This is a genomic window from Streptomyces sp. NPDC043870 (assembly GCF_056435785.1).
The window spans coordinates 1-56,514 of record NZ_JBWKDT010000037.1 but is presented as its reverse complement, the minus strand read 5'-3'; the positions used below and the strand labels follow the sequence as shown (position 1 = coordinate 56,514).

At 71.7% G+C, this 56,514-nt stretch carries 49 protein-coding genes and 2 pseudogenes; 14 read left to right on the top strand and 37 right to left on the bottom strand.

From position 1 onward, the window contains the following. Nucleotides 1-130 precede the first annotated feature (130 nt). The gene (locus tag AC0699_RS31845) at nt 131-1,159 is read left to right on the top strand and encodes a threonine/serine dehydratase (protein WP_478667371.1); all 1,029 of its coding nucleotides are present in this window, start codon (nt 131-133) and stop codon (nt 1,157-1,159) included. A gap of 125 nt (nt 1,160-1,284) precedes the next feature. On the opposite strand, the gene AC0699_RS31840 is transcribed toward AC0699_RS31845, so the two are convergent. From AC0699_RS31840 to AC0699_RS31785, 12 genes are all read right to left on the bottom strand, one after another. After that, entirely contained in the window at nt 1,285-1,926 is a 642-nt protein-coding gene (locus AC0699_RS31840; RefSeq protein WP_478667369.1) for a DUF305 domain-containing protein, read from the bottom strand. A 94-nt stretch (nt 1,927-2,020) separates the two neighbouring features. Beyond that, nucleotides 2,021-2,509, bottom strand: a complete 489-nt coding sequence (locus AC0699_RS31835) for a DUF6153 family protein (RefSeq protein ID WP_478667402.1) — start codon at nt 2,507-2,509, stop codon at nt 2,021-2,023. A gap of 125 nt (nt 2,510-2,634) precedes the next feature. Then, nucleotides 2,635-4,932 carry a heavy metal translocating P-type ATPase gene (locus AC0699_RS31830; RefSeq protein WP_478667367.1) on the bottom strand — a complete coding sequence of 766 codons (2,298 nt, stop codon included), beginning with the start codon at nt 4,930-4,932 and terminating at the stop codon, nt 2,635-2,637. A gap of 258 nt (nt 4,933-5,190) precedes the next feature. Next, nucleotides 5,191-6,441: an MFS transporter gene (locus tag AC0699_RS31825; RefSeq protein WP_478667400.1), complete on the bottom strand. Its 1,251-nt coding sequence runs from the start codon at nt 6,439-6,441 to the stop codon at nt 5,191-5,193. A 50-nt stretch (nt 6,442-6,491) separates the two neighbouring features. Beyond that, nucleotides 6,492-7,670 (bottom strand): PLP-dependent cysteine synthase family protein, encoded by a 1,179-nt coding sequence (locus AC0699_RS31820; protein WP_478667364.1) that lies wholly within the window; start codon nt 7,668-7,670, stop codon nt 6,492-6,494. 136 nt (nt 7,671-7,806) lie between these two features. Continuing rightward, complete coding sequence (locus AC0699_RS31815; protein WP_478667362.1) at nt 7,807-8,172, bottom strand: hypothetical protein; 366 nt, start codon at nt 8,170-8,172, stop codon at nt 7,807-7,809. Nucleotides 8,173-8,443: 271 nt separating this feature from the next. Next, nucleotides 8,444-8,884 (bottom strand): hypothetical protein, encoded by a 441-nt coding sequence (locus tag AC0699_RS31810; protein WP_478667360.1) that lies wholly within the window; start codon nt 8,882-8,884, stop codon nt 8,444-8,446. 188 nt (nt 8,885-9,072) lie between these two features. Further along, nucleotides 9,073-9,591, bottom strand: a complete 519-nt coding sequence (locus tag AC0699_RS31805) for an O-acetyl-ADP-ribose deacetylase (RefSeq protein WP_478667358.1) — start codon at nt 9,589-9,591, stop codon at nt 9,073-9,075. Between the two features lie 18 nt (nt 9,592-9,609). Beyond that, on the bottom strand, nt 9,610-11,028 hold the full coding sequence (locus AC0699_RS31800) for a phytoene desaturase family protein (RefSeq protein ID WP_478667356.1): 1,419 nt from the start codon (nt 11,026-11,028) through the stop codon (nt 9,610-9,612). A 91-nt stretch (nt 11,029-11,119) separates the two neighbouring features. Continuing rightward, nucleotides 11,120-11,860, bottom strand: a complete 741-nt coding sequence (locus AC0699_RS31795) for a Type 1 glutamine amidotransferase-like domain-containing protein (RefSeq protein ID WP_478667354.1) — start codon at nt 11,858-11,860, stop codon at nt 11,120-11,122. Between the two features lie 179 nt (nt 11,861-12,039). After that, nucleotides 12,040-12,897, bottom strand: a complete 858-nt coding sequence (locus tag AC0699_RS31790; RefSeq protein WP_478667352.1) for an inositol monophosphatase family protein — start codon at nt 12,895-12,897, stop codon at nt 12,040-12,042. Between the two features lie 107 nt (nt 12,898-13,004). Further along, entirely contained in the window at nt 13,005-14,798 is a 1,794-nt protein-coding gene (locus tag AC0699_RS31785) for a gamma-glutamyltransferase family protein (protein ID WP_478667350.1), read from the bottom strand. Between the two features lie 325 nt (nt 14,799-15,123). On the opposite strand from AC0699_RS31785, the gene AC0699_RS31780 reads away from it, so the two are divergent. Continuing rightward, on the top strand, nt 15,124-16,176 hold the full coding sequence (locus AC0699_RS31780; RefSeq protein ID WP_478667348.1) for a lipoate--protein ligase family protein: 1,053 nt from the start codon (nt 15,124-15,126) through the stop codon (nt 16,174-16,176). 110 nt (nt 16,177-16,286) lie between these two features. Here the strand turns inward: AC0699_RS31780 and AC0699_RS31775 are convergent, their stop codons facing one another. From AC0699_RS31775 to AC0699_RS31760, 4 genes are all read right to left on the bottom strand, one after another. Then, the gene (locus AC0699_RS31775; RefSeq protein ID WP_478667347.1) at nt 16,287-17,930 is read right to left on the bottom strand and encodes an FAD-binding oxidoreductase; all 1,644 of its coding nucleotides are present in this window, start codon (nt 17,928-17,930) and stop codon (nt 16,287-16,289) included. Between the two features lie 73 nt (nt 17,931-18,003). After that, nucleotides 18,004-19,245, bottom strand: coding sequence for a serine hydrolase domain-containing protein (locus AC0699_RS31770; RefSeq protein ID WP_478667345.1), 1,242 nt, complete (start codon nt 19,243-19,245; stop codon nt 18,004-18,006). 340 nt (nt 19,246-19,585) lie between these two features. Then, nucleotides 19,586-20,182: a TetR/AcrR family transcriptional regulator gene (locus tag AC0699_RS31765; protein WP_478667343.1), complete on the bottom strand. Its 597-nt coding sequence runs from the start codon at nt 20,180-20,182 to the stop codon at nt 19,586-19,588. Next, a complete protein-coding gene (locus AC0699_RS31760) occupies nt 20,179-21,606 on the bottom strand; it encodes an amidase (RefSeq protein ID WP_478667341.1) in 1,428 nt (475 codons plus the stop codon). Before AC0699_RS31760 ends, AC0699_RS31765 begins: the two co-directional genes overlap by 4 nt. A 56-nt stretch (nt 21,607-21,662) precedes the next feature. Between AC0699_RS31760 and AC0699_RS31755 the strand changes: the two genes are divergently transcribed. Further along, a complete protein-coding gene (locus AC0699_RS31755) occupies nt 21,663-22,457 on the top strand; it encodes an SDR family NAD(P)-dependent oxidoreductase (protein ID WP_478667339.1) in 795 nt (264 codons plus the stop codon). Between the two features lie 179 nt (nt 22,458-22,636). On the opposite strand, the gene AC0699_RS31750 is transcribed toward AC0699_RS31755, so the two are convergent. The 8 genes from AC0699_RS31750 to AC0699_RS31715 all read right to left on the bottom strand — a co-directional run bounded on the left by AC0699_RS31750 (nt 22,637) and on the right by AC0699_RS31715 (nt 31,464). Then, nucleotides 22,637-24,166 carry an NCS1 family nucleobase:cation symporter-1 gene (locus AC0699_RS31750; RefSeq protein WP_478667337.1) on the bottom strand — a complete coding sequence of 510 codons (1,530 nt, stop codon included), beginning with the start codon at nt 24,164-24,166 and terminating at the stop codon, nt 22,637-22,639. A gap of 32 nt (nt 24,167-24,198) precedes the next feature. Next, a complete protein-coding gene (locus AC0699_RS31745) occupies nt 24,199-25,200 on the bottom strand; it encodes a TIGR03842 family LLM class F420-dependent oxidoreductase (protein ID WP_478667335.1) in 1,002 nt (333 codons plus the stop codon). A 10-nt stretch (nt 25,201-25,210) separates the two neighbouring features. Then, a complete protein-coding gene (gene hydA, locus AC0699_RS31740) occupies nt 25,211-26,614 on the bottom strand; it encodes a dihydropyrimidinase (RefSeq protein ID WP_478667333.1) in 1,404 nt (467 codons plus the stop codon). A gap of 18 nt (nt 26,615-26,632) precedes the next feature. Next, nucleotides 26,633-27,940: an aspartate aminotransferase family protein gene (locus AC0699_RS31735; protein WP_478667331.1), complete on the bottom strand. Its 1,308-nt coding sequence runs from the start codon at nt 27,938-27,940 to the stop codon at nt 26,633-26,635. Then, the gene (locus tag AC0699_RS31730) at nt 27,937-28,779 is read right to left on the bottom strand and encodes a nitrilase-related carbon-nitrogen hydrolase (RefSeq protein WP_453663788.1); all 843 of its coding nucleotides are present in this window, start codon (nt 28,777-28,779) and stop codon (nt 27,937-27,939) included. Before AC0699_RS31730 ends, AC0699_RS31735 begins: the two co-directional genes overlap by 4 nt. Before the next feature lie 168 nt (nt 28,780-28,947). Continuing rightward, the gene (locus AC0699_RS31725) at nt 28,948-30,429 is read right to left on the bottom strand and encodes a UL36 very large tegument protein (RefSeq protein ID WP_478667329.1); all 1,482 of its coding nucleotides are present in this window, start codon (nt 30,427-30,429) and stop codon (nt 28,948-28,950) included. Between the two features lie 96 nt (nt 30,430-30,525). Then, nucleotides 30,526-30,915, bottom strand: a complete 390-nt coding sequence (locus AC0699_RS31720; RefSeq protein WP_478667327.1) for a PPOX class F420-dependent oxidoreductase — start codon at nt 30,913-30,915, stop codon at nt 30,526-30,528. A gap of 297 nt (nt 30,916-31,212) precedes the next feature. Next, nucleotides 31,213-31,464 (bottom strand): helix-turn-helix domain-containing protein, encoded by a 252-nt coding sequence (locus tag AC0699_RS31715; RefSeq protein WP_478667325.1) that lies wholly within the window; start codon nt 31,462-31,464, stop codon nt 31,213-31,215. A gap of 41 nt (nt 31,465-31,505) precedes the next feature. Between AC0699_RS31715 and map the strand changes: the two genes are divergently transcribed. After that, on the top strand, nt 31,506-32,273 hold the full coding sequence (map, locus tag AC0699_RS31710) for a type I methionyl aminopeptidase (RefSeq protein ID WP_478667323.1): 768 nt from the start codon (nt 31,506-31,508) through the stop codon (nt 32,271-32,273). A 54-nt stretch (nt 32,274-32,327) separates the two neighbouring features. Here map and AC0699_RS31705 read toward each other — a convergent pair whose 3' ends face one another. The 5 genes from AC0699_RS31705 to ggt form a co-directional block, all read right to left on the bottom strand. After that, a complete protein-coding gene (locus tag AC0699_RS31705) occupies nt 32,328-33,566 on the bottom strand; it encodes a cytochrome P450 (RefSeq protein WP_478667321.1) in 1,239 nt (412 codons plus the stop codon). A 26-nt stretch (nt 33,567-33,592) separates the two neighbouring features. Further along, nucleotides 33,593-34,987, bottom strand: a complete 1,395-nt coding sequence (locus tag AC0699_RS31700) for an NAD(P)/FAD-dependent oxidoreductase (protein WP_478667320.1) — start codon at nt 34,985-34,987, stop codon at nt 33,593-33,595. Beyond that, entirely contained in the window at nt 34,977-35,207 is a 231-nt protein-coding gene (locus tag AC0699_RS31695) for a ferredoxin (RefSeq protein WP_478667318.1), read from the bottom strand. Before AC0699_RS31695 ends, AC0699_RS31700 begins: the two co-directional genes overlap by 11 nt. 94 nt (nt 35,208-35,301) lie before the next feature. After that, nucleotides 35,302-35,967, bottom strand: coding sequence for a hypothetical protein (locus AC0699_RS31690; protein ID WP_478667316.1), 666 nt, complete (start codon nt 35,965-35,967; stop codon nt 35,302-35,304). A gap of 145 nt (nt 35,968-36,112) precedes the next feature. Beyond that, entirely contained in the window at nt 36,113-37,954 is a 1,842-nt protein-coding gene (gene ggt, locus AC0699_RS31685) for a gamma-glutamyltransferase (protein WP_478667314.1), read from the bottom strand. A 105-nt stretch (nt 37,955-38,059) separates the two neighbouring features. On the opposite strand from ggt, the gene AC0699_RS31680 reads away from it, so the two are divergent. Together AC0699_RS31680 and AC0699_RS31675 are read left to right on the top strand one after the other, a co-directional pair. Further along, entirely contained in the window at nt 38,060-38,803 is a 744-nt protein-coding gene (locus AC0699_RS31680) for a hypothetical protein (RefSeq protein WP_478667312.1), read from the top strand. A 178-nt stretch (nt 38,804-38,981) separates the two neighbouring features. Continuing rightward, the gene (locus tag AC0699_RS31675; protein ID WP_478667310.1) at nt 38,982-40,802 is read left to right on the top strand and encodes an alkaline phosphatase family protein; all 1,821 of its coding nucleotides are present in this window, start codon (nt 38,982-38,984) and stop codon (nt 40,800-40,802) included. Nucleotides 40,803-40,828: 26 nt separating this feature from the next. Here the strand turns inward: AC0699_RS31675 and AC0699_RS31670 are convergent, their stop codons facing one another. Continuing rightward, nucleotides 40,829-41,587: a CDP-alcohol phosphatidyltransferase family protein gene (locus AC0699_RS31670; protein ID WP_478667309.1), complete on the bottom strand. Its 759-nt coding sequence runs from the start codon at nt 41,585-41,587 to the stop codon at nt 40,829-40,831. Between the two features lie 110 nt (nt 41,588-41,697). Between AC0699_RS31670 and AC0699_RS31665 the strand changes: the two genes are divergently transcribed. The 5 genes and pseudogenes from AC0699_RS31665 to AC0699_RS31645 all read left to right on the top strand — a co-directional run. Further along, nucleotides 41,698-42,726 (top strand): zinc-dependent alcohol dehydrogenase, encoded by a 1,029-nt coding sequence (locus tag AC0699_RS31665; protein ID WP_478667307.1) that lies wholly within the window; start codon nt 41,698-41,700, stop codon nt 42,724-42,726. 289 nt (nt 42,727-43,015) lie between these two features. After that, nucleotides 43,016-43,414 (top strand): 6-pyruvoyl trahydropterin synthase family protein, encoded by a 399-nt coding sequence (locus AC0699_RS31660; protein ID WP_478667306.1) that lies wholly within the window; start codon nt 43,016-43,018, stop codon nt 43,412-43,414. Nucleotides 43,415-43,473: 59 nt separating this feature from the next. Further along, nucleotides 43,474-44,577 carry a glycosyltransferase family 4 protein gene (locus AC0699_RS31655; RefSeq protein WP_478667398.1) on the top strand — a complete coding sequence of 368 codons (1,104 nt, stop codon included), beginning with the start codon at nt 43,474-43,476 and terminating at the stop codon, nt 44,575-44,577. Beyond that, nucleotides 44,574-45,506 (top strand): methyltransferase domain-containing protein, encoded by a 933-nt coding sequence (locus AC0699_RS31650; RefSeq protein ID WP_478667303.1) that lies wholly within the window; start codon nt 44,574-44,576, stop codon nt 45,504-45,506. Before AC0699_RS31655 ends, AC0699_RS31650 begins: the two co-directional genes overlap by 4 nt. 26 nt (nt 45,507-45,532) lie before the next feature. Next, nucleotides 45,533-46,330: pseudogene (locus AC0699_RS31645) on the top strand (lysylphosphatidylglycerol synthase transmembrane domain-containing protein); the annotation flags it as partial. Here the strand turns inward: AC0699_RS31645 and AC0699_RS31640 are convergent. Both AC0699_RS31640 and AC0699_RS31635 read right to left on the bottom strand, forming a co-directional pair. After that, complete coding sequence (locus AC0699_RS31640) at nt 46,262-47,287, bottom strand: RibD family protein (RefSeq protein WP_478667302.1); 1,026 nt, start codon at nt 47,285-47,287, stop codon at nt 46,262-46,264. The pseudogene AC0699_RS31645 and the gene AC0699_RS31640 overlap by 69 nt on opposite strands. Then, complete coding sequence (locus AC0699_RS31635; protein WP_478667300.1) at nt 47,284-48,057, bottom strand: creatininase family protein; 774 nt, start codon at nt 48,055-48,057, stop codon at nt 47,284-47,286. The genes AC0699_RS31640 and AC0699_RS31635 overlap by 4 nt, the downstream gene beginning before the upstream one ends. Before the next feature lie 138 nt (nt 48,058-48,195). Here AC0699_RS31635 and ribA point away from each other — a divergent pair, with 138 nt between their 5' ends. Beyond that, nucleotides 48,196-48,888, top strand: a complete 693-nt coding sequence (ribA, locus tag AC0699_RS31630; RefSeq protein ID WP_478667298.1) for a GTP cyclohydrolase II — start codon at nt 48,196-48,198, stop codon at nt 48,886-48,888. On the opposite strand, the pseudogene AC0699_RS31625 reads toward ribA, so the two are convergent. After that, nucleotides 48,866-50,092 (bottom strand): annotated as a pseudogene (locus tag AC0699_RS31625) (cytochrome P450); the annotation flags it as partial. The gene ribA and the pseudogene AC0699_RS31625 overlap by 23 nt on opposite strands. Further along, on the bottom strand, nt 50,089-50,859 hold the full coding sequence (locus tag AC0699_RS31620) for an alpha/beta fold hydrolase (RefSeq protein ID WP_478667296.1): 771 nt from the start codon (nt 50,857-50,859) through the stop codon (nt 50,089-50,091). The gene AC0699_RS31620 and the pseudogene AC0699_RS31625, both read right to left, overlap by 4 nt. Nucleotides 50,860-51,069: 210 nt before the next feature. Here AC0699_RS31620 and AC0699_RS31615 point away from each other — a divergent pair, with 210 nt between their 5' ends. Further along, nucleotides 51,070-52,281: a L,D-transpeptidase gene (locus AC0699_RS31615; protein WP_478667294.1), complete on the top strand. Its 1,212-nt coding sequence runs from the start codon at nt 51,070-51,072 to the stop codon at nt 52,279-52,281. A gap of 199 nt (nt 52,282-52,480) precedes the next feature. Then, nucleotides 52,481-54,067, top strand: coding sequence for a CocE/NonD family hydrolase (locus AC0699_RS31610; RefSeq protein ID WP_478667291.1), 1,587 nt, complete (start codon nt 52,481-52,483; stop codon nt 54,065-54,067). A 261-nt stretch (nt 54,068-54,328) separates the two neighbouring features. On the opposite strand, the gene AC0699_RS31605 is transcribed toward AC0699_RS31610, so the two are convergent. The 3 genes from AC0699_RS31605 to AC0699_RS31595 all read right to left on the bottom strand — a co-directional run bounded on the left by AC0699_RS31605 (nt 54,329) and on the right by AC0699_RS31595 (nt 56,308). Further along, nucleotides 54,329-54,769: a DUF6278 family protein gene (locus AC0699_RS31605; RefSeq protein WP_478667290.1), complete on the bottom strand. Its 441-nt coding sequence runs from the start codon at nt 54,767-54,769 to the stop codon at nt 54,329-54,331. Nucleotides 54,770-54,855: 86 nt separating this feature from the next. Continuing rightward, nucleotides 54,856-55,635: an exodeoxyribonuclease III gene (locus AC0699_RS31600; protein WP_478667288.1), complete on the bottom strand. Its 780-nt coding sequence runs from the start codon at nt 55,633-55,635 to the stop codon at nt 54,856-54,858. A 40-nt stretch (nt 55,636-55,675) separates the two neighbouring features. Beyond that, a complete protein-coding gene (locus tag AC0699_RS31595; RefSeq protein WP_478667287.1) occupies nt 55,676-56,308 on the bottom strand; it encodes an MBL fold metallo-hydrolase in 633 nt (210 codons plus the stop codon). Nucleotides 56,309-56,514: the final 206 nt, after the last annotated feature.

Below are 56,514 nucleotides of genomic sequence, written 5' to 3'. Positions count from 1 at the left end.
CACGTACCGGGGCCATGTACCTGCATCACGCACCTGAATCACGTGCCTGGGCCACGCACCTGCATCACGTACCTGAGCCACGCACCTGAGCCACGCACCTGACCCTCTGCGCCGACTCGTCGATGATGAGATGCAACCGGACGTGCCCCGTGAGAGCGAACCGTTGGAGCTGCCTGCCGTGACCATTGCCTACGACGACGTGAAGACGGCCGCCGGACGCATCGCCGGGCGCATCCGCCCGGTCACCCTGAGCCCCGTGGACCGCGGTGCTCTCGGTGCTCTCGGTGCTCTCGGTGCTCTCGGTGCTCTCGGTGCAGCGGACGGCTGGCTCGCGTACGAATTCTCCCAGCACACCGGTTCGTTCAAGGCCCGCGGCGCACTGAACTTCACCGCCGCGCATGTCGAGGCCGGCAGCATGCCGGACGCCGGAGTCGTGATCGCCAGCGGAGGCAATGCGGGCCTCGCCTGCGCCTGGGCGGCTCGGGAGCACGGCATCAAGGCGACCGTCTTCCTCCCGGAGAACGCGCCTGCGGTGAAGACCGCCAGGCTGACCACGCTCGGTGCCGACGTCCGCCAGGTCGGCCTCGAGTACGCGGTGGCGCTCGACGCTTCACGGGCCCATGCCGAGCGGACCGGTGCGCTCCAGTCCCACGCCTACGACCACCCGTTGATCGCGGCCGGAGCCGGAACTCTGCTCGAAGAGATCCACGCCCGGCTGCCCGGACTGGACACGGTGGTCGTCGCGGTCGGCGGGGGCGGTCTGTTCACCGGCGTCACCACGGCCGCGCACGAGCACGGCGTCCGCGTCGTCGCGGTCGAACCCGAGAACTGCCGCGCGCTCAACGCCGCCATCGCGGCCGGGGAGCCCGTGGACGTGACCGTGGACGGTGTGGCGGCCGATTCGCTCGGCGCCCGCCGTGCCTCACTGATGGCGCTGCAGTGGGCGCAGCGCGCCGACGTCCGCTCCGTCCTCGTCTCCGACGAGGCCATCGTCAGTGCCCGGCAGGCTGTGTGGGACGACCGCAGGATCGCCGTTGAGCACGGCGCCGCAACGGCGCTCGCCGCCGTACTGTCCGGCGCGTACGTACCGACGGCCGGGGAGAGGATCGCGATCGTGCTGTGCGGAGCCAACACCGACCCGTCCGATCTCGCGCACTGATCAGGAACACCGGAAAGCGCTCGGCTCCGCCACGGCAGTGTCCTTGCCCTGGCGGAGCCGTCCGCCTGCCCGGCCTGGATCAGCGGCCGCCGCAGGCGACGACCGTGAACCGCTTACCGTGCGGATCAGAGGCGGTCGAGGATGCTCCGCATCTGCTTGACCTCGGTGGACTGGTTCTTGATGACATCGTCGGCGAGCTTCTTGGCGGCGGCGTTGCGGCCGTTCTTCTGCTCGTCCTTCGCCATGTCGATGGCGCCGTTGTGGTGGTCGATCATCATCTGGGCGAACTTGCGGTCGAAGTCGGTGCCCTTGGCGGCCATGAGCGCATCCATGTCCTGGCCGGACATCATCCCGGGCATCTCCCCGTCACCGTCACCGTGGCCCGCACCGTGATCCATGCCGGGCGACTCCGGCTTTCCCCAGGACTTGAGCCAGGACCGCATGGTCGTGATCTCGGGGTCCTGCGCCTTCTCGATCTGCCCGGCCAGTGTCTTGATCTCCTGGTCGGAGGCGCGGCCGTCGGCCAGCTCGGCCATCTCCAGGGCCTGCTGGTGGTGCGGGATCATTCCCTGGGCGAACGCGGTGTCCGCGTCGTTGAACGCGCCGGCCCCTGTCGATGCGCCGGCTTCCGGCGCGGAAGCGGGAGCGCCAGTGCTGGTGCTGTCGTCGCCGCAGGCGGCGAGCAGCAGGGTTCCGGCGGCGACGGCTCCGACCACCGCGACGCGGCGGTGCAGTGGCCGGTGGAGGGCGCGCTTGAAGACGGTCATGTCTGTGTACCTCGTGTGATCGATTCTGAATGAGCGGATGGGCAGGCGTCGTCGCAGGCGGCCCGGAAGGGCGCGCCCGCGCAGGATCACCGGCCTAGATCCGCAGAATCGACAGTTGTGCGAGGTCGGGCGCTCTGGGCGGAGGGTTGGCGCGTACGACCGCGAGAACCCCGGCGGCGAGCCGGGCGAACCATTCGCGTCGGCCCACGAACACCACGTGGAGCAGCAGTGCCAGCGCCCAGGTGCCGAGGACCGCCACGCACAGCGAGACCATGTCCATGGCCATGCCGGGCTCATGCCCATCCGGCGATGCGGGGGCGCCGGCGCCGGCCGGAACCGGGGCGGCGTTCAGGTCCGTTGCCACCATGGCAGGGGGCGGGCCGGTTTCCGTGACGGCGTCCGCGTGGTGTCCGTGCGCGGGCATCGCGCCCGTGCCGGCCGTGTGCGAGGAGGAGAGCATCCCCGTACCGGAGTCTTCACCGGGGTGACCGACGGTGTGCATGACGAACACGCCGAGTGCCAGCACCACGACAAGCAGCAGACGCGCTGCCACGCCCACCGCTGGTGTGTACTGCCGCACCATCACGCATACCTCCGTTCCGTTGCCGACGATAACCCCGAGCCGCAGGGACGTACGGCTGCGGGCCGATCGCGTTCCGTCGATGACCGTGGCCGTCGTGCGTCCGCGTCCCGGTCGATGTGCCGTGATCAGCCGGCGGCGTGGAAGCCGCGCAGGCGCAGGCTGTTGCCGACGACGAAGACCGAGGAGAAGGCCATCGCCGCGCCCGCGATCATCGGGTTGAGGAGCCCGGCCGCGGCCAGTGGCAGGGCGGCGACGTTGTAGGCGAAGGCCCAGAAGAGGTTCGAGCGGATCGTACCGAGCGTGCGGCGTGCGAGCCGGATGGCGTCCGCGGCAGCACGCAGGTCTCCTCGTACGAGAGTGAGGTCACCGGCCTCGATCGCCGCGTCCGTGCCCGTACCCATCGCCAGACCCAGGTCTGCCTGGGCGAGCGCCGCCGCGTCGTTGACGCCGTCGCCGACCATGGCGACGCTGCGGCCCTCCGCCTGGAGACGCTTGATCACGTCGACCTTGTCCTGGGGCATGACCTCGGCGATCACGTCGTCGGGTGCGATGCCCACCTCGGCGGCGACGGAGGCGGCGACCGCCTTGTTGTCACCGGTGAGCAGGATCGGGGTCAGGCCGAGGGCGCGCAGCCGGCGGATCGCTTCGGGGCTGGTCTCCTTGACCGCGTCCGCGACCTCCAGGACCGCCCTCGCCTCGCCGTCCCACGCCACCGCGATGGCGGTGCGCCCGGCGGCCTCCGCCTCCGCCTTGGCGCGCTCGAGCTCCACGGGCAGTGCCATGGCCCACTCGGCCAGGAGCTTCTCGCGGCCCACCAGGACGGCGTGCCCGTCGACGACGCCCTGAACGCCGAGGCCCGGGATGTTCGCGAAGTCCTCGGGCGTGGGCAGCGTTCCGACGCGGTCGGCCGCCCCCTTGGCCACCGCCTGCGCGACGGGGTGCTCGGAGGAGTGCTCCAGGGCACCGGCCAGCCGCAGGACTTCCCGCTCGTCCGTCGTGTCGGTGACGTGGACCTTCAGGAGGGTCATCCTGCCGGTGGTGACGGTGCCGGTCTTGTCGAGGACGATCGTGTCGGCCTTGCGGGTGTTCTCCAGGACCTCGGGGCCCTTGATGAGGATGCCGAGCTGGGCGCCGCGCCCGGTGCCCACCATGAGGGCCGTCGGGGTGGCCAGGCCCAGGGCGCAGGGGCAGGCGATGATCAGTACGGCGACGGCTGCGGTGAACGCGGCCGTCAGGCCTGCGCCGCTGACCAGCCAGAAGCCGAGGGTGCCGAGCGCGAGGCCGATGACGACCGGCACGAAGACCGCGGAGATGCGGTCGGCGAGGCGCTGGGCCGACGCCTTGCCGTTCTGCGCGTCCTCCACCAGCTTGGCCATCCGGGCGAGCTGGGTCTCGGCGCCGACCCGGGTGGCCTCGACGACGAGCCGTCCACCGGCGTTCAGGGTGGCCCCGGTGACGGCGTCACCCACGCCGACCTCCACCGGCACGGACTCGCCCGTGAGCATGGAGGCATCCACGGCGGAGGAACCCTCGACGACTGTGCCGTCGGTGGCGATCTTCTCGCCCGGCCGGACCAGGAAACGGTCCCCGGCTCGCAGACCGGCGGTGGCGATCAGGTGCTCGCGGCCGTCGCGCAGGACCGTGACCTCCTTCGCGCCCAGCTCCAGCAGCGCTTTCAGTGCGGCGCCGGCCTTGCGCTTGGACCGGGCCTCGAAGTACCGCCCGGCCAGGATGAACGCGGTGACGCCGGCGGCGGCCTCCAGATAGATGTTCCCTGCACCGTCACTGCGCGAGATCGTCAGCTCGAAGGGGTGCGTCATGCCGGGCATCCCGGCGGTCCCGAAGAACAACGCCCACAGCGACCAGAGGAACGCGGCCGACGTACCGAGCGAGATCAGCGTGTCCATGGTCGCTGCGCCATGACGGGCGTTGGTGAAAGCGGCCCGGTGGAAGGGCCAGGCCGCGTAGGTGACGACCGGAGCGGCCAGTGTCAGCGAAAGCCACTGCCAGTACTCGATCTGCAGCGCGGGCACCATGGCCATCGCGATCACGGGGACGGACAGTGCCACCGCGGTGATCAGGCGGTGCCGCAGCGGCCGCAGCTCATCCGCTTCTGCGGCTTCTGCGGCTTCTGCGGCTTCTGCCGTTTCTGTGTTCCGGGCGGATCCCCCCGGAACGCTCGCGCGAGGGGGCACCGGAGGTGCGGCGGTGTAGCCGGTCGCCTCCACGGTGGCGATCAGGTCCGCCACGGACACGTCCCCGCCGCGGTAGCTGACCCTGGCCTTCTCGGTGGCGTAGTTGACCGTGGCCTCCACCCCGTCCATGCGGTTGAGCTTCCTCTCGACACGGGCGGCGCACGAGGCACAGGTCATGCCACCGATGGCGAGTTCGACCTCAGCGGTACCGGGCACCGTGGTTGTCATCACTGCTCCTCGAACTGGTGGAAGACGGTCAGGCCGCGCCGGGTCCACGGACGGGGCCCGGCGGCGGGTTTCCGGACGGGCCTCGGGCCGCCCGGGCCCGCCGAGCGAATGGATACCCTAGGGGGGTATCGTCAACCTTCGATCATGTATACCCCCGCCCCGTATTTTCCGCAAGCGACCCCAGGTGTTTTGAGACGTCGGGCCGGGGCGGGCGGCGTACCGGCCACCCGCCCCGGCCCCCGTGATGGGCCGGTCGCGTCAGGCTGCGGCGGGCTGGGGTCGGGCGGCGGGCGCCGGGTCCGCGAGGCGGCCGGTGCGGTCGAGCCCGTACAGGGCGGCAGCGCAGGCAAGGCCCAGCAGGAGCAGGGCGATCCACGGCAGCGCGGACACTCCGGCGTTGCGGGCGGCGTCCAGTGCGGCTCCGGTGAGGAAGTTGCCCAGGGTGATACCGACACCGCAGATGGTGTTGTACAGGCCGTAGTGCGTGGCGACGAGGCGGTCACCGGAGAGACGGACGATGGTGTCCATCTCGAACGGATAGGCGATCATCGTCCCCGCGGCGAGCAGCAGCGCGGACAGCGCGGGCGGCACCGCCGCGAGCAGCCACAGCCCGGTCCCGCCGTCCGGTACCGGTATCGCCGTGGCGATCAGCAGCGGTACGAACGCGACCCCCATCGTCAGCAGGCCCCAGGTGAGCGCACGGCCCGGCTCCGTTCGGGCCTTGCACCACGCGGTCACCCTCGTCTGACCGAGAATCGTGCTCAGACCCGACACGGCGAACAGCACCGCCACCGCCGCCGTGCCGAACTTCCCCTCACCGCCCAGGCGCCGTACTTCCAGCGGCAGGGCGAGATAGACCTGGAAGGACATCACGTACGAGCCGATCATGGCGAGCGAGAACAGCAGGAACGGCCGGTTGGCCAGGATCCCGCGCCACTGCGACAGCACGCTCTCCCGCCGCCCGTTCGCCCGTACCTTGGCGTCGTCGGCCCGCCGCGCCGGCAGGGCGCGGATCTGCACGACGCTCAGCACCGCGAAGATGCCGGCCGCCGTCAGACACGTGACGCGGAAGTCGACACCGGTCAGCACCATGCCCACCAGCGGGCCGAGCAGGATTCCGGCCTGGTAGAAGACGTTGAACAACGCGAACGCCTCCACCCGGCGCTCCCCCGCATCCGCCGCCAGGTAGGCGCGGGAGGCCGGGTTGAACAACGCGCCGGCCAGTCCCGTGGCGGCGGAAGCGGCGATCAGCGCCGGCACCGAGTCGACCAGACCGAGGGTCGCGAAGCCTGCGGTGCGCAGCACGAGCCCCGTGATGATCACCGGCTTGTAGCCGAGCCGGTCGGCCAGTGTGCCGCCGACCAGGAACATGCCCTGCTGGCTGAAGTTGCGCACCCCGAGGATCAGCCCGACGAGCCATCCGGCCAGCCCGAGGGGCCCGGCCAGGTGCGTGGCGAGATAGGGCATCAGCATGTAGAAGCCGAGGTTGATGGTGAACTGGTTCACCATCAGCAGCTGGACACTCCGCGGGTAGCCACGAACCTGCGTGACGGCGGCCTTCACCGGCCCTCCTCCGTGTCAGCCCCGGGACGCCTGCCGTCGGCATCGGCCTCGGCGCGCCTGTCATCGGCGGCCGGTTCGTCCGTGCCCGCGGCTCGGGCGAGGGCGAGCGGGTCGACCACGCTCGCGCACCGGGTCCAGCGGGTGACTTCCTTCTCGTCCAGGCAGCCGATCACGTCCGGCTCGGATGCGGGCGGCGAGTCGAGGAGGCCGTGGGCGGCGCAGTAGTCGTCGTCGTACACGGTGGCCAGGTAGCGTTGCGGCCCGTCGGGAAAGATCGCCGCGATCCGGGTGTCACCGGGCAGAGTGCGCGCCAGCCATCCGGCGACCAGGGCGACCGCGCCGACGCTCCACCCGCCGGTGGCGTAGTGCGAGGCGGCCAGCTGCCGGCAGGCCCACACCGCCTCGCCCGGGGCGACCCAGTGCACCTCGGTGAAGTTGTCGTAGGCGACGTTACGGGGATAGATGCTCGACCCGAGTCCGCGCATGAGGCGGGGGCGGGCGGGCTGACCGAAGATCGTGGAGCCGATGGTGTCCACGCCCACGAGCCGCAGGTCGGGGTAGAGCTGGTGAAGAACGCGGGAAACGCCCGCGGAGTGCCCACCGGTGCCGACACTGCACACCAGGGCGTCGATGTGGCCGAGTTCCGTAGCGAGTTCGAGGGCGAGCGGGGTGTACGCGGTGGTGTTGTCCGGGTTGTTGTACTGGTCCGGGCACCACGATCCGGGGTGCTGCCGCAGCAGCTGGGTGACGCGGTCCCGTCGTGCCTGCTGCCAGCCACCGGTGGGGTGGGGCTCGGAGACGACGTTGACCTGGGCACCGTAGGCGGTCAGCAGCCGGGTCATGGACCGTTCCAGGCCCGGGTCGGTGACCAGGGTGACCGGATGGCCGTGGACCATGCCCGCGAGGGCCAGGCCGAGGCCGAGGGTTCCGCTGGTGGACTCGATGATCCTGCCTCCGGGCTTCAGATCCCCCCGGGCCCGGGCACGTTCGACCATGTGCAGGCCGGGACGGTCCTTGATGCCGCCGGGATTGAATCCTTCCAGCTTCGCCCAGAAGCCCCGTCCCGCAGGGGCGAAGGGCTCGCCGACGTGCAGGAGAGGAGTGTTGCCGACCAGACCGGTCAGGGCGGTGTGGCCGGGCTTGGTGAGATGTCGTGCGGTGTGGGGAGAGTGCATCAGTCGGCTCTCAACTTTCGGTGATTGGCGCGTCGGGTGCTGATCTCTCGCACGCCGCCCCGTCCCGGGCGGACGGGCCCAGGGCTCAGTGGCAGGGAGCGGCGGCCGCGGCATGCTGCGGCTCGAAGGGCACGGCCTACGTCCGCCACCGGCACAGCGCGCACAGCACGAAGCGGCCGGACACGGATCTCCGGACCTCCCCCGGCATACGGGAACCCCCGTCGGGTGCCGCCGCGCGCGCCGCCGTTGCTTCGGCATCCGCCGCGGCGGTGACCGGCGCACGCATCTGCTGACGTCCGGTCAGCTCCACCTGCGAACCGGGCAGCGAGCAGGAGGAGTCGGCGGGGGCCGCAGCAAGCGGCACCGGCTCGACGCTCTGTGGGGCGCCCGGGACCGTACGGGCCGAGCCGTGAGCATGGCCGGACCCGTGCAGCAGCGCCGCGCAGTCGAGCGCGATCAGGAGCAGCGCGCTCAGGAGCAGCGCGAGCAGCCGGCACGGCACCGAGGCAGCCGGGAGCGGGCGAACGCGGGACGGCGGGAGCACAGTTCCTCCGCGGGAGGGCCGTCACGCACCATGCGGTGCGTCGAAACGGCGGGCGGGGCGGGCAGTGTCAGGGCATCGCCGCAGAGATCCGCCTCGCATCGCGCGGTGGCGCATCGGACGAGGCAGGTGGCGGCGAACTGGCCGACCGCCTCGCGCACAGCCGCGGTGGGCTGTCCCGGAACTGTGTCACATGGGAATGCGTCGAGAGCCGGCGAGCAGACGCCGCATCCTAGACCTGCAGAACTGTGGCTCTTATCGACATGCTCGGCAATTGTCTGGCCGACGCCACATCACCGAAGGCGACCGGAGCAGGTGGGCCCGGCGGAGAAATGGCCTCCTCGACGAAGGCACAGGCGCCGGGGGCATCCAGAGCAGGGGTCTGCTCCGGCTGGCCGGGCACGCACTCCTGAGCCGGATGGGACGGGCCGTGACCACCACCGTGGTGGTCCACCGGCACGTCCTCGGCCGCGTGGCTGTCCATCGCGTGGCTGTCCATCGCAGTCGCCGCACGCACGGTCGCGCCTGCGTCGAGATGGCCGGTGACGCCTTCGGCACTCACGCCGTGCGCGTACACGAAGGCGAACAGCATCATGGCCACCCACAGCATGCGCAACGGACCCGCCGATGTGCGGGCCCGCGACATGCGGGAGGACGACCAGGCCGTAACCATGCCGTGATCGTAGCGCCTCGCCCTGACGACCCGCCGCCGCCCCGGTCGCAACCACCACGCCGGCATCGGACACGGCGGCCAGGCACCGGTACGGGCGGAAGTGGGAGCAGAGCCTGCGGATCGACGGACGGCCGAAGCCGGGTTGATGCTCCGGACGGTGCCGCCTGACGCTCCGGACCGTGCCGCCGTCAGCGCACCTGGGCGGCGAACGCCGCGTACGCCCGCTCGTCGAAGAGGACGAACCGCACCTCTTCCACCGCTGTCTTCGCGTCCCGCACGGTCCCGACCGCGATGCGGGCGGCATCGTCCATGGGCCAGCTGTAGACCCCGGTGGAGATGGCCGGGAACGCGACCGTCCGCGCGCCCAGTTCGTCGGCGACCCGCAGCGACTCGCGGTAGCAGGAGGCGAGCAGGGCGGAGCGGTCCTCGGTCGTGCTGTAGACGGGACCGACGGTGTGGATGACCCACTGCGCGTGAAGCCTGCCGGCCGTGGTCGCGACGGCCTGCCCGGTCGGCAGTCCCTTGCCGTACTGCGAGGCACGGAGCTTGCGGCATTCGTCGAGGATCTCCGGCCCGCCGCGCCGGTGGATCGCCCCGTCGACACCGCCGCCGCCGAGGAGTGAGGAGTTCGCGGCGTTGACGATGGCGTCCGCGTGCTGCTCGGTGATGTCGCCGTGGACGAGGGTGAGGGAGGCACGGTTGGTCATACGGACATCATCGCGCGGTCAGCGCCCGCCCCGCAGGTGCCGCCACACCGCCTTCGCCGCGTTGTGTCCCGACATGCCGTGCACGCCCGGCCCCGGCGGAGTCGCGGATGAGCACAGGAAGACCGCCGGGTGCGGGGTCGAGTACGGGAACAGGGACAGCTTGGGGCGCAGGAGCAGCTGGAGGCCGCTAGCCGCGCCGCAGGCGATGTCGCCGCCCACATAGTTGGCGTTGCGCGCGGCGAGCTCGGGCGGGCCGGCGGTGGCGCGGGCGAGGACGCGGTCGCGGAAGCCGGGGGCGAAGCGCTCGATCTGGCGCTCGATCGCGTCGGTGAGGTCGCCCTCCCAGCGGTGCGGGACGTGCCCGTACGCCCAGAAGACATGCTTGCCCTCGGGCGCCCGGGAGGGGTCGACGAGGCTGGGCTGGGCGGTGATCAGGAACGGCGTGGCGGGCGCGGTGCCACCGGACGCCTCGCGCAGCGCGGCGCCGATCTCGCGGCTGCTGGGGCCGATCTGGACGGTCCCGGCGCGCCGGGGCTCGGCGGCGGTCCAGGGGACGGGGCCGTCCAGGGCGTAGTCGATCTTGAAGACGCTCGCGCCGTAGCGGTACCCGTCGTACGCCCGCCCCAGGCCCGCGATCTTGGCCAGGGCCGTCGGGGAGGTGTCGAAGACGTACGCGCGGGCGGGAGGCAGATCGTCCAGGCGCTTGATCTCGGAGCCGGTGTGGATCGTGCCGCCGAGGTCTCGTACGTACGCGGCGAGGGCGTCGGAGATCGACTGCGAGCCGCCGCGCGGCAGCGGCCAGCCCCCGGCGTGCGCGGCGAGCGCGAAGACGAGCCCGACCGCGCCGGTGCCGATGCCGTGGAGCGGGGCGATGACATGGGCGACGAGCCCGGCGAACAGCGCGCGGGCCCGGTCGTCGCGGAACCGGCGCAACAGCCAGGTGGAGGGCGGGAGCCCGGCGAGCCCGAAGCGGGCGAGGGTGACGGGATCGCGGGGCAGCGCGGTGAGCGGGAGGGACATGAAGTCCCGGGCGAGGGTGTCCCACTTGCCGAGGTAGGGGGCGACGAGGCGGCGGTACACGCCGGCGTCCCGGGGCCCGAACGAGGCGGCGGTCTCGGCGACGGAGCGGGACAGCACGGCGGCGGTGCCGTCGTCGAAGGGGTGCGCCATGGGAAGCGGCGGATGGAGCCACTCCAGCCCGTACCGCGCGAGCGGCATGGCCTTGAAGGCGGGTGAGCCCGCGCCCAGCGGGTGCACCGCGGAACAGGGGTCGTGCCGGAAGCCGGGGAGCGTCAGCTCCTCGGTCCTGGCGCCGCCGCCCACGGTGTCCAGGGCCTCGAACACGGCGACGGAGAAGCCGCGGCGCGCCAACTCGGCGGCGGCGGTCAGCCCGTTGGGTCCCGCCCCCACGACGACGGCATCGAGCATCGACGGCACCTTGGGACTCCTTCGTCAGCCGATGGCCAAGGAATCCAGCATATTGCGCGGCACCGACAACGATGCCCGGGGCTGCCCCGCCCGGCGGTGATCAGGACCGCGGTGCGGGCAGTCTGCGGGGTTCGATGCGCTCTTCGACGGCCGCGTCGCCCTCGCGTACGACGACATAGGCACCCTTTCCCGGTACTTCTGTGACTGCTTCGACCAGTTCGGTGCCGCGGTAGACCAGGCCGACTCCGTCGTCGGTGCAATGCGTGACGGGCAGGGTGCCGTCGGCGACCAGTCGGTGCACCAGCGGCCGGCGGCCCGCGTCGGTGTCGTAGTGCACACCGTTGCCGTACGGCAGGAAGCCCAGGGCGTTGGTGAGCGGTCGCAGATCGGGCCCGAAGGAGTCGGTGGCGCCACCGCGGAACCAGCAGATCGATCCGGCGCTGACCCCGCTGAGGACGACACCGGCCTCCCAGGCCCTGCGCAGGACGGCGTCGAGCCCGTGGACCCGCCACACCGCGAGCAGATTGGCCACCGAGCCGCCCATGACCCAGACGACGTCCTGCTCGAGAACGGTGCCCTCGATGTCGTCGAGGTTGGGCATCGGGAAGAGATGAAGGGGCGTCAGGTCGAATCCGGCCACGCGCGCGGCCTCTGTCATGCGCGAGGTGAAGTGCTCGGCGTCGCCGATGGCGGTGCCGACGTACATGATCCGGGGCCGGCGGCCGTGGACTCCGGACAGCTCGACCGCGTGGTGCACCAGTGAATGGAACGTCACCATGGTGCGGCCGCCGACACGGTGGCCACCGGAGGTGGCGACGATGGTGGGCTCCGGGGCGCTCATGGAACATGACCCTATCGACCCGGGAACGCCACTGTCTGCCGCCCGGCGGGCGAGCGTGCCCCGGGGCCCGGACGCACGGCGTCGGGACGCAGGGCCGGGACGCAGGGCTGGGACGCACGGCCGGGAAGCGGGGCCCGTACCCCCGCCTCCCGGCCGCCTCGCGCCCCTGCCCGCGGGGGCTATACGCTCGCCGCTGCCAGGAGACCGTGGAGGAACACCGCCGTCGCCGCGTCACGCGCCGCCGTGAACGGCAGCGCGTTGCCGCCCGTGATGCGGAAAGGCGCACCGGTGAGGGTCAGGTCCGCGCCGCCCGCTTCGGTGACGAGGAGGAGGCCCGCCGCGTGGTCCCACGCGTTCTCCCAGGAGAACGCGACCGCGTCGAGCTCGCCGCGGGCCACCGCGAGGTACTCCAGGCCGGCGGAGCCGCACGGGCGGGCGTGAACGCCGTCGGTGCGCAGCGCCAGGAGGGCTTCCTTCTGCTCCGGAGTGGTGAAGTCCGGGTGGGAGGTGGCCACTTCGAGGACCGCGCCGGGCTCCGGTGAGCCCGACCGTATCGGCATGCCGTCCACCCGCGCGCCGTGGCCGCGCACCGCGACGGCCATCTCGTCCAGCGCCGGGGCGTACGTCCAGGACGCCAGCACCTCGCCGTGCCGCGCCAGCGCGACGAGTGTGCAGAATCCGGGATCGCCGTGCACGAACTGCCGCGTGCCGTCGACCGGGTCGACGATCCACACGGGCGCGTCGCCGCGCAGCGCGTCGTACACCGCCGGGTCCGCGTGGACCGCTTCCTCGCCCACCACGACCGAGCCCGGCAGCAGTGCGGTGAGGGACGCCGTCAGGTGCTCCTCGGCACTGCGGTCGGCCACCGTCACCAGGTCGTGCGGACCGTTCTTCTCGACGATCTCGTGCGCGGCGAGCTGGCGGAAGCGCGGCATGATCTCGGAGGCGGCCGCCTTGCGGACCGCCTCCTCGACCAGGGCGAGGTTTCCGGAATCCCAGGGGTTCCCTGTCGTCCCGGACAGAAGCTCTTCGGTCATGCGACCAGGAAAGCACGCCCCACTGACATCCCAGCTGCCGCCCGGTGACCGGCCGATGGATACCCGGCGAAGCCACGGCGACCGGAAGGTGTACGCCGGGCGTACGGTCAGCGGCCGACCGCGTAACCCTGCATGCCACGCGGGTTCGCCGCGGCGAGAAGGACACCGGTTTCCGGGTCTCGTGCGACCGCGCACAGCCGTCCCTCCGACCATGCCTCGCCGATGGTGATGTCATGACCACGCCGCCGCAGCTCCGCCACCACCTCCGGGTCCGTCCGCGACTCGACCGCGACGGCACCGGGCCGCATCCCACGCGGATGGAAGGAGCCCGGGAAGCTGTCGTTGTGCCAGTTCGGCGCGTCGATCGCACCCTGGAGGTCCGGCCCGCCCCGCACCGGAGCGCGCAGTGCCACGGCCAGGAAGAAGTGCAGCTGCCACTGGTCCTGCTGGTCGCCGCCCGGCGTGCCGAAGGCCATCACCGGCACTCCGTCCCGCAGAGCCAGCGACGGCGTCAGAGTCGTACGGGGGCGGCGGCCCGGCGTGAGCGAGTTCGGCAGTCCCGGGTCCAGCCAGGCCATCTGCAACCGCGTGCCGAGCGGAAAGCCCAGTTCCGGCACGACCGGGTTGGACTGGAGCCAGCCGCCGCTGGGCGTGGCCGCGACCATGTTGCCCCAGCGGTCGACGACATCCAGATGGCAGGTGTCACCCCGCGTGCCGCCGTCCTCGGCGACGGTCGGCTCACCCGCACCCGCGATCATCGTCGCGTCGAAGCCGGGCTCCTCCCCCGCCGCGACGCCGAGAGCGTGCGCGCTGAGCACGGGTGATCGCCCCTCCGGGCTGCCCGGCCGCAGCTCGTACGAGGCCTTCTCCCCGATCAGCGCCCGCCGCTGCGCGTTGTACGGCTCCGACAGCAGCGCCTCCAGGGGGACGTCCGCGGCATCGCCGTACCACGCCTCCCGGTCCGCCATCGCGAGCTTGCAGCCCTCGATGAGCAGATGGACGTACTCGGCGGAGCCGTACTCCGGCAGCTGGGGCGGCAGCAGCGCCAGCTGCTGCAGAAAGGCCGGCCCCTGGCTCCAGCCGCCCGTCTTGCACAGCGTCCAGCCGTTCCAGTCGTACGTCACCGGCGCCTCGTACGTCGCCGACCAGCCCGCCAGGTCGGCCCGGGTGAGCGTCCCGGTGTGCCGCGTTCCGCTGGTGTCCGTCGTGGGCACGCCGGACCGGCGGACGAGGGCCTCGGCGATGAAGCCGTCGCGCCAGACCGCCCGTGCCCGCTCGATCTGTCCGGTCCGCCCGCGACCCCCGGCCTCCGCGATCAGGCGCCGCCAGGTCGCGGCGAGCGCGGGGTTACGGAACAGCTCGCCGGGCTTCGGGGCCCTGCCGCCCGGCAGATACACCTCGGCGGAGGTCGTCCACTCCGTCTCGAAGAGCGCGCGTACGGTCTCCACGGTCCGCCCCACCCGCTCGACCGGCGCGTGCCCTTCCTCCGCGTACCCGATGGCGTACTTCAGCACCTCGGCGAGCGTCTTGGTGCCGTGGTCGCGCAGCAGCACCATCCAGGCGTCGAAGGCACCGGGCACGGCGGCGGCCAGCGGCCCGGTCCCGGGGACGAGCCCGAGTCCGAGCGCACGGTAGTGGTCGATGGTGGCGCCGCCCGGCGCTGGGCCCTGCCCGCACAGCACCCGCACTTCGCCGCCCGCCGGAGCGAGGATGATCGGGACCTCGCCGGCGGGCCCGTTGAGGTGCGGCTCGACGACATGCAGGACGAAGCCCGCGGCGACGGCGGCGTCGAAGGCGTTCCCGCCGTCCTCCAGCACGGCCATCGCGGACTGCGAGGCCAGCCAGTGGGTGGAGGACACCATGCCGAAGGTGCCCTGAAGAGTGGGCCGGGTGGTGAACATGCGCGGTGGCTCCATCGGTGTGCGGGGATCCGTGTGCGTGGATCCGTCTGCGTGGATCCGTGTGCGGGGGCGGAGGCGACGGCGGCGGTCGCGTCGGGGCCGCGCCGTCCTCGCCCACCAGATGGCAGGAGACCTGTCGGGCCGTACCGGCAGCGTACGCAGCTCCGGGATCCCGGCGCGGCGACATGCGACCGCTCCCGTCCCGGGAATGGCGTTGTCGTCCTCGGCGTCTTTATTGGGGGCGTTGTCGTCCGCGGCGTTCTCTCCGTGGGCGTTCTCTCCGTCGGCGTTCTGCTGACGGCACGAAGGGGCTGGAGGCAGCGCGGTGCACGGTGAGTACAAGGTCCCGGGCGGAAAGCTCGTCGTCGTCGATCTCGAGGTGAGGGACGGAGTACTGCGCGACGTACGGGTGGCCGGGGACTTCTTCCTCGAACCCGACGAGGCCCTCCCCGCCATCGACCGCGCCCTGGAGGGCGCCCCGGCCGACACCGACGCCGCCGGGCTCGCGGTCCGCATCGACGCGGCGCTGCCGCCCGGCACCGAGATGTACGGGCTGACCACCGAGGGCATCGGCGTCGCCGTGCGCCGCGCCCTCGCGCACGCCACCGACTGGACCGACTACGCCTGGCAGCTCGTCCACGACGGTCCGCAGCCGCCCGCCCTGCACATGGCCCTCGACGAGGTCCTCACCGCCGAGGTCGCGGCCGGCCGGCGCCCGCCGACGCTGCGCGTGTGGGAATGGGGCGCCCCCGCCGTCGTCATCGGCAGCTTCCAGTCCCTGCGCAACGAGGTCGCCCCGGCCGCGGCGGAGCGTCACGGCATCACGGTCGTGCGCCGGATCTCCGGCGGCGGAGCGATGTTCATCGAACCGGGCAACACGATCACGTACTCCCTGTCCGTGCCCGGCTCCCTCGTCTCCGGCCTCTCCTTCGCGGACAGTTACGCGTATCTCGACGACTGGGTGCTGGGCGCGCTCGGCGACATGGGCATCAAGGCCTGGTACCAGCCGCTGAACGACATCGCCACCGAGGCGGGCAAGATCGCGGGCGCGGCGCAGAAGCGGGTGGCGGACGGCGGCGCGGTGCTGCACCACGTGACGATGGCGTACGACATCGACGCCGACAAGATGCTCGATGTGCTGCGCATCGGGCGCGAGAAACTGTCCGACAAGGGGACCAAGAGCGCGAAGAAGCGGGTGGATCCGCTGCGCCGGCAGACCGGACTGCCGCGCGAGGCGGTCATCGAGCGGATGATCGACTCGTTCCGCGGGCGGTACGGGCTGACGGAGGGCAAAGTGACGGACGAGGAGATGGCGCGGGCACAGGAGCTCGTGGCGGCGAAGTTCGCGACGCGGGAGTGGACCGCCCGGGTGCCTTAGGGCCGGTCTGTGGGATCCTCCCGCCGCGCCCGGGTCCCGGTGCCCGTGCACACCTCCCTCTGTTCTCTTCTTCGGTTCTCTTCTTCGGTTCTCTTCTTCGGTTCTCTCTGTCAGAAGGCCTGGGGGTGGCGGAACAGACGCCCCGGGTCGTACGACGTCTTCACCCGGGCAAGACGGTCGGCGTTCGCGCCGTAGTACGCCCGGCGCCAGTCCCGCAGTTTGGGGTCCGTGTAGTTCTGGTACGCCTGGCCGCTCGCCCAGGGCCGCATCGCCCCGTGCGTACCGTCGAGCCAGGCCTGGTGCCGGGCCACGGTGGTCGCGGAGGCGTTGTCCGGCCACGAGACGATGTACTGGGCCAGGAACAGCGCGTCGCGGTGGACGAACGCCGTGTCGGCCGCCCGTACCCGCCCCACCGCGCCGCCCAGCGCGTCCAGCGCGATGCTGCCCGCGCCGCCTCCGTGGAGCCCGGCGAGCCGTTCCACCCGGGCGAGCAGTGCTTTCACCCCGTCGGCCGGGATGCGCCGGGTGTAGAAGTCCGAGCGTGCCGCGTACGATTCGCGCGCCACCCGGCCCTGGGGCGTACGGCCGGGCAGACTGCCCTGCTGGTGGGCCTGGGCGATGGTGAAGCCCGAGACGCCGCCCATCACCTTCATCGCGTCCATGAACGGCCGGGTGCGCACGGACACCGACCGTGCGGGCGCGCCGATGGCGTCGGCGAGGCGGTCGAGGCTGTTCTCGAGGTCTCCGCGGCGGCCCAGGCTCAGGCCGCCGACCCGCACCGATCCCGGCTGTCCTCCGACCGGAGCGGACAGGTGCAGATTCGCCCAGATCTCGTCGGGCGCGGTCGGAGCCCAGCGCTGCCACTCTCGCAGTACGGCTTCGGCCCGGGACCAGGGCCAGCTCAGGAAGAACGTCGTGCACTGCGGCGCCGCGTGGGTGCGCAGCCGCAGCTCGGTGACGACACCGAACTGGGCGTTGCCGCCGCCGCGCAGCGCCCAGAACAGATCGGGGTCGTGCTGGGCGTCCACGTTGCGTATCCGGCCGTCGGCGGTGACGATGCGGGCGCCGGTGACGCTGTCGCTCGTCAGACCGTAGGCGCGGCTGACGACGCCGATGCCGCCGCCGAGGGCGAGTCCGGAGACGCCCACGGTGGGACAGGACCCGGCGGGTACGGTCCGCCCGCGAGCCGTCAGCCGGTCGTACACGTCGATCAGTTTGGCGCCGGCTCCGACCGTCGCAGTGCCCCCCGAGAGCGAGACGGACGCCATCTTCTGTACGTCGACGACCAGGCCGGGCCCGGAAGACCAGCCGGCGTACGAGTGGCCGCCGCTGCGCACCGCGACGGGCACCTGGTGGCGGCGGGCGAACTCCAGGCAGCTGCGGACGTCCTCGGGCCGTGCGCAGTACGCGATCCCGGTCGGCCGCACCCCGTCGAACCGGGGATTGAACAGCTTGCGCGCGGTGTCGTAGTCGCGGTCGCCGGGCCGCACGAGCGTTCCGTCCAGCCCGCGGGCCAGCGCGGCCCAGTCACCGGCCCGAGGCGGACGGGGCGCCCGGGCCGCCTGGGCCGCCTGGCCGGCGGAGGCGGTCGCCGCCCAGGCGCCCGCTGCCACGCCCGCGCCGGCGGCAACTCCCGCACCCAGCAGGACGCGACGGGTGAACCTGCCGGTCCCCGCGGCCCCCGCGCCCGTCTCCGCCCCGCTGCCCCGCCGCGCCGTCTCGCCCATCGCCCTGTCCTCGCCTTCCGTCGACATCCGGTCGGGAGGATGACGAGGAGACGGTGGCGGTTCCCGTCGACGGTGCTTCTCTCGTGAGCGGTGGTTCCCGTCAGCGCGAGGGGGACGCCGAGGTGGGCGGTGTGGGCGGCAGGTCGTAGACGTTGCCGGGGGTCACGACGGTGGTGATGGCCTTGGCGAAGAGCGTGCTGTTCTCGTTGCCCTGGTAAGGGATGTCCGTGTTGCTGAGGACGACCAGAGTCGCGTTCGCCGATGGCAGGTAGACCGTCACGGACTGGTAGCCGGGCAGAGAACCGTTGTGCCCGATCCAGCCGTGGTTGGTGAAGATGCCGAGGCCGTATCCGGTCCCGGGATAGCCGGTGGGCAGCGTCCGCAGTCGCCGTGCCTGGGTGGCGGGCTGGAGCAGGGTGCCCGTCGCGACGATGCGCGCCCATGCGCGGAGGTCGGCCAGGTCCGAGATCATCGCTCCGGCGGCCCAGCCCCATGACGGGTTCCAGTCCGTCGCATCCGCGACTTCGCCGTTCAGCGTCTGGTTGGTGTAGCCGTGTGCGTGCGGATCCGGGAACTCGGCCCCGGTGGGGAAGAGCGTGTGGTCCAGGTGACTCGGTTGCAGCACCTGCTGCTTGATGTAGTCGGCGAGGGGCCGGCCGCTCGCCTTCTCCACCACCAGGCCGAGCAGGATCAGGTTCGTGTTGGAGTACTCGAACTTCTTCCCCGGCTCGGCACTCGGCGGATGTCTGAAGGCGTAGTCGAGCAATTGCCGCGGCGTGAACGGCCGGTTGGGGTCGGAAAGGAAAGCCTTGTCGAAATCGGGGTCCTCGCTGTAGGAGAACAGCCCACTGCGCATCTCGGCCAGCTGGCGCAGGGTGATCCGGTCGCCGCCCGGGACGTCCTGCACGTACTTCGACACCGGGTCGTCGAGACCGGCCTTCCCCTCGTCCACCAACCGCAAGAGGGCGGTCACGGTGAACGTCTTCGTCTCGCTGCCGATCCGCATGCGCAGCCCGTCCGACATGGCGGCGCCGCTGCTCTTGTCCGCGACGCCGAACGCACGGACGTAGCTGCCCTTTCCCTTGATCCACAGCCCCACGATGACGCCGGGCACACCCGCCTGGCGCATCGTCCGGGTGACGGCCTTGTCGAGCTGCGCCGACACGGCCGGAGTCAGTGCGCGGACCGAAGCACCGGGAGAGGGCGTCGGAGCCGCCGCGGCCGGCGGGGCCGTCGTGGAGGTGCCGGCGCACGCCGTGACGGCCAGCAGCCCCGCGGCAGCGAGTGCAGCCGCCGCGATCCGGCCGGGGGCCCTGGCCGCGAACAGGCGCCGCACACGCATGCAGAAGATCCCCAATGCCATGCCAAATGCCATCCCAGGTGCCGGCGCAGGTGCCGTCTCAGGTGCCATCCCAGGTGTCTCTTTCGGCCGTGAGGTCGGGCGACGGCGCGCAAGCACCCGGAAGGGCGCCGAGAGGAGACGCGTGCCGAGCACAACGTACGTCGCGGTCATGCATCCGACGGCGAGACCCGGCCCGGCACTGACCCGTTCGGCAGCGTGGCAGCGTGGCCGGAACGAGGCGCACGCCTCCGCCGGCCTTACGTGGACCACCTGACGAAAGGACATGGTTCGGGACGGCCGCCGGCCGGCGTTGCGCCGTTCGCCCCGCCCGGTCCCGTGCTCAGCCCGCGCCCCGCACCAGGAGGAGCAGCGCGTCCGCGAGGTCCTCCGCCGGGGAGCCCGTGGCCAGGCGACGCAGCTGGAGGCCGGTGACCAGGGCGACGGTGGTCGCAGCGAGGCGTTCGGCATCGGGAACGCCGAGAGCCGTGAGGATCTGGGCGGCGAGGCGGTCGTAGGCGGTGAAGCACTCGGCGGCGGCTTCGCGCAGCCGCTCGTCGCGGCCCGCCTGGATGTACAGCTCGAACGGCGCGATGTGCTCGCTGTCGAAGACGGTGCCGTCCGCGACCTGTCCGGCCAGGGCCGCCGCGCCGTCGAGATCGACACCGTCGGCCTCGCCGGCGTCGGCGAGTGCCGTGAGGCGCCGGGTCTCCTCGCGGACGAAGTGCAGCAGCGACTCACGCAGCAGCTCGTGCTGGCTGGTGAAGTGGTACGTGACCGAACCGAGCGATACGCCGGCCTCCTTGGCGATCCGCCGGTTGGTGACCGCGGCGATGCCGTCCTGGCCGATGATGCGCAGGACGGCACCGATGATGCGCCGGCGCGTCGGAGGTATGGACGGGACGGCTGGCGCGGCGGGCTCGCTGGACATGCGCGTCATTGTTCCACCGGCGCACTCCAGGTGATCAAGGGGTCGGGGTGGCGCTCGTACCAGCGGCGCTCGTCCTCCAGCTGGGCGGCCAGCGAGATGAGCCGCTCCTCCCCGCCCGCGGGACCGAGCAGCTGGGCGCCGACGGGCAGGCCCTCGGTGGTGAATCCGGCGGGGACGTTGACCCCGGGCCAGCCGAGGACGTTCCACGGCCAGGCGTAGGGACAGGCCGCGGCCATCGTCGCGTTGGTGCGCCAGGTGCTGAGCCCGTCGAAGGTGCCGACCCGCGGCGGGGGCGCCGCGGTGGTCGGGGTGAGGATGACGTCGTACGTGTCGAACAGGGCGCCGATGCGGCGGTGCTGGCGGACCTCGCGGGCGCGGGCGGCGCGCACGATCCGGCCGCCGAGCAGCTTGCCGTTGCGCAGGGCGGTGCGGGTGCGCGGATCGAGCAGGTCCGGCTCGGGGTGCAGGGCGGCGATTTCGGCGACGCCCGCCGTGCCGCGGGGGACGAAGCCGATGCCGATCAGCCCGTAGCGGGGGCGGGCTTCTTCGACATGGTGGCCGAGTCGGGCGAGGGCCTCGGCGAGCTCGGTCACGGCGCGGCGGACCTCGGGGTGGGGCTTGGCGCCGGTGAGGGTGAGCGGGGGGCGCCAGGCGAGGGCGATCCGCAGCCGGCCCGGGTCGCGGCGGGCGGCGGCCGAGGCGTCGATGGCCTCCGGCCGGTGCAGATCCTCCGGGTGCGGGCCCTGGACGACGTCGAGCAGCAGCGCCGCGTCGGCGACGGTGCGCGCCAGCGGGCCGTTGACGGCGAGGCCCTGGAAGGCGTCGGTGTGCGGAAAGAGCGAGACCCGGCCGCGCTGCGGCTTGATGCCGACGAGATGGGTCCAGGCGGCGGGGATCCGGATGGAGCCCGCACCGTCCGAGCCGAGGGCGGCGGGGACGAGTCCGGCGGCGACGGCGGCCGCGGAGCCGCCGGAGGACCCGCCCGGAGTGTGGTCCGTGGACCACGGGTTGCGGGTGGCGCCGAAGGCGGGGCCCTCGGTGAACGGCCACTGGCCCAGCTCGCAGGAGTTGGTCTTGCCGACGATGACGGCACCGGCCGCCCGCAGTCGCCGTACGGCTTCGCCGTCGGCGGTCGCCGGCGCGATCTCGCCGCGGCAGCCGAACAAGGTCGGCAGCCCTGCCACATCGGTGTCGTCCTTGACGGCGAGCGGGACGCCGAGCAGGGGCAGCCTCTCCCCCGCCGCGAGCCGCCGGTCGGCGTTCTCAGCCTCGGCGAGCGCCTCCTGCGCCCGTACGTGCCGGAAGGCGTTGAGGGTGGGCTGGCTCGCCTCGATGCGTTCGAGCGAGGCCTGCACCAGCTCCACCGCTGTGACCTGGCCTTCGGTCAACTTCCGTGCTTGTTCGGCAAGTCCTGAGAAATCTGCTGTGGACATGGCCACCTTCGGCTCCCTATCGTTCGTTCGAACGAACAGAACTGGAGGGTAACCAGATGCGCATCACCGGATCAACCGTTCTGCTCACGGGTGTCACCGGCGGTATAGGCGCCGCGCTGGCGGCCGAACTCGCCGCGCGCGGCGCGCGGTTGATCCTCACGGGCCGCCGCGCCGACGCCCTCGAACCTCTCGTGAAGGCGTTCGACGCCCGCGGAATCGTCGCCGATCTGGCTGACCCCGACGATGTCGAACGGCTCGCCCGCGAAGCGGCGGGTACCGAGATCCTCATCGCCAACGCCGCCCTGCCGTCCAGCGGCGAGCTTCTCGACTACACCCCCGACCAGATCGACCGGGCCCTCGCGGTCAACCTCCGTGCTCCGGCGATGCTGGCCCGCCTCCTCGCCCCGGCGATGGTCGAGGCTCGCCGGGGCCATCTGGCGTTCGTCGGCTCGATGTCGGGCAAGACGGCGACCAAGAGCTCCGCCCTCTACAACGCCACCAAGTTCGGTCTGCGGGGCTTCGCGCTCGCGCTGCGTCAGGACCTCCACGAGCACGGTGTCGGGGTCTCCCTCATCCAGCCCGGCTTCGTGCGCGACGCGGGCATGTTCGCGGCGACCGGCGCCGAGGCACCGGCCGGACTGCGTACGGTCTCGCCGCGCCAGGTCGTCGCCGGTGTCGTCCGCTCCATCGAACAGGACCGGGCCGAAGTGAATGTCGCCCCGGTCGAGATGAAGGTCCTCACCGCGATCGGCGGCCAGTTCCCGGGCTTCTCCGAACGTGTCCAGCGGCGCGCGAGCGGCGCGGACCGCACCATCCGCCGGATCGTGGAGGCGCAGCGCGACAGCCGCTGACCGCCTCGTCCGCGGGGCGGGCGGGAGTGTCAGTGGCCGCTGTTACGGTCGGCCGCATATTCGCAGTACGGGAATTCACAGGGGACTTCGAGACGCATCCGGCGGGTCGACGGCGCGTCCTGCCACGGCGACCCGGACCGGCTGCGGGAGCGGCTGGTCCGGGCGCCTGAGCCGGTTGCTCAGCGGTGCCGGGCCCGGTGAGGCAGCATCAGCAGGGTGTACAGGAGCATCGCGGCCGCGAGCCCCACCGCCCAGCCGTAGTTCGCGAGGGGCTTGAGGACGGGGATGAGTCCTTCCTCGGGGAAGGGTCCCTTGCCGGGCGCGGAGTGGGAGCCGCCGATCGCCAGTACGCCGCCCACCGCGAACGAGCAGACGGCTCGCCAGTTCCAGCCTGCGGCGTACCAGTAGCGCCCGTGCGGCCGGTAGAGATCCGCCAGGGCGAGGCGGGTGCGGCGGATGATCCAGTAGTCGGCGATGAGGATGCCCGCGACCGTGCCGAGCAGACCGCCGACCAGTCCGAGCCAGGTGAAGATGTACAGCTCGGGGGTCTCGGTCAGCTTCCACGGCATGATGAGGACGCCGACGACTCCCGTGATCAGTGCACCGGTGCGGAAGTTGATGAAACGCGGCGCGAGATTCGCCAGGTCGTACGCGGGTGACACGACGTTCGCCGCGATGTTCACCGAGATCGTCGCGATCAGCACCGTCACCAGGGCGAACAGCAGCCCGAAGACGTTGTCGGCCTTGGCGGCGAGCTGGACCGGGTCCCAGACCGGCGCGCCGTACACGGCCTGGGAGCCGGAGGTGACGAACACGGACAGCAGCGCGAACAGCGTCATCGTCGTCGGGAGCCCCAGCGTCTGGCCCCAGACCTGGGCGCGCTGTCCGGAGCCGAAGCGGGTGAAGTCCGGGATGTTCAGGGACAGGGTGGACCAGAAAGCGATCATTCCCATGAGGGAGGGGAAGAAGACGGGCCAGAAGTCCTCGCCCCAGCCGAGCTTGGAGGGCTGGTCCAGCAGCGGACCGAAGCCACCCGCCTTGATCGCGATCCACACCAGCAGCACCAGCGCGCCGACGATGACGAACGGCGCCGCCCAGTTCTCGAACCGGCGCAGGGTCTCCATGCCCCGGTAGATGATGGCCAGTTCGATCGCCCAGAAGACGATGAAGCAGAGCCACAGGGTCCAGGGCTGGCCGGCGATCTCGGCGGCCTTCGTCCAGCCGCCGAAGATCGTGCCGAGCAGAACGAAGATGCCCTGGCCGCCGATCCAGGTCTGGATGCCGAACCAGGCGCAGGCCACCGCCGCCCTGATGAGTGCCGGGAGGTTGGCACCGCGCAGTCCGAACGAGGCGCGCGCGAGCACCGGGAAGGGAATGCCGTACTTGGGCCCGGCATGCCCGGTGAGCAGCATCGGGAACAGCACGATCACATTGGCCAGCGCGATCGTGAAGACGGCCTGTTTCCAGTCCATGCCGAGCGCGACGAGCCCGGAGGCGAGCAGCCAGGACGGGATGTTGTGGGCCATGCCGACCCACAGCGCGGCGAAGTTGTATGTCGTCCAGTGGCGGCGGACGACCGGTACGGGCAGCAGATCGCCGTTGACGAAGCGGCCTTCGTCGGGGACCGCGCCGGGCGCGAGCTCCACCCGGCCCTGTGCGTCGATCATCTGGTCGGAGTCGGACGGGGCCGGGGGAACGGTCGCGGTCATGGCCTTGGCCCTTCAGCAGTGGCGGGTGCCCTTCAGCGGTTGAACGCAGGGATGACCTCGGCGCCGTACGCGTCGATCGTCGCTTCCTTCGCGTCGTGCATGTTGTAGACGGCGAACTGGTCCACGCCCAGCTCGCGCAGCGCCGTCAGCTTCTCGATGTGCGCGGACGCCGGGCCGAGCAGGCAGAACCTGTCCACGATCTCGTCGGGCACGAAGTCCGTGGACGGATTGCCGGCCCGGCCGTGATGGCTGTAGTCGTAGCCGTGCCGCTCCTTGATGTACGCGGTCAGCGCCTCCGGCACCATGTCCGAGTGCTCGCCGTAGCGGGACACCAGGTCGGCGACATGGTTGCCGACCATTCCGCCGAACCAGCGGCACTGGTCGCGTGCGTGCGCCAGGTCGTCGCCGACGTAGGCGGGCGCGGCGACGCAGATCGTGATCGCGTCCGGGTCGCGTCCTGCGTCGGCGGCCGCGGCACGCACCGCCTTCACCATCCATTCGGTGAGGTACAGGTCGGCGAGCTGCAGGATGAAGCCGTCGGCCTGCTGTCCGGCGAGCGCGAGCGCCTTCGGTCCGTACGCCGCCATCCACACGGGCAGTTTCCCGTTCCGGACCCAGGGGATCCGCAGCGGCTGTCCGTCGACGACGGCCTGCCGGCCTTCGGCGAGATCGCGGATGACGCCGATCGCCTCACCGAGACGCGCCAGGGTGTTGGGTTTGCGGCCGGCGACCCGCATCGCGGAGTCGCCTCGTCCGATGCCGCAGACGGTGCGGTTGCCGTACATGTCGTTGAGGGTGGCGAAGGTGGAGGCGGTGACCTCCCACGTCCGGGTCCCGGGGTTGGTGACCATGGGGCCGACGTGCATCTTCTGCGTGTGTTCCAGGATCTGGCTGTAGATGACGAACGGCTCCTGCCAGAGCACCGCGGAGTCGAAGGTCCAGCCGTAGCGGAAGCCGTTGCGTTCCGCACGCCGCATGAGGCCGACGACCGCCGAGGCGGGCGGATCGGTCTGCAGCACGAGTCCGAAGTCCACCGGGGGCCTCCTAGTTCAGGTACTGACAGGTGGAGCGGGGGGTGTACACGCCGTGGCCGGCCCGGCCGGTGAACTCCCGCTGGTCGATGACGACTTCGCCGCGCGAGAGGACGGTCTCGACCTGTCCGGTGATCCGTTTGCCCTCGTAGGCCGAGTAGTCCACGTTCATGTGGTGGGTCTCGGCCGACAGGGTCTGCTCGGCGTGCGGGTCGTATACGACGACGTCGGCGTCGGCTCCCGGCGCGATGGTGCCCTTCTTCGGGTAGAGACCGAACATCCGGGCGGGCGTGGCGCAGGCGATCTCGATCCAGCGGCGCCGGGTGAGATGTCCGTCGAGGACCGCCTGGTGCAGGAGGTCCATCCGGTTCTCCACGCCCGGCAGCCCGTTAGGGATCTTGGAGAAGTCGCCGCGGCCGAGGTCCTTCTGGCCCGTGAAGCAGAACGGGCAGTGGTCGGTGGAGACGACCTGGAGATCGTTGGTGCGCAGCCCCCGCCACAGTGCGGCCTGGTGCTCCTTCGGCCGCAGCGGGGTGCTGCAGACGTACTTCGCGCCCTCGAAGCCGGGCTCGGCGAGGTTGTCGGTGGAGAGGAACAGATACTGCGGGCAGGTCTCGCCGAAGACGGGAAGTCCCTTGTCGCGGGCGGCGACAAGCTCGGCGACCGCCTCGTCGGCGGAGACATGGACGACGTACAGGGGCGCTCCGGCGACCCGGGCGAGCTGGATCGCGCGGTGCGTGGCCTCGGCCTCCAGCAGCACCTTGCGGACCTCCCCGTGGTAGCGGGGGTCGGTCTCGCCGCGCGCCAGGGCCTGTTCGACGAGCACGTCGATCGCGATGCCGTTCTCGGCGTGCATCATGATGAGCCCGCCGTTGGAGGCGCCGCGCTGCATGGCCCGCAGGATCTGTCCGTCGTCGCTGTAGAAGACGCCGGGGTAGGCCATGAAGAGCTTGAAGGAGGTAACGCCCTCCTCGACGAGGAGGTCCATCTCCTTGAGCGTCGACTCGTTGACGTCGGAGAGGATCATGTGGAAGGCGTAGTCGACGGCGCAGTTGCCGTCGGCCTTCGCGTACCAGGCGTCCAGCCCTTCGCGCAGTGCGTGGCCCATCGACTGGACGGCGAAGTCCACGATGGTGGTGGTGCCGCCCCAGGCGGCGGCGCGGGTGCCGGTCTCGAAGGTGTCGGAGGCGAAGGTCCCGCCGAACGGCAGCTCCATGTGGGTGTGTGCGTCGACTCCGCCCGGGATGACGTACTTTCCGGTGGCGTCGATGGTGCGGTCGGCGGTCCAGCTCGCGGCCGCGGTGGAGCCGTGCGCGGCCAGGGCGGCGATCCTGCCGTCCTCGATCAGTACGTCGGCGTGCGTCTCGTCGGCGGCGGTGATGACGAGTCCGCCGCGGATCAGGGTGCGGTTGGTCATGGTTTCCCCTCGCGTGAACTAGAGGTCGCGCAGGGCCCGTTCGAGGATCGCGGCGCCTTCCTCGGCCTCGGCGACGGTGAGCGACAGCGGTGGTGCGATCCGCAGCACGCTGGTGTCGTGTGCGCCGCCCTTGCCGATGAGCAGTCCGTCCTCGCGGGCCGCTTCGAGGACGGCCGCGGCGGCTTCCGGTGACGCCTCGTCCGTGCCGGGCCTGACCAGTTCGATGCCGATCATCAGTCCGCGGCCGCGCACTTCACGGACGGCGGGCACGGCGGCGGCGATGGCGCGCAGCCGCTCGATCAGCAGTCCGCCGACGCGGCGCGCGTTGCCCTGCAGATCGTGTTCCAGCAGGTACGAGAGGTTCGCCAGGCCGGCGGCCATGGTGACGGGCGAGCCGCCGAAGGTGGAGATCGAGTTGGCGTCGAGGCAGTTCATCACCTCGGCACGGCCGACGACGCCACCGACGGACATGCCGTTCCCGATGCCCTTGGCGAAGGTGAGAAGGTCCGGCGGGCCGTTCTCGGCGTGGGCCTGCCAGCCCCAGAAGTGGTCGCCGCTCCTGCCCCAGCCGGTCTGCACCTCGTCGGAGATCCACAGGATGCCGTGCCGGTCCAGGACCTCGCGGAACACGGCGTACAGCCCGTCGGGCGGGGAGGTGAAGCCGCCGACACCCTGGACGGGCTCGGCGATCAGCGCGGCGACGTCGTGCGTGTGGCCGAGCAGATCCTCCAGGTCGGCGACACAGGCCTCGATGAACTGGGCGTCCGACAGCCGGGCGTACGGTCCCCGGGTGCGGACGCCGCCGTGCACGTACAGCGTCTGCACCGGGGAGAGGCCGGTGGGCGACCAGGAGCGGTTGCCGGTGATGGAGACGGCCGAGAAAGAACGGCCATGGTAGCTGTTGCGCATCGCGAGGATCTGGCCGGACCTGCGGTACGCGGTGGCCAGCAGCAGGGCCGTGTCGTTGGCCTCGGTGCCGGAGGTGGTGAAGAAGACGCGGGCGTCGGGGATGCCGGAGAGGGCGGCGATGCGCTCCGCGAGTTCGACCATGGGCCGGTTGAGGTACAGGGTCGAGGAGTGGATGATCCGCCCGGCCTGCTCGCTCACCGCCTTGGTGACCTCGGGGAGGGCGTGGGCGGTCATGGTGGTGAGGATGCCGCCGAAGAAGTCGAGGTAGCGGTTGCCGGCCGTGTCCCAGACGTACCGGCCCTCGCCGTGGCTGATCTCGATGGGCTGCCGGTAGTAGAGGGCGACCCAGTCGGGGATGACGGCCCGGTGCCGGCCGTACAACGCCTGGCGGGCATCAGGTGGGGGCAGAGGCGTCATGGCCGCACCAGCCCCTCGTAGGCGTCGGGCCTGCGGTCCCGGTAGAACGCCCACTGCTGGCGGACCTGCTCGATGAGGCCGAAGTCCAGGTCCCTGACGATCAGTTCTTCCTGTTTGTCGCTGGCGACGTCGCCGACGAACTGGCCGCGCGGGTCGACGAAGTAGCTCGTGCCGTAGAAGTCGTTGTCGCCGTACTCCTCCTGGCCGACGCGGTTGATGGCGGCGATGAAGTACTCGTTGGCGACGGCGGCGGCGGGCTGCTCCAGCTGCCAGAGGTAGGACGAGAGACCGCGTGAGGTGGCCGACGGGTTGTACACCAACTGGGCGCCGTTGAGGCCGAGCTGGCGCCAGCCCTCGGGGAAGTGCCGGTCGTAGCAGATGTAGACACCGACCTTGCCGACGGCGGTGTCGAAGACGGGCCAGCCGGCATTGCCCGGCTTGAAGTAGTACTTCTCCCAGAATCCCTTGACCTGCGGGATGTGGTGCTTGCGGTACTTGCCGAGGTAGGTGCCGTCGGCGTCGATCACCGCGGCGGTGTTGTAGTAGAAGCCCGTGCCCTCGATCTCGAAGACGGGGACGACGATCACCATGCCCGTCTCCCGGGCGAGGTCCCGCATCCGCAGGACCGTGGGGCCGTCCGGGACGGGCTCGGCCCAGCGGTAGTGCTCCGGTTCCTGCACCTGGCAGAAGTACGGCGCGTTGAAGACCTCCTGGAATCCGATGACCTTGGCGCCCTGCCGAGCCGCCTCGCGGGCGTGCTCCTCGTGTTTGGCAATCATGGATTCGGTGTCGCCGGTCCAGGTCGCCTGGACGAGTGCGGCGCGTACGACATTGGTCATGAGCTGCTCCTTCGACAAGACGTCAGAGCCTCTACGCACGTAGACGCGGTACGTAGGAGGAGAACGTAAGCCCCGTCACACACGGGGGCAAGACCATCGTCGTCAACCCGCAGTGTCGATCATGTTTCGCACTCAAGCGGTCGACATACAAGCGTATACCGTATGTTTTCAGGCGATGATGAGTCCCGCGACACGCAGGGCGTGTACGAGATCGCGCTCGTGGTCGGGGGACACCCCGCGGGCCGCGACGAGCAGTTGCGGCACGAGTCCGCGGGGGTCGGGAGCGGCGAGCTGTGCGGCGTCCTCCGGGCTACGGGCCCGGACGAAGGCGGCGAGCAGGGCGTCCGCCTCGCTGCGGTCGCCGGCCTCGGCGAGCAGGAGCACGGCGTCGGCGATCTCGGCGGCGGGGCGGGCGACGCCCTGGCGCAGCAGATGCCCGCAGTCCTCGGCCCTCCCGGCCGCGGCGAGCGCCCCGGCGGCGGCGGCGAGCTGCGCGGGCGGCAGCGACGCGGCCTCCCAGAGCAGCGTGGCCCAGTCCGCTCCGAGTCCCGCGCGGTACAGCTCCGCCGCCAGCACCGGCAGCCGGGCGGCGGGGCCCATGGCGGCCTCGCACAGCACGGCGTGCGCCTCACCGCCGCGCCCCTCGGCGCGCAGCTGCACGAGAGCGGCGACGGTCCGGCCGGCGGCGCGCCGCGCCTCGGCGTCCGCGTCCGCGCCTGGGCCCGGCCCCGCGCCCTGGTGCCCGCGTGCGACGCGCTGGGGCGGCACCTCCTTCCGGTCCTCGCCTCCGCCGAACCGCGCCCCCCGCGGCCGCTCTTCGGCAACGGGCAGCACGGGGACGCCGACGGCGTCGCCCTCGCCTGCGTCGCTGTTCCCGTCCAGCCACGCATACCGGGCCCCTCGCGGGCGCCGCTTCCCCCCGAGCCACCTCCGCGCCCCACCGCGGCCGCCGTCCGACGGGCCGTCCGCGGCGTCGGGGGGTCCGGCGTCGGGGGTTCCGGCGTCGCGCACCGCCGGAGCGTCTTCGTCGCCGCCGCCCGGCCGGAACCACGAGTCGGGCAGTGACCCGGGCAACGCCGATGCCGGCTGCGCGCCAGGCCCCGCTCCTGCGTGGCCGCCCGGGGTGTGCGGTGCCCCGTCGGCCCACTCCGGCGCCGTGGCAGCGGGCGCCAGGGCCGCGAGGCGGGCGGACAGTTCCGCGCAGCGAGCCGTCGCACGGGTGTGGTCGTCGTTGGTCCAGGACAGGTCGTGGGCGAGGCGCTGGTACTCGGAGGTGCCCTCGGGAAGGGCGGCCAGTCGGCGCAGGAGCTCCTGACCGCGGTCCGCCGCGTGCAGTTGTTCACGGAGCATCCCCTCGAGGCGCTCCTGAAGGGCCTCCCGGCCGCCCCCGCGGCGGTCGTGCGCGGCGGCCGCGGCGGTGTGCAGCGCCCGGGCGCGCACGGTCTCGCCGTCGTCGCCCGCGAGGTCGTGGAGCAGCGACTCCACCACGTCCCACGGAGGGAGCTCGGCGCCGTCGAGGCAGGCGAGCAGCCCGTCGGGGTCGCGCTGCCAGAACACCCCGTACCAGCCGCTCCCCCGGTCGAGCCGCTCCGTCAGCTCTCTCAGGTACTGCGCGAACACCCCTGCTTCCACGGGGAGTTGATGCACCATGACGTCTGCCCGCCCTCCGCCTACGGTCCGTAGGCATTCGACCTCAGTCGTGTTACGGCTCGGCTACGCGTAGTTTTCGTCGGCGGGGCGGACAGCTCAAAACGACCCGAGCGTCACTGCGATGCCGGTGTGCGGGCGCTTGCCGAGCCGTACGGCGGCGGCCGGCAGGTCGACGAGCCAGAACTGCCAGGTGTACTTGCCGGCGAGGGCCTTCCTGACCCGCTTCATGTCGGCGTCGCCCAGCAGCCGCGCCGTGCCCTGCGCGGACGGCGCACCCTCCACGACCCGGCCTCGCACGTCACACGCGCTCACGGTGACGCGGCTGTCCCTGCGCAGCCGCTTCACTTTCCATGAGTCGGAGCGGGTCCAGACGTACAGCTCACCGCCCTCGACGGCGAACCACACGGGTGTCGCGACGCCCGTTCCGTCCTTGCGGAAAGTGGTGAGGCTGATGTACTTCGCACGGTTGAGCTCCTGGAGGTCCACGGCGCGAGACTACGCCCCGCCGCGCCGCACCGGCAGGCCTCGGCCGTCTCGGCCACCTGGGCCCGTAATCAGGCGCCGCCGGCGTCGGGCGGTCCGAGCAGTGAGCGGCCGAGCAGTGAGCGGTCCGAGGAGTGAGCAGCCGAGCGGGGGGCGTTCGTATGCGACGCGTGGCGGTTTCTCGTCGCACGCGGTCCTCGTGAGCTCCCGCACGCGGAATCCGGCGATCGCGCCGCCGGCCGAGGCCGGGTCGCCGCGCCACAGCCGGGTACAGCCGGCGGTCGCCGCGCAGGACGACCTCTACGCGGGCACGAGCGCGCAGCGGGCGACGAGCTCGTCCATGGACAGGCCCAGCGTCCCGGCGAGGGCCGCGACGGTGAAGAAGGCGGGGGTCGGGGCGCGGCCGGTCTCGATCTTGCGCAGGGTCTCGGCGGAGAGTCCGGCGGCCGCCGCGACGTCCACCATGCTCCGCGAGCCGCGCGCCTCACGGAGCAGCCGGCCGAGCCGCTCGCCTCGTTCGCGCTCTTCGGGGGTCAGGGGGGTGCGCACCATGGCGTCATTCTAATACCGCCTCAACCGGTATAGTAATTGGCATGGTGGAGATCAAGACAGACGCATCCGTGGACGCCATGCGAGCGGCCGGCCGGGTCGTCGCCCAGGCGCTGGCCGCGGTACGGGACAAGGCCGCCGTGGGCGTCACGCTCCGGGCCCTGGACGAAGCCGCCCGCGCGGTGCTGCGCGAGGCGGGTGCGGGCTCGCCCTTCCTGAACTACCGGCCCGACTGGGCCCCCACGCCCTTCCCCGCCGTCATCTGCGCCTCCGTCAACGACGCGATCGTGCACGGCGTCCCGGGCGGCTACCGGCTCCGCGACGGCGACCTCGTGAGCATCGACTGCGGCGCCGTGCTGGACGGCTGGGTCGGCGACTCGGCCATCAGCTTCACCGTCGGCCGCCCCCGCCCCGCGGACGTACGACTCATCGACACCGCGTACGAGGCCCTGGAGGCGGGCATCGCGGCGGCGGTCGTCGGCAACCGCATCGGGGACATCTCCCATGCGATCGGCCGCGTGTGCCGCGCCGCTGGTTACGGGATTCTGTCCGGCTACGGCGGCCATGGCGTGGGCCGCACGATGCACGAGGATCCGGGCGTGCCGAACGAGGGCCGCCCGGGCCGCGGAATGCCGCTGCGCCACGGGATGGTGCTCGCCATCGAGCCGATGCTGATCGGGGGCGGCGGCGACGGCCACCGCACCGACCGCGACGGCTGGACGCTCCGTACGTCGGACGGCTCCCGTGCGTCGCACGCCGAGCACACGGTGGCGATCACGGACGACGGCCCGCGGATCCTCACCGCCCTCTGACCGCGCCTGCCAGGGCCGGACGCCGCCGGGCGGACGGGACTTCGAAGACAGGGCCTACGGGCGGATGCCGTCGCACACGATGTTCAGGTGGCGGGGGCCGCGCAGCACCGCGTTCTGCCGGTACTCCGGTGGATCCTCGACCAGACGGGGGTTGTCGAGCCTGCGCGCCAGCTCGCTCAGCGCGAGCTGCGCCTCCAGCCGGGCCAGCGGCGCGCCGAAGCAGCTGTGGATACCGCTGCCGAAGCCGAGATGCTGGATGTCCTTCCGGTCCGGGTCGAACCGTTCGGGGTCGTTGAACCGCTGCGGGTCGCGGTTGCCCGAAGCCACGACGAGCCAGAGCGAGGCGCCCTTCGGGATGGTGACGCCGCAGACCTCGATGTCCGTGAGGGTGGTGCGGTTCGGCACCAGCTGTACGGGCGGTTCGTAGCGCAGCAGCTCCTCCACGATGGGGACGGCCAGCCCCGGGTCGTCCCGCAGCCGCTGGAGCACCTCCGGGTGGCGCAGCAGGGTGAGCATGCCGTTGGTGATCAGGTTGACCGTCGTCTCGTGGCCGGCGATCAGCAGCAGGGCCGCGGTGCTGAGCACCTCCATCATCGTCATTGTTCCGTCCGGTCCGTGGGTGCCGGTCGCCAGCTCGGAGAGCATGTCGTGGCCGGGATTCTTGCGGCGCTCCTCGATCAGCCCGGCCAGGTACATGCCCAGCTGCGTGCGGGCCTCGTGGGCGATCCGGTTCCGCTCGGTCGGGTCCTGCCCAGGCGTGGGATCCAGGCTGGCGGCGAGGGTGTCGGCCCAGGTGTGGAAGCGCGACTCGTCCTCTCGTGGCACACCGAGCAGCCGGCAGATCACGGTCACGGGGAAGGGGTAGGAGAACTGCTCGACCAGATCGATGCGCCCCGGGTCGCCGATGCCGTCGATGAGGCCGGAGACGATCCCGGCGAGTTCGCCGCGCATCTCGTGGATGCGACGCGGCGAGTGCGGCGGCCCGAACGAGCGGTTCGTCATGCGCCGCAGCCGGTCGTGCTCCGGAGGGTCGAGCCGGATGAAGCTCGGCGGCAGGGCCGACTCCTCCTCCTGCGGGGTCAGGTCGTTGGGGGCCGGCGAGGCCAGATTGCGCGCGTCGGAACTGACCCGCGGATCGTGGAGCAGACTCCGGATCTCGTAGTAGGTGCTCACGACGTACGCACCGTCGCCCTCGTCGACCACCGGCGTCTTGCGGAGCTCCGAGTACAGGGGATACGGGTTCGAACGGTTCTTGTAGTCGATGATCTGCCGCAGGAGCGTGGCTTGGGTCATGACGAGTCCTCGTGGTCGCTCGCGGGTCAGTGCCGGCCGGGGGTGAAGGTGATCCGCCGGTCGGTCGGCGAGTAGCCGCTGACGGTGACGGTCGGACCGTGCGTGGGAATGGAGGGGTCGGGGAAATCGGCCGGCTGCGGACGCTTGCCCTCGGTCCGGCGGTCCACGGTGGGGAACGGCGGCGGGAACGGCGCGGTCCGCTCGATCAGTTCCTCGTAGAACTGCAGCCACCGCGTCTGGTCGAAGGTGACGGCGCCGATGACGCGGTCCTGGTATCCGTACACGCCGACGAATCTGTGCTCCGCGAGCGAGCCCTGCGCGATGAGGATCTCCTCGCCCATGGACGGCACACCGACCGATTTGATGTTCACCCCGAACTGGGTGGACCAGAAGGCGGGCACCCACATGTGCGGGCGTCGGTCGACGCTGTCGCTGACCATGTTGTGCGCCGCTGTCTCGGCCTGGGCGACGGCATTGCCCCAGTGCTCCAGGGACAGGAACTGATAGCCGAAGAGCGGGTGCGGGGAGCGTGCGACATCACCGGCCACGAAGATGTCGTCCGTGACGATGCCGCGGATGTCGAAGGCGCGGCAGCCCGCGTCGCAGGCGATTCCGCGAGGGCCGGCGCCGAGTCCGGAGCCGGCGAGCCATTCGGTGTTGCGGGTCGCGCCGAGCGAGACGACGACGACATCGGTCTCCACGGTGGAACCGTCGGAGAGGTGGGCCGCTCGCACCCGTCCCGCCGCGTCGCCCTCCAGGGCGGTGACCATGACACCGCAGCGCAGGTCCACTCCGTTCTCGCGCTGCAGCTCGGCGGCGACCTCGCCGACGACGCCGCCGAGCGCGCCGACGAGAGGCGCGGCTCCGCGTTCGGCGACGGTGACGGGCAGGCCGCGCTCACGGCAGGCGGAGGCGATCTCCGAACCGGTGAAGCCGGCGCCGATCACGAACACCCGGCGGGGTCCTGCCGCGAGCCGTCGGTGCAGCGCGGCCGCGTCGTCGCGGGTACGAAGGACGAAGACGCCGTCGAGCCCGGCTTCCATCTCCTTCGGCCACGGGCGCGCGCGTACGCCGGTGGCGATGAGCAGCCGGTCGTACTTCACTTCGTCGCCGTCGGCCAGCCGCACCCGCTTGGACGTCATGTCCAGCCCGGCGGCGGGGACGCCGAGCCGCCAGTGCGCGTCCAGTTTCCGGCGCCGGGGCAGGGCGGTCTGTTCGGGGGTCGCCACGTCCAGTAGGACCTGCTTGGACAGCGGGGGCCGGTCGTAGGGCTCGTACGGCTCGTCGCCGATCAGTGTGAGCGAACCGGCGAAGCCCTCGTCCCGCAGGGTTTCCCCGGCACGGAGTCCGGCGAGGGAAGCGCCGACGATCACGATGCGCCCTTCGCGCTTGAGCCATGCCAGGAATCCGTCACTGTGCATGTGACGCCTCCTCCGCCGGCGTGTCCCCGTCGAGCTTGTCGACGCGAATGGCCTGGACCGGGCACGCGGCGACGGCTTGTTCGACGTGCTCCTGCTGTTCCTCGTCTGCGTGCGGGTTGTAGAGCAGCGCCTCTTCGCCGTGCATGGCGAACACGTCGGGAGCGAGGAACGCGCACTGCGCGTATCCCTGGCATCGGTTGAGATCGACGACAAGCCTCACCGGGATCCGTCCTTCCTGGACTGGTCTTTCCTCGACATCAGCATGAGATTGGGGGCGTGTCCCCGCTCGCCGTGGCGGGCCGGAGGAGTGACGGTCACGGAACACCGACGGGGGCGGGCCGGGACCGCAGCCCGGTCCGGAGAATGTGGACACTGATGATCAGGGCCCAGAACGGGAAGACCAGTTCGGACCAGGGGAGGCCCGGCGCCGCGAGGAGCAGCGTCAGACCGCAGAGATAACCCAGGATCGTGAGCGGGCGCGGAAGGGCGCCGAGGCGACGCCCCATGGCCGAGGCCGTGAAGATGAACACCGCTGCCATCCGCATCGCATAGGTCGTCATCAGGGTGTACGCGAAGTCCCGTCCGAACCCCACATGCGGTGGGTTCGGCCCCGTGGTGGCGGTTCCTGTGGCCAGCGCACTGCCGGCGGCAGCGGCGGCGACGAAGAGTGTGGCCACGAAGATCAGGCCACTGCCCAGGAACGCGGTGGCGATGAATCTGTCCTCCACGTCTCCGACTCGCGCGCGCACGGCGCCGATGAACCAGAGGAAGGAGATGCCGGCGAACGGGACGAGCCCGAGCGCCGTGTGCACCGCCTTGCGGCTCGACGCGTCGTCGAACGCACCGGCGTCGGCCTGTTCGGCCCCTTCGGGAAACGCCAGCCGGACCAGCACGATCGCCGCCGCGAGCAGCAGAGCGAAGATGATCCCGGCCAGGCCCGCAGCCCGGGGCGTCACCAGCCGCTGTTCGTTCGGGTCCACGGGGCCGCTCGCTTTCTCCCCCCTCACCAGCAAGCGGCTTCGCCCCAGGCGGCGCCACCGGGACCGCCCGTGCGGGTGACGGCGCAGCGGGCCGGAACCGGTGTCCGACCGGTCCGGCCCGCGGTGCCTTTCCCGGCGCCGGGTCCTACGGTGTGCCTGCCGGGCGGACCACCATCGCGGAGCCGCCGCCCCGTCGCACCTTCTCCGCCGCCGCGAGCCAGCGGCCGTCGGGCAGGCGCTGGATGCCCGTCGCCGCGCCGATCTCCGGGTTCTGGCGGAACGCGTGGCCCAGTGCCGCCAGCTCCGCCCGCAACGGGCTGTTCCACAGCGCCGGTTCCAGCTCCGTCGTCGGCTGGTTGCGCTGGCTGGCGCGCGGGGCGGCGATCGCGTCGACCAGGGGAAGCCCGCGGTCGACGACGCCCGTCAGCGTCTGGAGCACCGTGGTGATGATCGTCGCGCCGCCCGGGGAGCCGAGGGCCAGCACCGGCCGGTCGCGGTCGTCCAGGACGATCGTCGGGGAGATGGAGGAGCGGGGGCGCTTGCCGGGCCCCGGCAGGTTCGGGTCGTGGACCGCCGGATCGGCCGGGGCGAAGGAGAAGTCCGTCAGCTCGTTGTTGAGCAGGAAGCCCCGCCCGGGGACGGTGATGGCACTGCCGCCCGTCGACTCGATCGTCAGTGTGTACGCGACGACGTTGCCCCACTTGTCGGACGCGGTCAGGTGCGTCGTGTTCTCGCCCTCGTACGTCGTCGGCGCCGCCGTACCGCCGCTCGCGCACGCCGCCGGGTTCCGCGGGTCACCGGGGGCGAGCGGGCTCGTGAGCACGGCGTCGTCGCGGATCAGGCACTCGCGCGAGTCGGCGAAGCGCTGCGACAGCAGCTCCCGGACCGGAACGTCCTCGAACGCCGGGTCGCCGACCCACCGCCCGCGGTCCGCGAACGCGATGCGGCTCGCCTCGACGAAGCGGTGCAGGTACTTCGCCTCCGAGAGGCCCGACAGATCCGTCCGCTCCAGGATGTTCAGGGCCTCGCCCACGCTCGTACCGCCCGAGGACGCCGGACCCATGCCGTACACGTCCAGTCCCCGGTACGACACCTTCGTGGGCCGCCGCTGTTGCGTCTCGTACGCCGCCAGGTCCCGCAGGGTCAGGTCACCGGGCCGCACGATGCGCGTCGCGCCTTCCCGTACGCCGGGCTTTCGTACGGTGCTGACGATGTCCCGGGCGATCGGGCCCCGGTACAACGCCCCGGTGCCCTCACGCCTGATCTCCTCGTAGGTACGCGCGAGATCCGGGTTCTTGAACACGGACCCGACCACCGGCAGCTGCCCACCGGGCAGGAACACCTCGGCCGTGGCCGGGAAGTCCCGGAACCGCGCCTCGTTCGCCTGGGTCTGGGAGCGGAAGGTCGCGTCGACGGTGAAGCCGTCCTTCGCGAGCCGCTCCGCCGGCTTCAGCAGCTGACCGAGCGGCCGGCTTCCCCATGCGTCGAGCGCCGCGTCCCAGGTCGCGGGTGTGCCGGGGGTGCCGACACCGAGGCCGCTGGTCATGCCCTCCTCGAAGGGAATGGGCTTGCCGTTCTCCACGAACAGCGAGGCGTCCGCCGAGCGCGGCGCGGTCTCCCGCCCGTCGATCGTGTGGACGGTGCGCGTCTTCGCGTCGTAGTAGACGAAGAAGCCGCCCCCGCCGATTCCCGCCGAGTACGGCTCGGTGACGCCGAGCGCCGCGGCCGTCGCTACCGCCGCGTCCACCGCGTTGCCACCGCGCCTGAGCACCTCGATACCCGCGGCCGAGGCGTCCGCGTCGACGCTCGCGACCGCTCCCCCGTGGCCGACGGCCACGGGCTCCTTCACCGGGACGCCCGGTGAAGGAGCCGGTGCCGGCGTCGGAGCCGGTGCCGGCGTAGGCGTCGGTGGCGCGGCCGCGCCTGCGGACAGCACCGCCAGCGCGACGGTGGGTATCGTGACGAGACGAGCGGCACTCCTACGCATCCGTACCTCCGGTCAGCGAACGTCGGCGCAGCGTAACTTCACCGTACTCCGCTCGTCAGGACCGCCTCGAACACTGTTCCGCACGGCCCGCTAGCATGCGCGCCCATGAATGAAGACCTGCGCAACATCGTGCTCGGTGTGGTGGCCGCCGGTATCAGTGCCTCGCTCGGCTGGCTCGCCCGGACCTATCTGTGGCGCCGTAAGCTCCGCCGCAAGCAGGCCTTCTTCGGTCTGCCCGGCAATTCCGAGTGTCTGCTCGTCGTCAACCGCGAGGCCGGCAGCGAGGGCGCGGTGCACCGCTTCGACGTGTTCGCCCTGCTCGAACTCTCCGCCCTGATCAAGGACTGCGGGGCGAACGCCCAGATCATCCAGCACGATGTCGCTCAGCAGGGCTTCGGCGAGCGCACGGAGTTCTGCGTCGGCGGCCCGTACTCCAACCGCCGGATGGCCGCCCATCTCTCCTCCCTCCTCCCCGGCGTGAAGATCAACACGGATGTGGAGCCGGGCCCCGACCGGGGCGCCTTCCAGATCGGCTCCGAGCGTTACCGCCTGGAGGCGGGCACCACGGAGTACGTCATCCTGGCGCGCCTGACCGCCGGCGAGGCCGGCAGACCGGTCTTCCTCTTCTGCGGGCAGCGCGCGATAACGAATCAGGCGGCCACCCGCTATCTGGCCCGCCACCACCAGAAGCTGGCCCGCAAGCACGGCAGCAGCTCCTTCGTCCTGCTGCTGAAGGTCGTCAACACCCAGGCGTACGGGCCCGATGTCGTCGAGCTCGTCGCCGACGTGACCCGTGCAGCGCAGGAGCCGCTGCCCGCTGCCCGGAACTCGCACCGCGCCAAGGCCTGAGGTCTCTCGGGGGAACGGCGTGGTGTGCGACGCCCGGGCCCGGGCGTCGCCCGTCGTCGCCCGTCGTCGCCCGTACTTGAACGGATGCCGTCGGCAGACCGTACGGGTAACCGCGGCCCCGGGCCCACGGGTCAGGTTCGCCGTGCCGTCAACGCGATCCGCACGGAAGGACCTTCGGGTGTCGCTCTGGACACACTCTCGAAAACTGCCGGACCAGGACGCCGTCGTCACGGAGGAGGACTCGCCACGGCGCGGCTCGCCGGAACAGCCGGCGGACGACGGCGCCGCGGGCCACGGCGACGACCCCGGCGGGTCCGTCCCCGACGGCCGGCGGAAGAAGTACCCGCGCACCGCACAGGCCGTGACACGGGGCACCACCGTCCTGGCCGCCATGCTCGTGCACGTCGCCCTCCTGCTGCCGGACGAACTCCCCCGCCTCACACCCGCCGCGTTCGTCCGCATACCGGTGGAAGCCGTGTTCGGCACGGCCGTACTGCTCGCCCTCCGGCCGAAATGGAGGCGGGCGGCCGCCGTGGTCGCCGGGACGGGGCTGGGCCTGCTGACCGTCCTGAAGCTGCTCGACATGGGCTTCCACTCGGTGCTCGACCGCCCGTTCGACCCGGTGCTCGACTGGATTCTGCTCGACGACGCCGAGGCGTTCCTCAGGGACTCCGCCGGGACGACCGGGGCGATCGCCGCCGTGACCGGGGCCGTGGTCCTGGTGCTCGCCCTGCTCGTCCTCATGGCCCTGGCCGTCGTCCGGCTGAGCCGCGTCGTCGTCCGGCACAGCGCCACGGCCGGCCGTGGGGCGCTCCTGCTCGGGACCGCCTGGGTCACCTGCGCGGCGTTCGGCGTGCAGATCGCCGCCGTGCCGCTCGCCTCCCGCTCCACGGCCGAGTTCGCCCAGGAGCACGCGCTCCAGGTGCGCGCGGGCCTGAAGGACCGGCAGGCGTTCTCCGAGGAAGCCGGCGTCGACGCCTTCCGCGGCACCCCGGCCGACCAGTTGCTGACCGGGCTGCGCGGCAAGGACGTCCTCTTCGTCTTCATCGAGAGCTACGGCCGCAGCGCGGTCCAGGATCCCCGGATGGCGCCGCAGACCAGGGCGGTGCTCGCGGACGGGACCCGGCGGCTGCGCGCGGACGGCTTCCTCTCGCGGAGCGCCTTCCTCACCTCCCCGACGTCGGGCGGCGGCAGCTGGCTCGCCCACTCCACCTTCATGTCAGGCCTGTGGATCAAGAATCAGCAGCGCTACCGCAGCCTCACCTCGAGCGACCGGCTGACCCTCACGGGCGCCTTCCGGAACGCGGGCGCCTGGCGGACGGTCGGCATCATGCCGGGCGTCACCCGGTCCTGGCCGGAGGGGAGGTTCTACGGTCTCGACCACGTCTACGACTCCCGGAACCTCGGCTACCAGGGACCGAATTTCAGCTGGACGCCCGTACCCGACCAGTTCAGCCTGGCGGCCTTCGAACGCCTGGAGCACGGCAAACGGGACCACGAGCCGCTGATGGCGGAGATCGTTCTCGCTTCCAGCCACAACCCCTGGGCACCGATACCCAGAGCGCTCGGCTGGGAGGAGATCGGCGACGGCTCGATCTACCACTCCGTCAAGAAGGCGGGCAAGGATCCCGAGGACGTGTGGAAGGACCCCGACCAGGTGCGTACCGAGTACCGGCGGGCCATCACGTACTCGCTCACCAGCCTGATCTCCTACGTGGAGAAGTACGGCGACGACGACACCGTGGTCGTCTTCCTCGGCGACCACCAGCCCGTCGGGACGGTGACCGACGGCGAACTCGGCCGGGACGTACCGATCAGCATCGTCGCCCGCGACCCGGCCGTGCTGCGGCGGATCTCCGGATGGGGCTGGCAGGAGGGCCTGGCGCCGGGCCCCGGGGCTCCGGTCTGGCGGATGGACACGTTCCGGGACCGCTTCCTGACCGCCTACGGTCCGCAGCCCGGCGCCGCCCCGTCCGCTCCGTCCGCGCCGTCCCCGTAACCGCCCGGGGCGCGGGGCAGTTCACGTCACGTCCTCGCGTGCGCCGCCCCCCGGGACACCGCTGCGCCGTCCCGGATCCTGACGACCCACAGCCACCTGATGTCCCGTCCGAAGGACCAGACGAGCGACGCCAGCGCCGCGAGGACGGCCACGGACGCGGCCGGGCGCGGGACGATCCCGGCGGCGGCCACGAGGAGGACGATCCCCTGCAGGGCGGCCACCGTCTTGCGGGCCAGGCTCGGGGGCAGCGGCCCGTGCAGCCACGGCAGCACCCGGGCCGCCGCGACGAAGGCGTAGCGCATCGCTCCGATGACCAGCACCCAGGCGCCCATCGGCATGGCGACATGGACGCTGAGCACCATGATGAGGAACGCGTCGACCTCCATGTCGAAGCGTGCTCCGAAGCACGACTCCGTCCCGGTGCGCCGTGCGACCTGGCCGTCGACCGCGTCGAGGACCAGCGCCACCGTGGTGAGGACGGCGAGGAGCACGGTCGGCGGCCGGTTCACGAAGGACTCGGCGACCAGCGCCGTCACACCTCCCACGAGCGTCGTCCTGGCCAGGGTCACGCTGTTGGCCGGACCGAACGGTGCGCCCCGCGAACGGCGCAGGGCACGCGTGAGCAGGGCCCAGGTGACGACCGTGAAGGCCAGGCCCGTCAGCCATCCGGCGGGGCCGAATCCGGTCGCCGTGCCGAGCACGGCCAGCAGCAGGATCTGCGCGCCCGCTCCCACGACCGTCTCCGGGTGCAGCGCCTTCGTGCTGTTCGTGCCGATCAGGGCCACTGCGTACCTCCGGACGTGTGACAGAGTCGATGCCCGCCGCGTACTGTGTGCGCGCCGTCATGATTGTCAGAACGTAAATCAGCTCGCGAGCGTTCAGCAGGAGGACGTCGATGGAGCGCGCCGCACGTGCTTTCTGGCTCCGCTCCCCCGGTAACGGCGAGATCCGGGACGTGGCGCTGCCCGAGCCGGGCGCCGACGACGTCGTGGTGCGCGCGCTCTGTTCCGGGGTGAGCCGGGGGACCGAGAGCCTGGTCTTCCGCGGGGGCGTACCGGAGAGCCAGTACTCCGCGATGCGGGCGCCGTTCCAGGACGGCGAGTTCCCCGGGCCCGTGAAGTACGGCTATCTCAGCGTCGGCCTGGTCGAGGAGGGGCCGCGGCACCTCGTCGGGCGCACGGTCTTCTGTCTCCACCCGCACCAGAGCCGCTACGTCGTCCCGGCGAGTGCCGTGACCCCCGTGCCGGACACCGTCCCGGCCGGACGGGCGGTGCTGGCCGGCACGGTGGAGACCGCGGTGAACGCGTTGTGGGACGCCGCGCCGATGGTCGGCGACCGGATCGCCGTGGTCGGCGCCGGCATGATCGGCTGCTCCGTCGCGGCTCTCGTCTCGCGGTACCCCGGTGTCCGCGTCCAGTTGGTCGACGCCGATCCCGCCCGCGCCAAGGTGGCCGGGGCGCTGGGTGTCGACTTCGCGCTCCCCGAGGACGCCCTGGGGGACTGCGACCTGGCCGTCCACGCCAGCGCGACCGAGGCGGGACTCACCCGCGCGCTGGAACTGCTCGCGCCGGAGGGCACGGTCCTGGAGCTGAGCTGGTACGGCGACCGGCGGATCAGCCTGCCGCTGGGAGAGGCGTTCCACTCCGGCCGTCTGGTCCTGCGCGGCAGTCAGGTCGGCAGGGTCGCGGAGGCGCGGCGCTCTCGCAGGACCTTCGCCGACCGGCTCGCGCTCTCGCTCGGCCTGCTCGCCGACCCGGCCTTCGACGCACTGATCACCGGCGAATGCGCGTTCGACGAGCTGCCGTCCGTGATGTCCAGGATCGCCGCGGGGGACCTTCCGGGGCTGTGCCACCGCGTCCGGTACGACGCGGACACGGCCGCCGATCGTGCCCGGCCCGGGGCCGCCCGCACCGTCGAGCCCTGACGACCGGCGACCGGCGACCGGCGACCGGCGACCGGCGACCGGCGACCAGCAACCCGGCGGCGCGGCAACTCGGCGGCGCGGCAACTCGGCGGCGCGGCAACCCGGCACGGGTCCCGGACGGCCCGGTTCCGAGCAACCCGGCGACCCGGCACGGATCCCGGACGGCCCGGTTCCGAGCGACCCGGGTACCCGATGACCTGGTCCTCTGAACGCACGAGACACTGCGGACGTAGTGAAGGGCAGGCAGAGCCGTCGGCTGCCGGAACCGTCGACCGGGAGGTCACCGCACTTGTTCAGCGTCACCGTCCGCGAGCACCTGATGATCGCGCACAGCTTCCGCGGCGAGGTCTTCGGACCCGCCCAGCGTCTGCACGGAGCCACCTATCTGGTGGACGCCACCTTCCGGCGTCCCGAGCTGGACGCCGACAACATCGTCGTCGACATCGGTCTGGCCACCCGCGAACTGAACGCCGTCGTGGGTGAGTTCAACTACCGCAACCTCGACGACGAGTCCGAGTTCGCCGGCATCAACACCTCGACGGAGTACCTGGCCAAGGTCATCGCCGACCGCCTCGCCGACCAGGTGCACGCCGGAGCGCTGGGCGAGGGCGCCCGGGGCCTGACCGGCATCACCGTCACCCTGCACGAGTCACATATCGCGTGGGCGAGTTACGAGCGGGCCGTGTGAGCCGGGCAGCGAACGGCGCGGCCGGCTCCGCCCCGCCCGGCCGCTCTGTCCGGGTCGTGATGCCGGCAGGCGTCGACGATCCGGCGTCACCGAGCGGGGGCAACACCTACGACCGCCGGGTGTGCCGGGAACTGCCGCAGGTCGGCTGGCAGGTGCACGAGCACACCGTCGCGGGCGACTGGCCGAACCCCTCGGCCGAGGCGCGCGAGGAACTGGCCCGGACGCTGCGCGCCTGGCCGGACGGCTCCCTCGTCCTCCTCGACGGACTCGTCGCCTGCGGTGTCCCGGAGGTCGTCGTCCCCGAAGCCGAACGGCTGCGCCTGGCGGTGCTGGTGCACCTGCCGCTGGGCGACGAGACCGGCCTCGCCCCCGACGTGGCCGCGGCGCTGGACGAGGGCGAGCGCCGGACACTGCGGGCCGTGGCAGCGGTCGTGGCGACCAGCGACTGGGCGGCGGACCGGCTCGTGGACCACCACGGCCTCAGCCCCGACCGGGTCCATGTCGCCGCCCCGGGAGCGGACATCGCGCCCCTGGCGACCGGTGCCGGGACCGCTGCCGCATCCGGCACCGGCGCCGGCGGGCCCCCGCGCCTGCTGTGTGTCGCGTCGGTGACCCCCCGCAAGGGGCAGCACCTGCTGGTGCGGGCCCTGGCGTCGGTCGCCGACCTGTCGTGGACCTGTGAGTGCGTCGGCGGGCTGGGCCAGAGTCCCGGCTACGTCGGCCGGGTACGGGAGCTGATCCGCGAACTCGGTCTCGGCGACCGGGTGCACCTCACCGGCCCACGGAAGGGCCCCGGGCTGAACGCGAGTTACGCCGCCGCCGACCTCCTCGTGCTCGCCTCGCGCGCCGAGACGTACGGCATGGCCGTGACCGAGGCGCTCGCGCGCGGCGTTCCCGTGCTGGCGACGGCCGTCGGCGGAGTGCCGGAGGCGATGGGGCACACACCCGATGGCACCGTGCCGGGCGTCCTCGTACCGCCCGACGATCCGGCGGCATTCGCCGCGGCGCTGCGTCGCTGGCTCGGCGACCCCGGCGAACGCCATCGCTCGAAGGCGGCCGCGCGGCGGCGGCGCACGGCGCTGGCAGGCTGGGAGACCACCTCACGGAGCCTGGCCAAGGCGCTGGAACAGATCCGGCAGGAACACCCCCTGGAGGCGGCATGAGGGCGATCGACGTCACGCGCTACGCACCGGAGTGGCTGGCACTGCGGGAGGCGGCCGACGCCGCGTCCCGCGCGCCCGAACTCCTCGACCCGCTGCGCCACCATCTGCCGAGCGCCGCCTTCCCGGGGCACCGGCCGGGCCGGGACACGCCGCTGGTGATCCGCGACCTCGGCTGCGGCACCGGGTCCATGGGACGCTGGCTGGCCCCTCGACTGAACGGGCCGCAGCACTGGATCCTGCACGACCACGACCCCGAGCTGCTCGACCTCGCCGCCGGCCGGCTGCCCCGTACGGCGGCGGACGGCAGCCCGGTCACGGTCACGACGGAGCGCGGTGACATCGCCCGGCTGACGGCGGACGGCCTCGCCGGCACCTCGCTGGTGACGGCCTCGGCACTGCTGGACCTGCTCACCCGCGAGGAGTTGGACGGGCTGGTCGCGGCCTGCGCCGGTGCCGGCTGCCCGGCACTGCTGGCGCTGTCCGTGCTGGGCCGGGTCGACCTCACCCCGGCCGATCCGATGGACGCCGAGATCACCGACGCGTTCAACGCCCACCAGCGCCGGGTGGACCACGGCCGCCGGCTGCTCGGGCCCGACGCCGTCGCGGCGGCCTCCGTGGCCTTCGCCCGTCAGGGCATGACCGTACGGGTGCACACCAGCCCGTGGCGGCTCGGTGCCGCTTCCCGGGCGGCCGCCGGCCCGCAGGACGCGGCCCCGGGCGCCCGCGACGCGGCGCTGATGACGGACCTGACCGCCGAGTGGCTGCGGGGCTGGGTCGGCGCCGCGCGGGACCAGCGGCCGGAGCTCGCATCCCGCGCCGACGCCTATCTGCGACGGCGTCTGGCGGCGTGCGAGGCGGGCGAGTTGGCTGTGGTGGTGCACCACAGTGACGTACTCGCCCTGCCCGGGCGGACGGGCGGCGCCTCGTGATCCGCGCGGTCCGGGCCCGCCTCGGCATGCTCGCCGGAGCGGGCATCCTCGCGGCGGTGCTGTGGTGGCAGGGCACCGGCGGCTTGCGGGACGGGCTGCACGGGATCGACGGCTCCACTCTGCTGGCCGCCCTCGGCCTCGGCCTGTTCACCACCGTGCTCAGTGCGTGGCGCTGGTGCCTGGTGTCCCGTGGTCTGGACATCAGGCTGCCGCTCGGCCGGGCCGTGGCGGACTACTACCGCGCGCTGTTCCTGAATGCGGCACTGCCCGGTGGTGTCCTCGGAGACGTCCACCGCGCGGTACGGCACGGACGGAACGCCGGTGCCGTCGGCCGGGGCGTCCGAGCGGTCCTGCTCGAACGGATCGCGGGGCAGGCCGTTCTCGTCGCCGCCGGTGCGACGCTCCTGATCGCGCATGTCGCCCCCGCCCCCGCGGAGGCGGTCCGGCTCACCGCGACGACGGGAACCGCCGCTGCCCTCGCCGCGGTCTGCGGGCTGGTGGTCGTGGGCGTGGGCGTGGCGAGGCTCCGGGACAAGCCGGGCACGTCGCGGTGGCGCCGCGCGGCCCGGACCACGCTCGCCGAGGCGCGCCTCGGGCTCCTCGCCCGGGGCAGCTGGCCGGGCGTGCTGGTCTCGTCGGTCGCCGTGCTCGCGGGGCACCTCGGCCTGTTCCTCCTCGCCGCCCGAGCTGCGGGATCGACGGCGCCGGCCGCCCAGTTGCTGCCGCTGATGGTGCTCGCGCTGCTCGCCATGGCGCTACCGCTGAACATCGGCGGCTGGGGCCCACGGGAGGGAGTCACCGCCTGGGCGTTCGGGGCCGCCGGCCTGGGCTCCGCCCAGGGGCTCGCCGTCGCCGTGGCCTACGGACTGCTCGCGTTCGCCGCGGCCCTGCCCGGAGTCGTCGTGCTCGCCGTCGAGTGGATCCGCGGAATGCGGCGTGCGCAGGTCGAGTTCGAAGAGGGTGTCCTCGCCGAGGGCGGCCCGTCGCACCGGCGGCCGCAGCGCGTCCCGCATCAGGTCGGGGCCGGGGAAGCCGAGCCCTGGGACGCCGTCGCCTATCAGGACCGGTGCCACGGTGACGTAGAGCCGGTGCAGCGCACCGTCGTGCAGGAAGCGCGACACGGTGACGCCGCCGCCCTCGACCATCACCCGGCCCAGGCCGCGGCGCCCGAGCTCGTGCACCAGGCGCCGGGGGGCGAACGCCGCGCTGTCGGGGAGGACCAGTACGTCGACGCCGTTCATGCCCTCGGTGTCCACAGCGGCGCGCCCGCACTCGCTGTCGGCGCTCACCACCCAGAGGGTCGGCGCCGCCCCGTCGGTGAACACCTGGCGTCGCGTCGGCACCCGGCGGTGCGGGTCGAGGACGACACGCACCGGGTTGGGCCCGGCACAGGCCCGGACGGTCAGCCGGGGATCGTCCGCGACGGCGGTGCCGGCGCCGACGACCACCGCGTCGGACAGTGCGCGCAGGCGGTGCAGGTGCTCACGGTCCTGCGCTCCGGTGACGTAGTCGGCGTCGCCCTTCCGGGTCGCGATGAAACCGTCGAGACTCTGGCCCAGTTGGGCGAAGGTGAACCGGGGGCCGGCCAGGCACAGGGGGAGGTACAGGTCGGCGAGGACGTCCGCCTCGTGCGACGCGTCCCGCCAGCGGCGCCGGCCGTCGGCGTCGCGCAGCAGTCCGACGGCCTCGGCCTCCGCCTCGGTCCGCAGTCCGAGCAGCAGGTCCCAGGCTCCCGGCGCGTCGAGGGTGCGGGCGCGCCGCCCCGCGGCCGCCCCGCTCATCGTGTCCCCCCGGAAGCCGGGTCCGGGGATTCGTCCGGGGTCAGGAGCGAGAGGTATCCGGCGAAGGAATCGACGAGGCCGGCCAGCAATTCCTTGCCCTTCTCGGCCGATGCCAGGGACGGACGGCCGACAACTCCGGTCGCGGTGTAGGCCCGCATGCCGAGAGTGAGCAAATGCCGTCGGTCGTCGGCGACGAAATCGGAGGTCATATGTCCGGGCCGGACAAGTTCCGGATGCTCGTGCAACAGGATGGAGGTCTCGACTTCGCCCGCATGCATATCGCTGTGCGACGGCGTCCGTACGCCGGCCCGGTCCCTCGCCGCATTCCAGTCGTCCGGGCCGGGGAAAAGCGCCATGCGCGTGCCATTGCCCGCGGACTCCTGCACCACGTTGCGCAGGACGTAGTTCCCGCCGTGCCCGTTGACCAGAACCAGTCCGGCGACACCGGAGCGGCGGAGCGATTCCGCGATGTCCCGGACGACGGCGTGCAGGGTCACGGCGGAAATGCTGACGGTTCCTGGCCAGTCGGCGTGCTCGTGCGAGCAGGAGACGGTCAGTGGAGGAAGCCGGAGGACCGGATACGCGGCGGCGATCTCCCTGGCCACGGCGCAGGCGATGACCGTGTCGGTCATCAGCGGGAGGTACGGTCCGTGCTGCTCAAAGCTGCCGATGGGAAGGACGGCGACCCGGGCCCGCGCCGCCCCCGCGTCCTCCGTCGTCTCCAGCGGCAGAAGTCCCCACTCCGGCGGTCGCGCATACGGGCCACTCATGTCCCCGACCCTTTCTTGCTCTGCTCTATTGCTCGTGTCCCGAGATTTACTGCTCGAACACTCTTGAATAGACGGACCAGTTGAGATATTCCGATTGATTTCATGTCCCTGCCAGAGACTACCCGACAGGATCTGCCCATGACAGACACAGATGTCGCCCCGCACAAAGAGGTTCGTTCCCTGGATGCCGAACGCCGGGCAACAGTCCAACTGTCCACCCGTTACGGCGTTTTCCTCGCCGTCGGCTACCTGGACCTCAGCCGCGGGGACGAACAAATGGCGTTGGTGCTCGGCGACGTCGAAGGCGACGACGTACTGGCCCGCGTGCACTCGGAGTGCCTGACCGGGGATGCCTTCGGGTCCCGGCACTGCGAGTGCGGGGACCAGCTGGACGCGGCGCTGCGTGCCATCGCGAGCGAAGGGCGTGGCGTGCTCGTCTACCTCCAGGGGCACGAGGGCCGGGGCATCGGCCTGTTGGCGAAGCTCCAGGCGATGCAGCTCCAGGCGGAGGGGCTGGACACCGTCGAGGCGAATCTCGCTCTCGGTTTCCCGGCCGATGCCCGTGACTACCGGGTGGCGGCGGACATGCTCCACGACCTCGGAGTGCGGTCCGTACGCCTGCTGTCGAACAACCCGCGCAAACGCGACGCGCTGCTCCAGCACGGCGTCGAGGTCACGGAACAGGTTTCTCTGCTGACCCCTCCCCGCGAGGAGAACATCTCCTACCTGCGGACCAAGCGGGAGCGCTTCGGCCATCATCTTCCGCACCTGGACCGTGCGACGGCCGGCTCCTCGCCGGAACCCGGCCCAGTGCCACCGGCAGGGACTTGATCCCGTTGATGAAGTTGGACACCAGGCGCCTGGGCGGCTCCGCGAGGGTCACGAACGGCAGCAGCTCGCGCACCTCCTCGTGCAGCACGCGCAGCTGAAGGCGGGCGAAGTGCGCTCCGAGGCAGACGTGCGGCCCGTCCCCGAAGGAGACATGGGGGTTCGGCGAGCGGGACAGATCGAGGCGGTGCGGGTCGGCGAAGGCACGCTCGTCGTAGTTGGCCGAGGCGTGGAAGACGACGACCTTGTCGCCTCGGCACACGTCCTGCCCGCCGAGCGTGAGGTCACGGGTCGCCGTGCGGCGGAACGACAGCACGGGCGGGTGCCAGCGCAGCAGTTCGTCCACGGCGGTGTCCACCGCCACCTCCCCCGCCCGCAGCCGCCGCTGCTCGTCCGGGTGCTCGGCGAGCGCCAGGAGACCGCCGGGCGCGGCGCTGCGAACGGTGTCGTTCCCGGCGACGGTGAGCAGGAAGAAGAACATCTCCAGTTCGGCGTCGGAGAGTCCGGAAGCGGCGATCGACGTCATGACGTCGTCGGCGGGGTTGCGGCGCTTGTACGCCGCGAGCTCCTGGGCGTAGTCGAACATCTCCCGCAGCATCGCGGGTGAGCGCGGATTGACCGGTCGCCCGTCCGCACCCAGTACGGGCGGTTCGTCCGGGTCCTGGTAGGCGATGACGCGTTCGGTCCACTTCAGCAGCAGGGCCCGGTCGCTCTCCGGTACGCCGAGCAGGTCGGCGAGGTTGAGCAGGGCGTAGTCGTCGGTGACGGTGGCGACGAGGTCGACGACGGGGCCCGCCGCGCGGGCGGTTCCGAGCAGTTCGCGGGCGCGGTCGCGGGCAGCGGCGGCGAAGCGGTCGATACGGGCGGGGGTGAAGGCGCGGCTGACGAGACGCCGCAGCCGGCCGTGGCCGGGCGGGTCCTGGTTGAGCATCATGCGGCGGATGAAGGGCAGGTCCGCCGGGTCGGGATCGCGGATCTGGGTCGCGCCGAGCCAGGACGAGAAGTTCGCCGAGTCCCTGAGCACGCGGACGACACCGCCGTGCCGGGTGACCGCCCAGAAGCCGGGCCCCGCGGGCCAGCCCAGCAGCTCGTACTCCTCCTGCCAGGCCACCGGATGATGGGCGCGCAGCTCGCGGAACGCGTCGTGGGGCAGCCCGGCGGCGTAGCGCCGCGGGTCGAAGACGTCGGGGACGGCCGGCGTGCTCATACGTCGGCCCGCAGGAAGTCCTCGACGGTACGGATCAGCTGGAGCGGTGTCTCGTCCATGGCGTGGTGTCCCGCGGCGGCCAGCTCGGCGAGTTCGCCCCGCAGGTACGACCGCAGCCAGGTCTCCCGCATCAGGTCGGCGCTGATGGCCGGATCGAGAGCTCCGACGACGGCGAGTGCCGGGACCGTCGAGCCCTCGATGTCGGTATGGAAGTCCTCCACGGCCCAGGAGTCGAGCCAGGCGCGGAACGCCTTGGGATCACTGCGCTCCACGGAGTGCCGCATCATGCGGTCGAGCCAGGCGGCGGGCCGTCCCGAGCCGGTGGTGACGTCGATGATGGTGCGGCGGTTGGCCGGACGGTCGGCGGCGTCCGCGAAGAGCCCCCACTGGTCGGGCGGCATCGGCAGCCCGTGGGCCGGTACGGGCGAGATCCCGACGAGTCGCCGTACCCGGCCGCGTGCGAGGACGGGCACGCGCTGGACGACGGCCCCGCCCATGGAGTGGCCGATGAGCGAGAAGCGGTCCCAGCCGAGGTGCCCGGCGAGCGCGAGCACGTCCTGGGCGCCCTCCTTCGTGGTGTAGGCGCCGGGCGTGCCCCTGGCCTCCCCGTAGCCACGCAGGTCGACGAAGGCGTACGTGAACGACTCCAGGTCGAGGTCGGGTCGCAGGGAGGCGTAGGCGTCGCGGTCGGCGAGCCAGCCGTGGACGGCGACGACGTGGTGCGGGCCGTCACCGAGCACCGTGTGCGGGAGCACGAAGGGGGTCACGTCTTCTCCGTTCGCGGGGCAGCGGAGTGAAGGGACTGCGGTCGTACGCCACCACGGTGTACCGGAGCCGGCGGAATCGCCAGGGTGCAGAACCGGCGCACTGTCGGACATGTCACGTCCCTCAACGGCAGAGATTCCCGGCATATGCGCAACCTGGGTCCTCACTTCCCCCTCTCCACCTGCGAGAGAGATCGTCACGGAGGTTTTGAGTTGAGCCGCAGCCGCGTCCGTATGCACCCGCGCACCCCGCTCGCCCGCCCTGCCCGCGCCGCCGCCGCAGCAGCCGGAGTCACGGCCCTGGCAGTGGCTCTCGCCGGGTGTTCCGGGGCTTCCACCTCGGACGCGAAGGCCGGGGACGGTGAAGGGAAGCCGCGCACCGCCATCACGGTGAATCTGCAGGGCAAGCAGGCCAAAGCGGGTGAGCCGGTACGGGTGACGCTCGCGGCGGGGAAGCTGAAGGACGTCACGGTCACCGACTCCAAGGGCGGCAAGCTCGAGGGCACGGTCGCTGCCGACGGCCGCACCTGGACCTCGGCCCGTAAGGCCGCCCCGGGCACCGCCTACACGGTCGAGGCGCGGGACGACAAGGGCGGCACGGCGACCGCGGACTTCGCCACCGCCGCCGCGGACAAGGTCAACAAGCTGACACTGGTGCCGGGCAAGAACTCCACCGTCGGGATCGCCCAGCCGCTGTCGATCGTCTTCGACCACCCGGTGAAGAACAAGGCGGAGGTCGAGAAGCACCTCAAGGTGACCACGTCGGACGACACCCAGGGTTCGTGGGGCTGGATGGAGGACTGGTCGGGCAAGTCCCGGGCGGACTGGCGGCCGAAGGACTACTGGAAGCCGGGCACCAAGGTCACGCTGGACGCCGAGCTGAACGGCATCGACTCGGGCAAGGGCGGCGGCTGGTTCGTCCGCGACTACACCACCGGTTTCACGGTCGGCAAGCAGCAGGTGGTGAAGGTCGACCTCGACAATCACCGGCTGAAGCTCTACCGGGACGGAGCGCAGATCAAGGACGTCCCGATGTCGGCCGGAACTCCCGGCGGTGAGAAGGCCTCCTGGCGCGGCACGGCCGTGCTGATGGCGAAGGAGGGCACGATCAACATGAACTCCGAGACGGTCGGGCTCGGCGACGCCTACGACAAGATGGTCGACTACTCGATGCGGCTGACCTGGTCGGGGATGTACGCGCACGCCGCGCCGTGGAACAGCGCGTACTTCGGCAGCGCCAACCGGAGTTCGGGCTGCGTGGGGATGAGCGACGCGGACGCGTCGGCGGTCTACGGCGAGGTCCAGGTCGGCGACCCGTTCGAGATCACCGGCGGCGGCGCCAAGGGCACGGTCGCCCTCAACAACGGCTACGGCGAGTGGAATCTGAGCTGGGCCGAATGGCAGGCGAAGAGCGCCCTGCGCTGAACTCCCGCCGGTTTCCGGCCAGTCCCCTTCCCACCTCCCGTCGGCCTTCCGCCCAACTCCGGCCGAACTCCGGCCGAACTCCTGCTGACAGCACGTCCAATATCGTTACCGTCGCGTAACTTACCGACCAGTTACCTCAAGTAAGCCTGACAGGTTACCGTCGGGTCACTTTAGGACTGGTATGAGTCAGGAGTGAGCGATGGGACACCCCCACAAGGCCCTGCGCACCTCGACGACCGCGACGGTCTCGGCCGCGCTGCTGGCCGGGGCCGCCTTCGGGCTGGCCCCGGCCGCTCCGGCAGCGGCCACCGAGGCCGCGGGCGCCCCCGGTATCCGGTTCGTCGACATCCGCGGCGACGGCGGCACCGTGCTCAAGGCCAATGTCGTCACCCCGGCGGGCGCCGACGGTTCGCGCACGTACCCCGTGATCGTGCTGCCCACCAGCTGGGCCACACCGCAGGTCGAGTACCTCGTACAAGCGAAGAAGCTCGCCGATTCGGGCTATGTGGTGGTCAGTTACAACGTGCGCGGCTTCTGGCAGTCCGGTGGAGAGATCGAGGTGGCGGGGCCGCCGGACATCGCCGACGCGTCGAAGGTCATCGACTGGACGCTCGCGAACACCCCTGCCGACCCGTCCAAGGTCGGCATGGCCGGTATGTCGTACGCCGCCGGGATCAGTCTGCTCACCGCCGCGCACGACAAGCGGGTCAAGGCGGTCGCGGCACTCAGCGGCTGGGCCGACCTCACCGGCTCCATCTACAGCGGCCGCACCCAGCACGTCCAGGCCACCGCGCTGCTCGTCGGCGCGGGAAATCTCACCGGCCGCCCCAGTGCCGAACTCCAGCAGTTCACCAAGGACTTCCTCGGCTCGAACCTGACCAAGGAGGACGAGATGATCGCCTGGGGGAAGAAGCGCTCCCCCGCCACCTACATCGACCGGATCAACCGGAACGGCGCCGCCGTGATGCTCGGCAACGCCTGGGGCGACACCATCTTCCCGCCCAATCAGTACGCCGAGTTCTACGAGCGGCTCACCGTTCCCAAGCGGCTCGAGTTCCGCCCCGGCGACCATGCGACCGCCGAGGGCACGGGTCTGCTCGGTCTGCCCAACGACACCTGGACCAGCACCCACCGCTGGTTCGACCACTACCTCAAGGGCGTCGACAACGGCGTGGACCGCGAGCAGCCCGTCCGGATCAAGTCCCGCTCGACCGGGGGCTACGAGACCTATCCGGACTGGAAGTCGGTGGGCGCGGACGCCCGGAAGTTCGCGCTGGGCGGGACCAAGAAGATCCACGCGAACATCGACTCGGGCGCCAACGGCGGCATCGTGATGCTGTCCAGCGTCCTGGACCAGTTCCTGAAGCTACCCCCGATGGCCTCGATCCCGCTGCTGCCGCGGTCGTTCGCCGCCGTCTGGCAGTCCGAGCGCGGCACGTCGGCGCAGCGGATCAGGGGGACGGCGAAGCTTCACACCACGGTCACCAGCACCAAGGAGAGCGGCACCCTCGTCGCGTACCTCTACGACGTGGGCCCGCTCGGCCTCGGCAAGCTGGTGAGCAATGCGCCGTACACCTTCCACGACCGGACCCCGGGCAAGCCGTTCACCGTGGACCTGGAGCTGTTCTCCACCGCCTACGACGTGCCGGCCGGCCACCGGCTCGCCCTGGTCGTCGACACCGTCGACCCGCTCTACATCGAGCACAACCCGTCCGGCGCACAGCTGACCTTCTCCTCGCCCACGGCCGACCCCTCGTACGTGTCGGTCCCCCTGAGCGAGAAGTGATCTCCGGCCGCTGCCGGGCCGGGCACGGCTCTACGAGCTGCTGCCCGGCCCCGGAGAAGGTGCATCCCCCGCGTCGTACTTGTCAGCGCACTTGTCGACGTCACTCAGCTCGATCAACAGATCGACGGCCATACGCTGCCCTGCCCCAATCTCAGCGGTGTCGCGGTCAGCGCAAACTATCCAGCCCGGCAAGGGACTCCACGCCTGACACGCACAAATAGGCCATAAGCCGCATTTACCACCCGGAGGAGGCGGTGTGCATCAGGCCTCGGCCGCCTCCGCATACACCTGCGACAGCTCGGGCGAGCCGTGCACGGCCCAGTCCAGCCCCGCCTCCACCACATTGATCTCGCGTCCCGAGGCGAGGCGGACCACGGGATGACCGCCCGGCCAGACATGCCAGCCGGCACCCCGCACGGTCCGGACGATGACCGTGCCGAGATAGAGGCCCGCGTCGTTGCCCAGCCAGGGCAGCTCCTCCGGATCATCCCGCCAGCGCGGCGGCAACTGGTCCAGAGCCTCCAAAGAGGCCGGAGTGTCATCCAGTTCAAGCCCCTGCTGTCCCACCCGGACCCGCAGCAGCTCGCACTCGGAGAGCAGCTCGGCCACACCCTCCGGATCGCCTCCGACGGCGGAGGCCAGCGTCTGCCCCCGCTCACCCCCATGCCGTTTGCGCCAGTTGTCCAAGAAAGGGATGTTCATACCGATCAGCCTCGCATTCCCATGGACGGACGCACCACTGGGCGCGCGGGAGGTGCCCGGAAGCCTGCGCCTCCGGGGCCGGCGGCTCAGAGATCGAGATCGACCACGACCGGGGCGTGGTCCGAGCCGCCCTTGCCCTTGCGCTCCTCGCGGTCGACGTAGCTGTCCTTGACTGCCTGCGTGAACGGCTCGTTGCCGTACACCAGGTCGATGCGCATCCCCCGGTTCTTGGGGAAGCACAGCTGGCGGTAGTCCCAGTACGTGAACGGGTGGTCGTACTTGAGCGGGCGGGGCACCACATCGGCGAGCCCGGCCTCGCGCAGGTGCTCCAGCGCGGCCCGCTCGGGCGCGGTCACATGGGTCATACCCTCGAAGAAGGACGGATCCCACACATCGGCATCGGTCGGCGCGATGTTGTAGTCACCGAGCACGGCGAACGGCCGGTCACCGGCGGCGTCCTCGGCCACGGCCCCCTTCAGCGCCTCCAGCCAGGCCAGCTTGTACACATAGTGCTCGTGGGCGACCTCCCGCCCGTTCGGCACATACACCGACCAGACGCGGACCGGGCCACAGGTCGCGCTCAGTGCGCGCGGCTCCTGCACGCCGCCGTACTCGGGGCCGCCGGGCAGACCCTTGACGACGTCCTCAAGGCCCACCCGGGAGACCACCGCCACGCCGTTCCACCTGCCGTCGGCGTTGACCGCGGACTCGTAGCCGAGCTCCTTCAGGGCGTCGGCGGGGAACTGCTCCGCGGTGCACTTGGTCTCCTGGATGCACAGCACGTCGGTGCCGCTGCTCTCCAGCCAGGCGAGCAGCCGCGGCAGCCGGGCGGTGATCGAATTGACGTTGAACGTGGCGATGCGCATGCCGAAAGCGTAACCGCGGGGTGTGACAGTCAGCGGCGCGTCACAGGTCCACGGATCCTCCGGAGGAGAGCCTGCTGTGCTCGGCGCCGCCCAGGTTGCCGATGTGCGTGTCGTAGAGGGGGCGCGCGAGCTCGGTCAGCAGGGCGTCGTGGATGTCGATCGCGCGCTGCGGCTTGACCGCGCGTACGTAGTCGATGACCTCGGACACCTTGCTCCAGGGCGCCATCACGGGGAGCATCAGTGTCTCCACCTGCTGGTCGGGAACGGTCAGCGCGTCACCGGGATGGAACACCGAACCGTCCACGAGGAAGCCGACATTGGTGATGCGCGGCAGGTCCGGGTGGATCACGGCGTGCAGCTCGCCGTGGACCTGGACGTCGAAACCGGCGGCGGTGAAGGCGTCGCCGTTCCCGACGGTGTGCACCCGGCCGGGAAAAGCGGCCGACAGCTGATCGGCGACGCTGCGCAGCGTCCAGATCTCGGCCGCCGGATTCGCGTCCAGGGCGACGCGCAGCCGCTCCTCGCTGAAGTGGTCGGGGTGCTCGTGCGTGACGAGCACGGCGTCGGCGCCGGCCGCCGCGTCCGCCTCGCTGAAGACGCCGGGATCGATGACGAGCGTCTGCCCGCCCTTTTCGAGCCGGATGCAGGCGTGCGACTTCTTTGTGAGCTTCACCGGGGTGGTCTCCTTCTCGCGTGCCGGTCCCGAGCCGATCTTTCCCCACCCCGCGCGTTCCCGTAACCGGGGCTCTGCCCCAGACCCCTGTCCTCGATCGCCGGCGGGGGTCCCATTCGGAGCCCGTCCGGCGAGCGAGGGAACGGCCGGAGGGCGTACCGGGGGGCTTGGGGCTTTTCCCCCACACGGGGGAGTCGCGAACCGAC

Excerpts from the sequence above, each read along its gene's own strand:
- AC0699_RS31845 (WP_478667371.1), top strand. The coding sequence starts at position 131 with ATGCAACCGGACGTGCCCCGTGAGAGCGAACCGTTGGAGCTGCCTGCC.
- AC0699_RS31840 (WP_478667369.1), bottom strand. The coding sequence starts at position 1,926 with ATGACCGTCTTCAAGCGCGCCCTCCACCGGCCACTGCACCGCCGCGTC.
- AC0699_RS31835 (WP_478667402.1), bottom strand. The coding sequence starts at position 2,509 with ATGGTGCGGCAGTACACACCAGCGGTGGGCGTGGCAGCGCGTCTGCTG.
- AC0699_RS31830 (WP_478667367.1), bottom strand. The coding sequence starts at position 4,932 with ATGACAACCACGGTGCCCGGTACCGCTGAGGTCGAACTCGCCATCGGT.
- AC0699_RS31825 (WP_478667400.1), bottom strand. The coding sequence starts at position 6,441 with ATGGTGAACCAGTTCACCATCAACCTCGGCTTCTACATGCTGATGCCC.
- AC0699_RS31820 (WP_478667364.1), bottom strand. The coding sequence starts at position 7,670 with ATGCACTCTCCCCACACCGCACGACATCTCACCAAGCCCGGCCACACC.
- AC0699_RS31810 (WP_478667360.1), bottom strand. The coding sequence starts at position 8,884 with ATGGTTACGGCCTGGTCGTCCTCCCGCATGTCGCGGGCCCGCACATCG.
- AC0699_RS31805 (WP_478667358.1), bottom strand. The coding sequence starts at position 9,591 with ATGACCAACCGTGCCTCCCTCACCCTCGTCCACGGCGACATCACCGAG.
- AC0699_RS31795 (WP_478667354.1), bottom strand. The coding sequence starts at position 11,860 with ATGAGCGCCCCGGAGCCCACCATCGTCGCCACCTCCGGTGGCCACCGT.
- AC0699_RS31790 (WP_478667352.1), bottom strand. The coding sequence starts at position 12,897 with ATGACCGAAGAGCTTCTGTCCGGGACGACAGGGAACCCCTGGGATTCC.
- AC0699_RS31785 (WP_478667350.1), bottom strand. The coding sequence starts at position 14,798 with ATGTTCACCACCCGGCCCACTCTTCAGGGCACCTTCGGCATGGTGTCC.
- AC0699_RS31775 (WP_478667347.1), bottom strand. The coding sequence starts at position 17,930 with ATGTCGACGGAAGGCGAGGACAGGGCGATGGGCGAGACGGCGCGGCGG.
- AC0699_RS31770 (WP_478667345.1), bottom strand. The coding sequence starts at position 19,245 with ATGCGTGTGCGGCGCCTGTTCGCGGCCAGGGCCCCCGGCCGGATCGCG.
- AC0699_RS31765 (WP_478667343.1), bottom strand. The coding sequence starts at position 20,182 with ATGACGCGCATGTCCAGCGAGCCCGCCGCGCCAGCCGTCCCGTCCATA.
- AC0699_RS31760 (WP_478667341.1), bottom strand. The coding sequence starts at position 21,606 with ATGTCCACAGCAGATTTCTCAGGACTTGCCGAACAAGCACGGAAGTTG.
- AC0699_RS31755 (WP_478667339.1), top strand. The coding sequence starts at position 21,663 with ATGCGCATCACCGGATCAACCGTTCTGCTCACGGGTGTCACCGGCGGT.
- AC0699_RS31750 (WP_478667337.1), bottom strand. The coding sequence starts at position 24,166 with ATGACCGCGACCGTTCCCCCGGCCCCGTCCGACTCCGACCAGATGATC.
- hydA (WP_478667333.1), bottom strand. The coding sequence starts at position 26,614 with ATGACCAACCGCACCCTGATCCGCGGCGGACTCGTCATCACCGCCGCC.
- AC0699_RS31735 (WP_478667331.1), bottom strand. The coding sequence starts at position 27,940 with ATGACGCCTCTGCCCCCACCTGATGCCCGCCAGGCGTTGTACGGCCGG.
- AC0699_RS31730 (WP_453663788.1), bottom strand. The coding sequence starts at position 28,779 with ATGACCAATGTCGTACGCGCCGCACTCGTCCAGGCGACCTGGACCGGC.
- AC0699_RS31725 (WP_478667329.1), bottom strand. The coding sequence starts at position 30,429 with ATGGTGCATCAACTCCCCGTGGAAGCAGGGGTGTTCGCGCAGTACCTG.
- AC0699_RS31715 (WP_478667325.1), bottom strand. The coding sequence starts at position 31,464 with ATGGTGCGCACCCCCCTGACCCCCGAAGAGCGCGAACGAGGCGAGCGG.
- map (WP_478667323.1), top strand. The coding sequence starts at position 31,506 with ATGGTGGAGATCAAGACAGACGCATCCGTGGACGCCATGCGAGCGGCC.
- AC0699_RS31705 (WP_478667321.1), bottom strand. The coding sequence starts at position 33,566 with ATGACCCAAGCCACGCTCCTGCGGCAGATCATCGACTACAAGAACCGT.
- AC0699_RS31700 (WP_478667320.1), bottom strand. The coding sequence starts at position 34,987 with ATGCACAGTGACGGATTCCTGGCATGGCTCAAGCGCGAAGGGCGCATC.
- ggt (WP_478667314.1), bottom strand. The coding sequence starts at position 37,954 with ATGCGTAGGAGTGCCGCTCGTCTCGTCACGATACCCACCGTCGCGCTG.
- AC0699_RS31680 (WP_478667312.1), top strand. The coding sequence starts at position 38,060 with ATGAATGAAGACCTGCGCAACATCGTGCTCGGTGTGGTGGCCGCCGGT.
- AC0699_RS31665 (WP_478667307.1), top strand. The coding sequence starts at position 41,698 with ATGGAGCGCGCCGCACGTGCTTTCTGGCTCCGCTCCCCCGGTAACGGC.
- AC0699_RS31655 (WP_478667398.1), top strand. The coding sequence starts at position 43,474 with ATGCCGGCAGGCGTCGACGATCCGGCGTCACCGAGCGGGGGCAACACC.
- AC0699_RS31650 (WP_478667303.1), top strand. The coding sequence starts at position 44,574 with ATGAGGGCGATCGACGTCACGCGCTACGCACCGGAGTGGCTGGCACTG.
- AC0699_RS31640 (WP_478667302.1), bottom strand. The coding sequence starts at position 47,287 with ATGAGCGGGGCGGCCGCGGGGCGGCGCGCCCGCACCCTCGACGCGCCG.
- AC0699_RS31635 (WP_478667300.1), bottom strand. The coding sequence starts at position 48,057 with ATGAGTGGCCCGTATGCGCGACCGCCGGAGTGGGGACTTCTGCCGCTG.
- ribA (WP_478667298.1), top strand. The coding sequence starts at position 48,196 with ATGACAGACACAGATGTCGCCCCGCACAAAGAGGTTCGTTCCCTGGAT.
- AC0699_RS31610 (WP_478667291.1), top strand. The coding sequence starts at position 52,481 with ATGGGACACCCCCACAAGGCCCTGCGCACCTCGACGACCGCGACGGTC.
- AC0699_RS31605 (WP_478667290.1), bottom strand. The coding sequence starts at position 54,769 with ATGAACATCCCTTTCTTGGACAACTGGCGCAAACGGCATGGGGGTGAG.
- AC0699_RS31600 (WP_478667288.1), bottom strand. The coding sequence starts at position 55,635 with ATGCGCATCGCCACGTTCAACGTCAATTCGATCACCGCCCGGCTGCCG.